35 protein-coding genes (2 of these 35 cut by a window edge) are annotated in these 57,671 nt (G+C 40.1%); 10 read left to right on the forward strand and 25 right to left on the reverse strand.

The genetic code is table 11. From position 1 onward, the window contains the following. The 5 genes from FDK13_RS31335 to FDK13_RS31355 form a co-directional block, all read left to right on the forward strand. On the forward strand, nt 1-1,494 hold the final stretch of the coding sequence (locus FDK13_RS31335; protein WP_137343972.1) for a TonB-dependent receptor. Its footprint begins 1,959 nt before the window's first position; only the last 1,494 of its 3,453 coding nucleotides appear in the window; its start codon lies beyond the left edge, outside the window; the stop codon is at nt 1,492-1,494. 40 nt (nt 1,495-1,534) lie between these two features. Further along, a complete protein-coding gene (locus FDK13_RS31340; RefSeq protein ID WP_137343973.1) occupies nt 1,535-3,268 on the forward strand; it encodes a RagB/SusD family nutrient uptake outer membrane protein in 1,734 nt (577 codons plus the stop codon). Nucleotides 3,269-3,484: 216 nt separating this feature from the next. Further along, nucleotides 3,485-5,722: a pyrroloquinoline quinone-dependent dehydrogenase gene (locus FDK13_RS31345; protein WP_137343974.1), complete on the forward strand. Its 2,238-nt coding sequence runs from the start codon at nt 3,485-3,487 to the stop codon at nt 5,720-5,722. Between the two features lie 83 nt (nt 5,723-5,805). Continuing rightward, nucleotides 5,806-7,176 (forward strand): enolase C-terminal domain-like protein, encoded by a 1,371-nt coding sequence (locus tag FDK13_RS31350; protein ID WP_229216299.1) that lies wholly within the window; start codon nt 5,806-5,808, stop codon nt 7,174-7,176. A 141-nt stretch (nt 7,177-7,317) separates the two neighbouring features. Continuing rightward, nucleotides 7,318-9,228, forward strand: coding sequence for an SGNH/GDSL hydrolase family protein (locus FDK13_RS31355; RefSeq protein WP_181956155.1), 1,911 nt, complete (start codon nt 7,318-7,320; stop codon nt 9,226-9,228). Here FDK13_RS31355 and FDK13_RS31360 read toward each other — a convergent pair whose 3' ends face one another. Together FDK13_RS31360 and FDK13_RS31365 are read right to left on the reverse strand one after the other, a co-directional pair. Continuing rightward, complete coding sequence (locus FDK13_RS31360) at nt 9,229-9,624, reverse strand: OsmC family protein (RefSeq protein ID WP_137343975.1); 396 nt, start codon at nt 9,622-9,624, stop codon at nt 9,229-9,231. Then, nucleotides 9,624-10,517, reverse strand: coding sequence for a pirin family protein (locus FDK13_RS31365; protein WP_137343976.1), 894 nt, complete (start codon nt 10,515-10,517; stop codon nt 9,624-9,626). Before FDK13_RS31365 ends, FDK13_RS31360 begins: the two co-directional genes overlap by 1 nt. Before the next feature lie 107 nt (nt 10,518-10,624). Here FDK13_RS31365 and FDK13_RS31370 point away from each other — a divergent pair, with 107 nt between their 5' ends. Next, on the forward strand, nt 10,625-11,512 hold the full coding sequence (locus FDK13_RS31370) for a helix-turn-helix domain-containing protein (RefSeq protein WP_137343977.1): 888 nt from the start codon (nt 10,625-10,627) through the stop codon (nt 11,510-11,512). An 18-nt stretch (nt 11,513-11,530) separates the two neighbouring features. Next, entirely contained in the window at nt 11,531-11,791 is a 261-nt protein-coding gene (locus FDK13_RS31375; RefSeq protein ID WP_137343978.1) for an AbrB/MazE/SpoVT family DNA-binding domain-containing protein, read from the forward strand. A 5-nt stretch (nt 11,792-11,796) separates the two neighbouring features. Here FDK13_RS31375 and FDK13_RS31380 read toward each other — a convergent pair whose 3' ends face one another. From FDK13_RS31380 to FDK13_RS31390, 3 genes are read right to left on the reverse strand one after another with little or no spacing between them, the layout of a single operon-like run. Next, on the reverse strand, nt 11,797-13,386 hold the full coding sequence (locus FDK13_RS31380) for an MFS transporter (protein ID WP_137343979.1): 1,590 nt from the start codon (nt 13,384-13,386) through the stop codon (nt 11,797-11,799). 4 nt (nt 13,387-13,390) lie between these two features. After that, a complete protein-coding gene (locus FDK13_RS31385) occupies nt 13,391-14,455 on the reverse strand; it encodes an HlyD family secretion protein (protein WP_137343980.1) in 1,065 nt (354 codons plus the stop codon). A gap of 4 nt (nt 14,456-14,459) precedes the next feature. Continuing rightward, nucleotides 14,460-15,818: a TolC family protein gene (locus FDK13_RS31390; RefSeq protein WP_137343981.1), complete on the reverse strand. Its 1,359-nt coding sequence runs from the start codon at nt 15,816-15,818 to the stop codon at nt 14,460-14,462. 70 nt (nt 15,819-15,888) lie between these two features. On the opposite strand from FDK13_RS31390, the gene FDK13_RS31395 reads away from it, so the two are divergent. Next, complete coding sequence (locus FDK13_RS31395) at nt 15,889-16,671, forward strand: helix-turn-helix domain-containing protein (RefSeq protein WP_137343982.1); 783 nt, start codon at nt 15,889-15,891, stop codon at nt 16,669-16,671. A 65-nt stretch (nt 16,672-16,736) separates the two neighbouring features. Here FDK13_RS31395 and FDK13_RS31400 read toward each other — a convergent pair whose 3' ends face one another. Further along, entirely contained in the window at nt 16,737-17,117 is a 381-nt protein-coding gene (locus FDK13_RS31400; RefSeq protein ID WP_229216300.1) for a DUF983 domain-containing protein, read from the reverse strand. Nucleotides 17,118-17,613: 496 nt separating this feature from the next. On the opposite strand from FDK13_RS31400, the gene FDK13_RS31405 reads away from it, so the two are divergent. Both FDK13_RS31405 and FDK13_RS31410 read left to right on the forward strand, forming a co-directional pair. Next, nucleotides 17,614-18,369, forward strand: coding sequence for an SDR family oxidoreductase (locus tag FDK13_RS31405; protein WP_137343984.1), 756 nt, complete (start codon nt 17,614-17,616; stop codon nt 18,367-18,369). A gap of 76 nt (nt 18,370-18,445) precedes the next feature. Further along, a complete protein-coding gene (locus tag FDK13_RS31410) occupies nt 18,446-19,027 on the forward strand; it encodes a TetR/AcrR family transcriptional regulator (RefSeq protein WP_137343985.1) in 582 nt (193 codons plus the stop codon). Between the two features lie 43 nt (nt 19,028-19,070). Here FDK13_RS31410 and FDK13_RS31415 read toward each other — a convergent pair whose 3' ends face one another. From FDK13_RS31415 to FDK13_RS31505, 19 genes are all read right to left on the reverse strand, one after another. Beyond that, nucleotides 19,071-20,615 (reverse strand): serine hydrolase domain-containing protein, encoded by a 1,545-nt coding sequence (locus FDK13_RS31415; protein ID WP_181956156.1) that lies wholly within the window; start codon nt 20,613-20,615, stop codon nt 19,071-19,073. A gap of 230 nt (nt 20,616-20,845) precedes the next feature. Beyond that, nucleotides 20,846-21,253 carry a hypothetical protein gene (locus FDK13_RS31420; RefSeq protein WP_137343987.1) on the reverse strand — a complete coding sequence of 136 codons (408 nt, stop codon included), beginning with the start codon at nt 21,251-21,253 and terminating at the stop codon, nt 20,846-20,848. A gap of 58 nt (nt 21,254-21,311) precedes the next feature. After that, on the reverse strand, nt 21,312-25,103 hold the full coding sequence (locus FDK13_RS31425; protein ID WP_137343988.1) for a ShlB/FhaC/HecB family hemolysin secretion/activation protein: 3,792 nt from the start codon (nt 25,101-25,103) through the stop codon (nt 21,312-21,314). A 26-nt stretch (nt 25,104-25,129) separates the two neighbouring features. Beyond that, nucleotides 25,130-25,990 carry an SdiA-regulated domain-containing protein gene (locus tag FDK13_RS31430; protein WP_220417474.1) on the reverse strand — a complete coding sequence of 287 codons (861 nt, stop codon included), beginning with the start codon at nt 25,988-25,990 and terminating at the stop codon, nt 25,130-25,132. Between the two features lie 70 nt (nt 25,991-26,060). Then, complete coding sequence (locus FDK13_RS31435) at nt 26,061-27,293, reverse strand: Pycsar system effector family protein (RefSeq protein ID WP_137343989.1); 1,233 nt, start codon at nt 27,291-27,293, stop codon at nt 26,061-26,063. A gap of 44 nt (nt 27,294-27,337) precedes the next feature. Continuing rightward, nucleotides 27,338-29,701 (reverse strand): GAF domain-containing protein, encoded by a 2,364-nt coding sequence (locus tag FDK13_RS31440; protein WP_137343990.1) that lies wholly within the window; start codon nt 29,699-29,701, stop codon nt 27,338-27,340. Between the two features lie 199 nt (nt 29,702-29,900). Next, nucleotides 29,901-31,169 (reverse strand): NAD(P)/FAD-dependent oxidoreductase, encoded by a 1,269-nt coding sequence (locus tag FDK13_RS31445; RefSeq protein WP_137343991.1) that lies wholly within the window; start codon nt 31,167-31,169, stop codon nt 29,901-29,903. Between the two features lie 410 nt (nt 31,170-31,579). Beyond that, entirely contained in the window at nt 31,580-31,918 is a 339-nt protein-coding gene (locus tag FDK13_RS31450) for a GNAT family N-acetyltransferase (RefSeq protein WP_137343992.1), read from the reverse strand. Between the two features lie 21 nt (nt 31,919-31,939). Further along, the gene (locus tag FDK13_RS31455; RefSeq protein WP_137344008.1) at nt 31,940-34,318 is read right to left on the reverse strand and encodes an ABC transporter permease; all 2,379 of its coding nucleotides are present in this window, start codon (nt 34,316-34,318) and stop codon (nt 31,940-31,942) included. 66 nt (nt 34,319-34,384) lie between these two features. Beyond that, nucleotides 34,385-36,769, reverse strand: coding sequence for an ABC transporter permease (locus tag FDK13_RS31460; RefSeq protein ID WP_137343993.1), 2,385 nt, complete (start codon nt 36,767-36,769; stop codon nt 34,385-34,387). A gap of 51 nt (nt 36,770-36,820) precedes the next feature. Beyond that, complete coding sequence (locus FDK13_RS31465) at nt 36,821-39,238, reverse strand: ABC transporter permease (protein ID WP_137343994.1); 2,418 nt, start codon at nt 39,236-39,238, stop codon at nt 36,821-36,823. Between the two features lie 90 nt (nt 39,239-39,328). Then, entirely contained in the window at nt 39,329-41,689 is a 2,361-nt protein-coding gene (locus FDK13_RS31470) for an ABC transporter permease (RefSeq protein WP_170982965.1), read from the reverse strand. A 90-nt stretch (nt 41,690-41,779) separates the two neighbouring features. Further along, nucleotides 41,780-44,176, reverse strand: coding sequence for an ABC transporter permease (locus FDK13_RS31475; protein WP_137343996.1), 2,397 nt, complete (start codon nt 44,174-44,176; stop codon nt 41,780-41,782). A 113-nt stretch (nt 44,177-44,289) separates the two neighbouring features. Beyond that, nucleotides 44,290-46,707: an ABC transporter permease gene (locus tag FDK13_RS31480; RefSeq protein WP_137343997.1), complete on the reverse strand. Its 2,418-nt coding sequence runs from the start codon at nt 46,705-46,707 to the stop codon at nt 44,290-44,292. 90 nt (nt 46,708-46,797) lie between these two features. Beyond that, entirely contained in the window at nt 46,798-49,194 is a 2,397-nt protein-coding gene (locus tag FDK13_RS31485; RefSeq protein ID WP_137343998.1) for an ABC transporter permease, read from the reverse strand. Nucleotides 49,195-49,285: 91 nt separating this feature from the next. Next, nucleotides 49,286-51,652, reverse strand: a complete 2,367-nt coding sequence (locus FDK13_RS31490) for an ABC transporter permease (RefSeq protein ID WP_137343999.1) — start codon at nt 51,650-51,652, stop codon at nt 49,286-49,288. A gap of 65 nt (nt 51,653-51,717) precedes the next feature. Beyond that, on the reverse strand, nt 51,718-54,150 hold the full coding sequence (locus tag FDK13_RS31495) for an ABC transporter permease (RefSeq protein WP_137344000.1): 2,433 nt from the start codon (nt 54,148-54,150) through the stop codon (nt 51,718-51,720). A gap of 203 nt (nt 54,151-54,353) precedes the next feature. Further along, nucleotides 54,354-56,705, reverse strand: a complete 2,352-nt coding sequence (locus FDK13_RS31500) for an ABC transporter permease (protein WP_137344001.1) — start codon at nt 56,703-56,705, stop codon at nt 54,354-54,356. A gap of 118 nt (nt 56,706-56,823) precedes the next feature. Further along, on the reverse strand, nt 56,824-57,671 hold the 3' end of the coding sequence (locus tag FDK13_RS31505) for an ABC transporter permease (RefSeq protein ID WP_137344002.1). The gene runs 1,606 nt beyond the window's last position; 848 of the gene's 2,454 nt are visible here — the last part of the coding sequence; the start codon falls outside the window, past its right edge; it ends in the stop codon at nt 56,824-56,826.

Raw genomic sequence — 57,671 nt, forward strand, 5'->3', positions numbered from 1 at the left:
GGTGACTTGCCTCAAACACGCCTGCTTTCTCAATTCGGACGTCTTAACTATACCTTCTCTGACAAATACCTGTTTACTGCCACAGTTCGCAGGGATGGTTCGGACCGTTTCGGACCAGCCAATAAGTTCGGTGTTTTCCCATCTGCTTCCGTGGGCTGGAAAATGAACGAAGAAGCGTTTATCCGCGACAATCTTACTTATGTTTCCAACCTGAAAGTAAGAGCAAGTTATGGTAAACTGGGAAGTACAAGTAACATTCCGCAATATACATACCAGGCCTCATACGGAGGTTCGGGTGGTACAAATGCACAGGGATTACCCGATGGAACGCGTTCAAAAGGTTATGCTTTGACAGCGCAGCTGGCCAACCAGAACATCAAATGGGAATCCGTACTCCAGACCGACATTGGTTTGGATGTAGGCTTTTTGAAAAACGCTTTGAACATTACCGTTGACTGGTATAGCCGCCAGACGCAGGATATGATCTATCAGGTTCCGGTACCTAGTTCAGCAGGTTTCAGCACAACGTCTGTTTTTACCAACATTGGTAAAATGAGTAACAAAGGACTTGAAATTGCAGCCGATTATCGTGGCAAAAAGGGTTCGTTTACTTATGGAATTACTGCCAATGCCTCCTTTAACAAAAACCTTGTAAAAAAACTTGACGGTACAAATAATAACCCGATCAATGACGGTTCAGCCGGCGATTATCTGGAAAGTGTTGTAGCACGTACGCAGGCAGGACAACCTATGAGCCAGTTTTACGGGTACAAAGTAGAAGGAATTTTCAAAACGGATGCAGAAGTTGCCGCACTAAATGAAAAAGCACAACAAGCAGCCGGTACCACAACCGGAATTTTCTACCAGAATGCAGCGACAGGAGCTGGTGATCTTCGTTTTAAAGATGTAAACGGTGATGGAAAAATCACGACAGCCGACAAAACTTTTATTGGAAACCCTTGGCCTAAAATGACCTATGGTTTTACATTAAACGCAGGATGGAAAGGATTTGAAATTACTGCTTTATTTCAGGGTGTCCAGGGCGTGGATGTTTTCAATGGTAATAAATATTACACTCAGTTTTTTGTGGGTGATTATAATACAACCAAGGATATTTTCAATACATCCTTTTTCAATGGAAACGGCTTAACCAGCCAACCCCGAATCGGATACAAAGCTGCGGATGGAACCTATGTTCGTGACCCGAATTCCAATTATACCCGCATTTCTTCTTTTGCAATTGAAAACGGTTCTTTCTTAAAATTAAGAAATTTACAGATCGGTTATAACATTCCAAAAAGCGTACTCCAATCTCTGAAAATCTCAGATCTTAAGGTTTATGTGCAGGGACAAAATCTGCTGACGTTCACGAAATATTCAGGACTTGATCCCGAAGTATTAGGCCGGAATGGTACTACCGGACGAGGTATTGATGCGATTTATTCTTATCCCCGGACATCACTTCTTTCTCTGGGTATCAATTTGACTTTTTAAGAGGCCAGTATTATAAGTAACCGAAAACGATATTTCTAAAATGAAAATAATACAAAAGTTTTCCCTCTTTGCCTTACTTCTTTGTTTGGCATCCTGCTCTGATGATTTTGTAAATGTTGACAATGCCGGAGCAATTTCAGTGGCAAGCTATCCTAACTCAGTATCTGACCTTGAACAGCTACTTACCGGTGTTTACGGAACCACGCACGCATCCGGTTTATACGGTCACCACATGCTGGTGAAACATACCTGGATGTGGGACCATACCGCTGATTTAAGCTGGCAGGGATCTCCTGACTGGATCGGACTTTCCACGAACAATGCCGTTTCCAGTTATCCGTTTTTACAAAATACCTGGAACGATACCTGGCGTGGTGTTCAGCGGTGCAATACTTTACTGACTGCTCTTGAAATTTATCGGGCCAAAGCAGCTTCAACCGATATTGCAAACATTGACCTGATAAAAGGACAAACACTTTTCCTGCGCGCATTTTTCTATTTCCATTTGACAACAGCCTGGGGAGAAACTTTTATCGTGAATGGTGTTGGTGGTGATAAAATGGGCGTTCCGATTTTAACAACCACATCAACTAGTTTAGCTGAAACCCAGGTTTCCAGAAATACGGTCAAAGAATGCTGGGACTTTATCATCAGCGATTTGAAGGCCTCAGAAACACTTCTTGCCGGAAAAACCTGGACAGGCGCTGCTGAAAAACACAAAGTAAGCATATGGGCCGTTAAGGCATTTCTTTCCAAAGTGTATGTTTTCACACAGGATTGGACGGATGCTAAAACGTATCTGACTGATGTGATTACCAATAGCGGAAAATCGCTTGTCCCTTTTGACACCTATAAAACGATGTTTAACGGACAAAACGAGTTCAACGCCGAGTCTTTGTATGAACTTAATTTCAATGTCGATCTGACTTATTCGGGTACAAATGACTTGTCAATGGGTTGCAGTATCGGGATGGTAATTGCGCCTACTTATGTTGGGCCAACCGGAGCAGCCGCAGCTTCTGCCTGGTCAAATGTATTTCCACACGCAAAAAACCTGACACGTTTCGGGTTTAATCTGGGACATTATTTTCCTGCGGGTGTAACTACTGCCAACATTGCCAATGTGGATCAATCGTACATTGCAAGATCGGTCGCTGCCCGCAATGCCAAAACAGTTGACCCAAGATTATGGGTTGCCTGCCAGCAGCCTTATGTGGATTCCATGGTTGTGAATGGCGTTAAAAAACCCATTTCTCACTACCTGGATATTACAGAAACTGACATGGAAGCATGGAGTTTCCGCAAATACACAAACATTACCGGAACAGAAGCTGAGGTCAATATGGCCAATGGAAATAATATTCTCTGGCTGCGTATGGCTGACATGTACTTACTTTATGCTGAAACACTTACGCATACGGGGGATAACGCCACGGCGCTCGAATACATCAACAAAGTACACCGGCGAGCCTATAATTTACCAGTCAATACACCATCGGCTGTTGACTATGCCAGCCTAACGGCCGCTACGAAAGCGACCGATGATATTTTGAAAAATGATCCGTTAAAATACGAGCGTTGGGCAGAATTATTTGGAGAAGCCGGCTGGTGGTACGACGTATGTCGCTGGAAAATCGGGCCGCAGGAAGCTGCTTACTACCAAAAAATCCGCGGCGGGACAATTCAGTGGAATGACGCCAGCGACTACGCACAACCGATCCCTATCAATGAGCTAAATGCGAATGTTAACATGAAACAAAATCCTGGTTATTAAGCAGATAAAGAAACCAGATCAGCATTAAACTGATCTGGTTTCAAAATGAAAATCAAAATTATAACTGTCATTTCCAGTTAGTAACAAACCGAACAAAAGTCTGTTAGCCCTGCTTTTTTTTGTTCTTAATATAAATGAAAAATGCCGGTTCAGGGCATTTGATTTTATTAAAAAGAATAGTACTAAACCTGGAAATGAATAAATGATTATTGTTTTATGACCAATCCTTTTGTCAGAATTCAAGAATGGAATTATCGTAAGTTTTTAATATTATTGACAGTACTTCTTTGTCTGTCAGCTATTTGTATTGCATTTATAAGTCAGGACAAAATTACAGCAGAAGAAGAAACCGGTACAAACTGGCCAAGTTACGGAGGGAATAAAGCAGGAAACCGCTACTCTCCTCTTGACCAGATAAATACTGGAAATGTAGCTTCACTAAAAATAGCATGGCAATACGATGCGGTAAAAAGACCGGAAGGAAGTCCAGTCCCAAAACGCCAGATGGAAATTCAGTGCCAACCTATTGTCATTGACGGCATTTTGTACGGAACTACGCCTAATTTAAATCTTTTCGCCATAAAAGCTGACACAGGTGGGGAACTCTGGAAATTTGATCCTTTTAAAGACAAAACACCTAGGTTTCATGTTAGCCGCGGTGTAATGTATTGGGCAAACGGAAGCGACAAACGCATTTTATACACAGCCGGTCCTCAGCTTTTTGCATTAGACGCTGCTACTGGAAAACCAGTTGAAAGTTTCGGAGAAAATGGTACCGTTGATCTGCGCGAGGGGACTTCTGATAATCTCGACAGAGATAAAAGTAAAATGTCCGTTGATGCTACCAGTCCGGGCGTGATTTATAAAGATGTGCTAGTGATCGGTTCCAGGGTATCTGAATATGGTGATGCAGCACCCGGAAGTATCCGAGGTTTCGATATCAAAACAGGAAAATTGAAATGGGTATTTCATACCATTCCGCAGCCAGGCGAAAAAGGTTATGAAACCTGGCCAAAAGATGCGTGGAAAAAAATGGGCGGTGCCAACAATTGGGCCGGTATGGTATTGGATGAAAAACGAGGCGCTGTTTATTTTGGAACCGGCTCACCATCCGTTGATTTCTATGGGGTTGACCGGGAAGGAAAAAACCTGTATGCCAATTGCGTAATTTCCTTAAATGCGGAAACCGGTAAATTGAATTGGTACTACCAAACTGTTCATCACGATTTATGGGACCGCGACATTTCCTGTCAGCCGAACCTGGTTCGGGTAAAAAATAAGGGCCGTTTGGTTGACGCTGTGGCCCAGGCAACAAAGGACGGTTTGCTGTTTCTGCTTAACCGGGATACCGGACTACCTTTATTTCCTGTTGAAGAACGTTCAGCTGCTGCCAATTTCAAATTACCGGGCGAACATCCCTGGCCAACGCAGCCATATCCCACAAAACCCGCTCCCTTTTCCAGGCAGGTTTTTACAGAAAATGAAATCACCAATATTTCTCCCGAAGCAACTGCTTTTGTAAAAGCAAAATTTGATCAGAGCCGTTCCGGGAATAAATATATGCCTCCAAGTAAAGAAGGTACTCTTTATCTGGGAATAGGCGGTGGGGCCGAATGGGGTGGAAATGCGGCTGATCCTGAGGGAATTTTATACCAAAATGGAAACGAAATGGTATGGGATTTGAAAATGCTCGACTATAAAGTTCCAAACTCAGACGAAGGTATTACAGCAAAATCGCTTTACATGCGCAATTGCGCTGCCTGTCACCGTGCAGACCGCATGGGAAGCGGACAGGAATATCCTAATCTGGTCAGTATCGGAAGCCGTCTTTCGAAAGAAGATATCAATACAATTATCAAAAGCGGACGAGGCAGAATGCCCTCATTTCAACATATCCCCGACAAAGAGCGCGAGGCAATTGTTAATTTTTTGCTTGATGTAGAAAACAAAACCATAGCCTCAACAGATAATCACAGCGCGACGGCTGCACCTGAAATAGCCGCAAAAAAAACTGATTTCCCCTATATTTCTCCTTATATCAACAATGGCTGGACAAGATTTTTTGACCAGAATGGTTACCCGGCGATAAAACCGCCATGGGGAACATTAAATGCCATCGACCTTAATACCGGAGAATATTTATGGCGTGTTCCACTCGGAGAATTTCCTGAACTGACTAAAAAAGGTGTTCCGATAACCGGTACAGAAAATTACGGAGGTCCTATTGTTACAGCCGGCGGCCTGGTATTTATCGCCGCTACTAAAGATGAAAGAATCCGCGCTTTTAATAAAAAAACAGGAAAGATTGTCTGGGAATATCAGCTTCCTGCCGGTGGGTTTGCCACCCCTGTTACTTATCAGGTTAACGGCAAACAATATGTGGTTATCGCAGCCGGAGGCTCTAAAAACGGACATAAACCGGGTGGCTCTTACATTGCTTTTGCTTTACCCTAAATTTAATTAATAAACCTTTGAATTATTTCTAACACAAACCTTTTCTGAACCAACCTGTTGCCAAACCAATAAACCCATTATCCATGTTTAAAAACAAAAAAGATAATTCCGATTTTAACCGCCGTGATACCCTTCGCATGATTGCCGCAGGGTCCACAGCCGGATTGTTAAGTCTCTTTGGAGAAAATTCACAGGCCCATGCCCGGGAGCATTATAGCACTCCCGCCTATGCGAAAGGCTTGGCTCCGATAAAAATAAAAAGCGTAAAAGCCATTGCCACAGCTCCACAAGGCTCCAATCTGATTGTGGTCAAGGTTGAAACGACCGAACCTGGTTTATATGGATTGGGCTGCGCCACTTTTACGCAGCGCGCCGTTTCTGTGGTTACTGCAATCAATACCTATCTGAACGAGTTTTGCACAGGTAAGGATGTTGACAACATTGAAGATATGTGGCAATCAACCTATGTAAGTTCTTACTGGCGAAACGGACCGGTTTTGAACAATGCACTAAGCGGACTGGATGAAGCGCTTTGGGACATCAAAGGTAAACGTGCCAATATGCCTGTTTATCAATTACTTGGTGGAAAGGCACGTTTTGCGATTCCATGTTACACACATGCCAATGGAAATTCACCGGAAGCAACTGCGGATAACGCCCAGGAAATCATGGACAGAGGTTTCAAATATGTACGGATTCAACAAGGCGGATATGGAGCAGTTGGCAGTACTGAGCAAAAGCCGGATTTTAAAGCGGCAGGTTTTGGAGGAGAATCAGATAGCTACATGAATGAGCGCGCTTACTTAAAATCGGTTCCAAAACTTTTTGAAGTGGTTCGTAAAAAATGTGGCGACGAGGTTGAGCTGCTTCATGATGTTCACGAGAGGGTGCAGCCGATGGATGCAATTAATATGATTAAGGCCGTAGAACAATATCGTCCGTTTTTCATCGAAGATCCGTTTTCACCCGAAAATATGGGCTGGTTTAAACAGCTTCGACAAAGCACAACGGTACCGATTGCAATGGGTGAATTGTTCAATAACGTCAATGAATTCAGAGATCCGATGGCCAATCAGATGTTTGACTACATCCGCTGTCATGTTTCACAGATTGGTGGTATCACTCCCGCCATGAAAGTGGCTCGTTTGGGAGAATGGTATAATGTAAAAACGGCCTGGCACGGCCCGGGTGACGTTTCTCCGGTAGGTCACGCGGCTCATGCACATATTGACCTCGCAATCTGGAACTTCGGTATTCAGGAAGCGGTAAGTTTTAATGACAAAACACAAGCGATTTTCTCGGGTTGCCCTACAATGAAAAACGGCTATATGTCAGTGAATGAAGCTCCCGGACTTGGCGTTGATATCAACGAAAAAGAAGCAGCCAAATATCCGATAACGACCAAATCAAACTGGCAAGTGCGTAAATTCGATGGCACAATCATCCGGCCCTAATTTGTTGTTTAGGTTACACGGAGAACCACAGAGTTAAAAAGAGGGACACAGAGTTTTTTTATAGTTAAAACTCTGTGTCCCTCTCCTTTACTCTGTGGTCCTCTGTGTAACCAATAATTATTCATTCAAAATAATATATCTGTGAGCAGAAAGCGGCTTTTGCTTTTTAAAGTACTTACGATATTTTTTCCAATTATCGTTTTAGTTTTGTTGGAGTGTGGATTGAGATTATTTGGTTACGGCCTTGATCTTGGGCTTTTTGTTGATGATCCAAATCATCCGGGTTATCTTGTGATGAATCAGCATACTTCAAAAAAATATTTTTCACAGCAGCAAAATGCAACCGTTGGTAATTACGAACCGTTCAGAAAACAAAAAACTCCTGGCACTTTCCGGATTTTTGTTTTGGGTGAATCTACTACGATCGGTTACCCATATATGCACAATGGCTCCTTTCACCGCTGGCTACAATACCGACTAACTCATACTTTTCCTGAAAAAGAATTTGAGATCATAAATCTTTCCCTGACTGCCGTTAATTCCTACACCGTTCTGGATTTTGCAAATCAGGCTGTTGATTACGAGCCTGATGCAGTTCTGGTTTACACCGGGCATAATGAATATTACGGTGCTATGGGCGTTGGTTCTACAAGTTTTGCGGGTTGGAATCCCTCGCTGATCCGTTTCATTATCAAAACAAGAAATCTGAGAATTATTCAACTTGTCACTAATATTCTTGCCAAAATAAAATCCTCTGCTTCCAGTGAAAAAATTGACCTGCGCGAAAATCTGATGAAACGTATGGTTTCAGATCAGAAAATTGACCTTAATTCTGAAAAGTTCAAACAGGGAATTAATCAGTTTGAAGCGAATATGACGGATCTTTGTAAAGTATTTTCAAACAAAAACATTCCGGTTTTCATCAGTACGCTCGTTAGTAATGAGAAGGATTTGAAACCATTTATTAGCGAGTCCGGAAGAAATTCAACATCCGCTTCGAAACAATATCAACTTGGTATTGAATCTTTTAAACACAATAAATTTTCAGAAGCAGAGAAATATTTTGTTGAAGCAAAGGAACTTGATCTTTTAAGATTCCGTGCTCCGGCAGCGATGAATAAAATACTGCGTGGATTACCTTCCAAATTTCCTGCGGTAAAATTAGTTGATGCCGAAAAAGTATTCAGAGAAAATTCTGCGCATGGTATTCTTGGTCATGAAACGCTGCTTGAACATGTTCATCCAAATCTGTTTGGTTATGCATTATTATCTGATGTTTTTTATCAGTCTCTAAAAAAAGAAAAATTGATTAGCAGCGATTGGAAAAATGAAATTTCTTTTGCTGAATTGAGAAATCAGATGCCGATTACGCCAATCGATTCGCTCAAAGCTGTTTATGAAATGATGATGTTAAAAGAAGGATGGCCGTTCAACGAGCCGATGCCTGCCGAAATTCCGCATAAAAAAACAATTGAAGAGCAGCTGGCTGGCGGACTTTCTGTAAAACAAATTTCCTGGGAAGACGCTTTGTCTGAATTGTTAAAAGTGTATTTGAAAGCAAATAATCTGAAAGGCGCGTTGCAGATTAATGAAGCTTTTACTCTTGAATTCCCGCTCGATCTCACATTTTTTATGCAGGCAGGGATGCTTTCTGCGGGTTTAAATCAAAATGAAAAATCAATTTTCTACCTAAAAAAAGTGTTTGATATTCAGAATAATTTCAAAACTGCCCAAACACTTTTTATCACACTTTTGAAAGAAGACAGACCGGAAGAAGCTGTCGTTTATCTCAATTATGCAGCCGCGCATAACGAATCTAATTTCAACATGACAGAATTGCAAAACCTTGTTGGTGACATTATTAATCTTAAACAAAAATATCAGCTTGATTCTGGCAACATAAATATCAGCAACCAGATTGCGCTAAATTATCTGAAATTTGCCAATACCAAAGCTGCTGAGAAATACATTAATAGAACGTTGCAAAAGGATCCGAAAAATGCAAACGCGCTACTTTTGAAAGAAAAAATAAAATCCGTTTCAGGAAAATAATTATGTTAATGTCGTTTCAATTGTGATCGTATGCGTAAGCGTATTATGAATCGGACATTTATTTGCGATGGCTAATAATCTTGTTTTTTGCTCTTCATTCAAATCCCCGATCAGTTCGATTTCCCTGTTCATTTGAGAAACATTTGCCTGAATATCTCTCGAAAATTCAACGTGTACATTGATTTTTATTAATTCCGACCAACCTTTCCGGTTTGCATACATGCGAAGCGTTCCGCAGGTGCAGGCCGCCAAAGCGGATGCCAGTAATTCTTCCGGAGAAAATCCCAGATCAAGACCACCAGCAGAAACCGGTTCATCGGCCACGAGACTATTGGTGGCCGTTTTGATTTCTGTTTTATAAAGTGCGGTTCCGATACTTGCGAATACTTTGGCCATTATTTACGTTTTAAATTATTATTTTCTTCTGGTAACGGTACAAAACCTGTTTCGCCGGGTACTGGTTTAAAGGATTGTGTCAGCCAGTTTTCCTTAGCTTTATCAATTAATTCCTGACTTGTGGCGACAAAATTCCAATAAATAAACCGGTCTTCGGCAAATGGCTCACCACCGAAAATATAAACTGTCGTGTTTTCTGCCATCGTGAATTCGCACAAATTCGTATCCATCGCAACCAGAAGCTGTTTGGGAAGATAGGTATTTCCTTCTGCTTCGATACTTCCTTCCAAAATATAAATCCCGGCTTCACCATAAAGCTCGTTACCGATTTTAACCGATTTAGCCTCTTTACTTTTAATTTCCAAATAGTAAAGCGGACTAAAAACAGGAACAGGCGATTGTTTGCCCATGAGCGAACCTGCAATCAGTTTGAAAGCAACGGAATCAACTTCCCAATGCGGCAAATCTGCTTCCGAAGCATGGAAAAACTCCGGCTCCATTTGTTCCATTTCTTTTGGCAAAGCGACCCAGATCTGCAAACCATGCAGTATTTTATCAGAATGACGAAGATATTCGGGCGTTCTTTCCGAATGTACGATTCCGGCACCGGCCGTCATCCAGTTCACCTGTCCGGGTGTAATTTCAATTTCGGTACCCAGACTGTCCTTGTGCATGACAATGCCTTCGAACAAATAAGTCAGGGTCGACAAACCGATGTGCGGATGAGGCGGAACGTCCATATTCTGATGGTCGTTCATATTGGCCGGTCCCATATGATCAATAAAAATAAATGGCCCAACCATCTTTTTCCCTCTGAACGGAAGCAGTCGCCCTACCATAAAATTTCCGATATTACGGGGACGTTCTTCAATGATAAGATTTATATTAGACATATTTTTGACCTGAAATCAGATTTACGTTTAGGAGCAAAAGTTAAATATTTATATTGGATTTGAAGCAAAGTTCTTATCCGATTTGAGAAACACATTTTTACAGTCCTATGCAAGCCAACATTCCCAGAATTGATATTAACTCGCTTTCAGAACATAAAGAAGACGATATTCTGATAAGCCGGTTTGCGGAATATCTGGCGATACATCCCAATCTGACATCTCCGCACCGGCACAGCTTTTATCACCTGCTATTTTTCACGGAAGGTGGTGGAATGCATACGATTGATTTTAACCATTTTGAAGTAAAACCATATCAGATTTATTTCATGATTCCCGGACAAGTGCATTCCTGGGATTTCCAAGGTCATGTGGAAGGTTTTGTGGTTAATTTTTCGGGCGATTTCTTTCAGTCATTCCTGCTTCGTCCCGAATATCTGGCTTCATTTTCTTTTTTTAGCGGGATTTCAGAAGAGAGTGTGATCAATCTTCCGGAGCATATCCATCCGTCCGTGAGTCAACTTTTTGAAGATTTAATGAAGCAATCTGCTCAGAAAAATGTTTTTCGGGAGGATATGATCCGTATACTTTTGCTGCAAATATTTATCACAATAGAGCAAAACACTTCTCAAAACCGTCAGCAAAACATTCCTTTCAAAACCAATATTTTATTAAGCAATTTTCATAAACTGATTGAGAAAAATTTCATTGAAATCCGTCTACCCGGTGAGTATGCCGAACTGCTGAATATTACACCAAATCACCTGAATGCATTATGCAAGGAACATTTGGGTATGCAGGCGGGTGAAGTAATCAGAAACCGTGTCGTTTTGGAAGCAAAAAGACTGCTCGTCAATCTGGGACTTAGTGTATCTGAAATCGCTTACAAACTTAACTTTAACGACAATTCGTATTTTACCAAATTTTTTAAAAAAGAAGTTGGAGTGAATCCCGAGGTTTTCAGAAAAAAGTCTACCTTGGAAAGCGGAAAACATTAATTTACACACATAAAAGCAATGAAAACAAAAATCATTAAAATGGGGGAAGATTATGGAGTTATAATTCCATCCCATATTCTTAATCAGTTAAAGCTCTCGGCAGATTCCGAAGTTAAGCTTTCGGTAAAAAACGGAGTAATATTTATCAATCGCGATGTTCGTGGAGGTTGGGCAAATGAAGCAAAAAAAATGGCAGAAGCAGGTGACGATCAGTTGTTACTTGGCGATTTCACGAGTGCGTTTGATAACAATGAATGGACATGGGAAGGCATAAAATAAGTATGTCAATATGGCGCAGGCTGCCGTGATTTTACATTCAAAACCGTTTGACTTAAATAAGGATAAAGCGAAATAAGCAGCATCACACCAACAATTACCCAGCAAATGATCGAATAATAATCCATTGCATAACGCAGCATCATTTGTTTGTCGACCGCTTTACTCAGCAAACTATTTGCAATTTTCACAGCCTGATCCTTTGCAATTCCATGACTTTCCATCGCCAGCTCATACCCTTTAAGTCTTTCAAGAGCGACTGGACTGAGTGAAGTAATCTGATTTCGAAAGTCTTCCTGGTGCGTGCTTTTAGAAAATAACCGGAACGAGGTAATCATCGCCATACTCATTGTAAAACCAATAAACCTGAACAAAATTCCAGCCATGGAAGCCGAAGCTCCAATGGCGGCAGGAACAGAAGAAACTGTAAAAAGAATGATGGGTGTCATGAGCGTTCCAGCGCCAAGTCCCTGAACAATTAATGGCAAAATGAAGGTTGAAGCATCTGCTTGTGTGGCAAAAAGAAAATACATCCATCCGTGAAAAAGCAGTAAAAACGCAAATCCGCTAAGCCAGATCATCCGCATTGGTTTTTTCATCAGAATAAGCCGCGATGAAATAAAAACGCTAATGATCACGCCTACCATGTTAGCCAGCATCAATTCAGACACATGAATCGGATCCATGCCCAAAACAACATCGAAATAATTTGATGTAATATTTAAAGATCCACGGCAAATATAAAACGGTATCAACAAAGCAGCTCCGATGCGAAAATTGGAATATTTAAAAACAGCCAGATTAATAAAAGGTCGTTTCAAACTTAACTGACGGAAAATAAAAAGAGGTAAAAGCAATAAAATTGCTCCGAGACATGCCCAGATATACATACTTTCAAGCCAGTAGTTTCTCTGCCCATAAATTAATATGTAGCCAAACAAACATAAAATAAGTATGTAGTAAACAAAACTACTCCAATCAAGTTGGTATAAAGGAAATTTCTTAGCCAACCGCACATCCTTCATCATACACATCAGCAGAACGGATCCCGGTAAAATCATAAAGATCAAAGCCTGATAAAGTGACTGATAATCGGAATATTCAATAATCAGCGAAGCCAGAAGCATTACAAGCGGCGAGGAACAAACTAGCATTCCGTAAAAAATGGAATAACCGATTTCCCTTGAACGTTCAGTGGAAAGTTTCCTGAAAATCAATGTCAGACAAATACTGTTGATACCTCCTGTAAATATTCCCTGTAAAAACCGGGTCAGAAAAAACACAAAGGAACTGTGGGTAAAATAAGAGACATAACAGGTTATCATCAGCAAAATTACGTTGATAATGAAATACTGCTTTGCTGGTAAATTATTAAAAAAACGTTGTTCCAGTGAATACCAACTGGCCAGAGCCGCATAATAAACGATGGTCGAATATTGCACATCAATTGGTTCTATGCCGTAATAACCAGCCGTAGCGCTGACATTGCTCGTAAACAAACCGAATAAAGCCAGAAGCGGAAGAAGTACCATACCGATTCCAACTTTAACCAGCCATTCAGGAACCCACGATTTAAATAATGAAGCGTGATTACTCATAAATTCAGACTCCTTTTTTAACAAGAACCATAGCATTCATTCCGGCCCGAAGACTCTCAGTTTTACTTTTAGCATCCGTCAGCAAAATTCTGACAGGTATCCGCTGTGTTATTTTTACAAAATTTCCAGTGGAATTATCCGGTGGCAGCAATGAAAATCTGGAGCCCGTTGCGGGAGAAAGAGAGACAATTTTACCGTTAAAATGTTCGCCCGGCAGCGCGTCCGTTTCAATATCAACCATCTGTCCGGTGTGCATATGGCGGATCTGGGTTTCTTTGAAATTTGCAATAACCCATTTTCCTTCCTGCTGATCAACAATGTATGCCAAAGTCTGTCCGGCCTGGATCATTTGTCCGTTTTGAATCGTTTTTCTTCCCATTTTGCCGTCGTAAGGCGCAGTCACAACCGTGTAGGAAACGTCAAGTTTGTTACGGTCCAGAATGGCTTCTCTTCTTTGTATTTCAGCCAATGCAACTTCCTGCTGTACTTTTATATCATTTACCTTTGATAAAGAAGCCTGATACGTATCCAGAAACGATTGATAATCAGCTTTGGCAACTTCCAGTGCGGTTTTAGCATTTTCAAATTGCTGCTGTGTCACTGCTTCAACCTGTAATAACTTTTCGTAACGTGCAAACTCCTGTTCCTGGTGCCATAGTTTTGCTTTGGCAGCCGCAATTTGACCTTCGTTTACCGTCGCATTTTTGGAAGAAGTTTCCACGGTACTTTTCAAAACCGAGATCTGCGCCTTTGCATTTAACAGCGCGGCCTCAGCTTCTTCCTGTCCCAGCTGATATTCCCGGTTATCAATGATCAGCAGCGTATCGCCTTTTTTTACCGGTTGATTTTCCTCATACCGGATATCACGAATAAACCCTCCTACCCTGGACGTTACCGGATTGATATATTCTTCAATTTGCGCATCTTCGGTTTCTTCATATTTCCACAAATCCCACAAAGTAAGGCCTCCCCAAACGGAAAGTCCCAGCAAAATAAAACCGGCAATCCAGGCCGTTATTCTGGTAATTAATTTATCCGAATTATTAAATTGATTTTGTTCTGTGCCCATTTTCTTAAAGATTGCCGATCGTTTTCATAAGGTAATAATATTCGAGCTTAGCCCTTATCTGAGCCGAAGTAAGGTCAAATTTTGATTGTAATAATTGTGTATCTGCATCCAGTAAATCTGTCAGCAGCGCCAGCTGGTTAAAATAAGTGTTGTAAACAATCCTGTAAGTTTCGCTGGCCTGATGAATATTTTCTTCTGAAACCTTAACTCTTTTCAACGATTCATTATAACGAACATAAGCTTCATTGACCTGTACACGCAACGCATCTTCCTCCTCTTCATGAACCAAATGTTGCTTTTCTGCCTGTATTTCTGCCGATTTTACTTTATGTTTATTTTGATAGAGAGAAGATAAAGTATAAGAAATTTTCACGCCCGCCTGACCAAGCCCATATAGCGCTCCGGCATACGGATAGAGAAAAATCTGAGGATATGTGTAGCCGTATTCCGCATAGGCAGTCACTTTTGGCAAATTATTGGCTTTTACAATTTTCAGAGCCAGTTGTTTCAGCTCAGTTTCCTTCTCAGAAATACGAATACCGTAAGCGTTTGCAAGTGCGTCCGAAAGATATTCATCATAAATTCTGGTGGAATCAACCTGATTATTAAAATCCTCAGAAGGATTCAGAAACGTACTTTCCGGCAGGCCTATCAGTACATCCAGTTTCTGGTTATTGATGGCAATCGTATTTTCGATTTCAATCAAAAGCATTTTTTGTTTTGATAAGGAAAGTTCAGCCCGAAATACGTCACTGCGCAAGATTACGCCGTGTTTAAACAATTCCCGGATCTGGTCAAGCCGCTTTTGCTGCTCATTAATATTGGCGTTAACCAGATTTTTAAAAAGCAGATTTCTTTCCAGTTCAAGGTAATAAGCCGTTGCTTTGAATTTTACATCTGATACGGTCATATCCTTTTCGAGGGATGAAATCTGGTTTTCAACTAATTCTTCCTTAATCTGGTTTTTAATTTTTTGCCCGTTATAAACCACAACGGATGCTTCTGCATTTAGCTGAAAATAATTATGAAGTACAGGATAGTATTCCGGTTTGTTTAAAATTCCGTTTTCATAAATCGGCAAATTAGAAATCCGTGCATATTTTGTTCCCGTGTTGATTTCCGGAAAACGCTCAGCACGGGCATCTTTAAGGTTTTCAATACCGGAATTTATTTTTAACTGACTGATTTTAATACTTTTATTCCGAGCCTCGGCTTGTTGCCAAATTTGCTGCAAGGATAATTTCAGGGTATCTTTTGAAGTGAAAATTGTTTTTGCAAATGCTTCGTGAAATGCAACTGAACAAAGGAAAAGAGAAGACAGAATTAATTTTTGACGGTAATACATATATTGGTTTGATGACATCACAAAGGTAATTTGTTACCAAAAGAAGTCTTTTCTATATATTGCCAAATATTTGTCAATTCCGGCCATTATGAATATCTCTGAGCAGTTAGTTAATATAGATCTAAATCCTGAGTCGAATTACGTCCTGCACGATCGTATGGAAAATCAATTTCCATTTCATTTTCATCAAAAAGGACAACTGACTTATGTTGAGGGCGGAATTGCTTATTTAAATACAAAAGATAAAGCCTATTTTCTTCCTGCCAGACATTTTATATGGATTCCGCCGGGGCTTGAACATTTTGTGCGGCAAAAAAACAGATCTTCAATTGTTAGAAATCTGTATTTCAATATGGCTGATAATATAACGGATCCTTTTTATGACAGAATGGGGATTTATCCGGCTAATAATTTACTGCTTGAAATGTTACTTTTCACAGAGGAATGGAGCGGGGAAATAATGGTCGATACTTTTGAAAATCAATTTTTGACAACCATTAAAAACCTGTTACCAAAAATCAGCAAACATCCGCTGCCAATTGTTTTGCCCACTACAAACCACGAAAAGATGCAGCCAATCATCAATTATATTCAGGAAAATCTGGAAGCTCCTTTGCATCTTGAAGTAATTTCAAAATATTTCGGGATGAGTCCACGTACATTTTCCAGATTGTTTCAGTCCACTTTGGAAACATCATTTTTGCAATATTTGAAGTTATCCCGTATGATCCGGGCTATGGAGCAGCTATTACAAACCAACAAAACCATCAGCGAAATTGCCTATGAAACCGGCTATAACAGCATCGCTACATTCAGCAATACGTTCTACGGATTAGTAAATGTGCGCCCCTCAGAATTCCAGAAATTCTAAATTAATAATTGATAGTGCCAGAGGATGACCGATGTGGTAACCGCAGAATTTATTCCGTGGGAAATCTATCTTTTACCAGCAACCTCCTCTGAAGCAGGAGAAATAAATATAGCAAGCCAGGCTCTTCTGGCCATACGGTAAAATAACGGCGTCAAAAAAATCAAAACCGGAATAATACTATACAGAAAGTAATCCAGATACGGTTCAAAGAAATGGATGAACACGAAAAAGTAGATCAACATAAAAACAACGTAAAAAGCATAGCTCATGTATAATGCCCCCTGATAAAAGCCCGGTTCCGGCACCAGGTTTTCACCGCAGTGAGGGCAACTTTTATTCATTTGGTCAAATTTGAAACTATATGCACTTTTGGTAACAAAAAAATCACCCTGACCGCAACGTGGGCATTTATTAAACAAAACGCTATAAACTCTGTTATTTTTCATGATTTCTAAAAATTAGAAGCTCCTATCCTTTTATTTCTAACTCCCTACCGTAAGTATTTGAACTGTAAATTTTCAAAGTCCGATGAGATTTAACAGCCTCATTTAACTTCCTACAAATATCGTCAAGAAGCCGTGAATGCGAAAGTACAGATAGTATAATCTGTGGTATAAATCAACGATTTTAAAATATTAGTTTCTGCAATTCTAAACTCTGATTTTAATCGATAAAATGAACGACTCAAAAATGAATCTGTTCATTTATACATTTTTTTAAGCTATCTACCTTTGAGATAACACGTTACATAAGTATAGAATCAGAACGAAACAGTCTGTTCAAACAAAAATAAAATCAACTAATTTCCGGATCTTTTCTGGTGTTTTTTGAAGATATATCTTTTTTATAAAAAATACTTTACGATTAATTAGGAATGATCATTCCATTATTATTACCTTTACGGAATAATCGTTCCGAAATAAATTTTAATACATAGATCAAATGAGCAATCTTCAAAACAAAGTCGCAGTGATAACCGGTGGTAACAGTGGAATTGGCTACGCCACAGCAAAAGAATTTTCAGCACAAGGTGCGCAGGTAATCATTACCGGTAGAAATAAAGCATTACTGGATCAGGCTTCCAAAGAGCTGAATGTGACAGGAATTATTGCCGACCAGGCGGATTTATCTTCTCTTGACAAACTGGTGGAAACGGTGAAAGACAAATTTGGTAAAATTGACATTTTGTTTCTTAATGCCGGCCTCGCCACTTTTTCTCCATTAGAGTCCGCCACAGAAAAACACTATGATGACATTATGAACATCAATGTAAAAGGTACATTTTTCACCGTCCAAAAATTCCTGCCAATACTGAATGACGGTGGTTCTGTCATTTTCAATACTTCTATTAATGCCAATATAGGCATGCCCAATTCTGCGGTATATGCCGGAAGTAAAGGAGCCATTTTATCCTTCAACAGAGTATTTGCTACCGAACTTGCTCCAAGAAAAATTCGTGTCAACGCAGTTTCTCCTGGTCCCGTTGAAACACCTCTTTATGGAAAATTAGGTTTGAGCAATGAAGAAGTGTCGGGTTTTGGTGAGATATTAGGCAAAAAAATTCTATTAAATCGTTTTGCCCAGTCAGAGGAAATTGCAAAAACTGTTTTATTTCTTGCTTCATCAGACTCCTCATTTATTACCGGAACAGAGATCGTAGTTGATGGTGGATTGACTGTAAATGCAGTTTTGAATTAATTTTAGCCCAAAATACGGAACGAATGTTCCGAAATGAACTAACTTTGCTGAGTAATTCAGCAAAGTTTTTTCCATTATGGCACGTACAAAAGAATTCGATCAGGAAGCGATTTTAGATAAAGCCGTTGATCTTTTTTGGTATAAGGGATATCATGCTTCTTCCATGCAGGATGTAGTGGATGCGCTCGGACTTAGCAGATCAAGTATTTATGATACGTTTGGCGATAAACGTAAGTTGTACATCGCCGCTTTGGAAAGGTACCGGGCACAGGCGGCAGGCGGGTTAATTGATATGGTTAATCAGTCAAAAAATACAATGGTTTCCCTGGAAGAAATTTTCAAGATGCTTGTCCACGACAGTTTTACAGACAAACTTCCAAAAGGCTGTTTCATGGTCAACAGTACCGTCGAACTGGCTCCGCACGATGAAGAAATTGATAAAATTGTACGTGAAAATATGCAGGATATTGAAAATGCATTCTTTCAGCTTATCCTAAAAGGCCAGGACTCCGGAGAAATTTCAAAAGATAAAAATCCGAGAGCCATTGCGCGGTTTCTGTTTAATACAATTTCAGGCTTGCGCATTGCCGCAAAATCCGGTGTGAAACAGGATATTTACAATGACATCGTCAGTGTTGCGCTTGGAGGAATTAAATAGAATATCCGGACTATCCCAGTCATTTTCAATAGTCCGGATACTTTTATTTCTTCCTAAGTAAATTACCTTCTCTTAAAATTTCAAGCATTTGTGAATGATACGAAAACGCCTTTTGCAAATCGTTTTGGTCATAGACTACATTGTCAAGGACAATAATGCTTGTTTTTGTTTTAGGAAAATAAAAATCCATTGAAATAAAACCGGGTGTGAAACCTGTTTGCCCGAGCTGTAAAATGCCGTCTTTGGTGTCGTGGGTAATGCCGTAGCCATATTCAACCCTTCCAAAAATGGGATGATTTCTTATCGCTTCCGGCTTTTTGGAAATCATTAAACGGTACGTTTTCTGAGATAAAAGTTTTCCTTCATGCAGACAGTTATTCCATAGAAGCAAATCGTGCGCCGTTGATATGAACGAGCCGGCGGCCACATAGTTTTCAAATGTCCTGTTTTCAACCGTAAGTTTTTTATTCTTCTCTTCTGTATAACCGCTGACAAGATTGTGATACCGTTTCACATCCGGATGAAACGTATTGTACATTTTACATTCTTTAAAAAGTGCGGCTGACAAAGAAGCGAAAGATTTACCCGATGTCTTTTCAATAATTCTTGCCAGCAGATCATAGCCAATCTGAGAATAAGAGTATTTTGTACCTGGTTTAAAATCAAGCGGTTTGTCTAATGAGGAGATTCCGTTCATATGTGTTAAAAGCTGATCCACAGTAACGGAATCGGCCCACGACTGCGTTAATTCAGGCAGATAATTGTGAATCGGAACATTCAGTTGAACACGGCATTTTTCATATTCTTTCAGCAGTAAAACGGCTGTAAATTGTTTACTGACTGAACCGATCACAAACTGGTCATCAAATTTCAGAGGCTTCTTTTTTCCAATATCTGAGAAGCCCTTAACCTTGGCATATTTGGTAAAACCATTTTTAGAAATTAGGACAATTCCGTTGAAAGGCTTTTTGGAAGAAGAAGAAATCAAAGAGTCAATTCTTTCGACCGTGCCGGTTTTTGTGCCCTTAACAGATTTTCCTATCGTCGCATTTTCCCGAACAGGTTTAATTCCGTAACCCTGTTTAGCCCATTTAGCGGATGGTTCAAGCCATTCCGGTAAAGCTTTAAACAGAAAACCATGTTTCAATCCTGTATTTAATTCAATCTCTTCAAACCGGCTAACGGTATTCCCCGATTTCAATTTTACGTTTTCGCACGACTGACCGATACTATCACTTTTTTCATAGATCGATAAAATGTTTCCGCTAAAATTATTCTCCGGAATTTTGATAATATCTTCCTCCGCGCAGCTTCCTATGAAAACATAATTTATATCCTTGTTCTTTATTGTACATGAAACAAACTGAGCGATATACCCACCTTTTGAAGTTCCAATAACTGTAATCAGGCCTGCTTTTACTCCTTTCGTCAACAAGCTGTCAATTTGCATTGTTACTTTCAGAGCATATGTTTTGGCATCGGTATTTGGGGGACGTTTCTCACTGATTACCACAAAATTTTCCTTTGTATAATAGTCCAGAATTTCATGATATTCTGCTATTCCATAGTCAGGATGTTTAGCGCTCAAATCATTTTCTTCAACGAATTTATTATGAAGAAAAAAAATATAATGTTGAGCGAAAACAAAATTTGAACAAAGTGAAAAACAAGAAACAAGAATAAATTTTTTAAGGTGTGAAGTTATTTTCATTGGCCAATTAAAGATTGTTAAGTGGCGATAAAGTTAAACTCAGTTGCAACAACTTTCCTAAGAAGCCTTCTGATTATTTGAGAATTATTAAATTAAAATCTATGGTTTCAATCCTGAATTTCAGCGCGCCTCGTGCGAATAATGTTTACTACCAAAACAATCTGGCCGAATACCCAAAGGCCTGCTGCAATGATTGCCATCAAAGTTACAGTTTGTATATCCTCGCTGGGTTTAAGTACAAATATCAAAAGAGGAATCACGGTCAATACGTAATGAACATAACCTAACGGATTTTGCAAAGACCATGCAAACCTGGCGCAGGCAAAATATATTGCGAAACATGCAATACAAATCAGAGACAATAACTGGGCGAAAAATTTTTGAGAAAAGACGTAATAAGTATCGTACAGATGAATAGAAATATCCGATTTAAAAAATAAAAAATTGGCCAGTGAAATAAGAAAAGCCGTTGCAACGAAAAGTGTCTGGGGTTTGATAAATTTTTGTTCCTTCATTTCGGAATATCAACAGAGGTGAAATTTTATAAACTTATTGTAAAATTTTTCAATCAAATTAAAACCAGAATCCTACCTGAAATGCAATTCTGGGCTTCTCTTCCTGTTTTTCTTTTGGAATGAATGCGCCGACTGACAAGGTAAGAATATCGACCGGAGCCACCCAAATTCCTCCGCCATAGCTATAATGCCAGTCTTTATTCGGGTCATTGTCAAGCCAGACACGGCCATAATCAAAACTACCAAAAATACCATAAGTCAATGGTAATGTTGGATTTACGCTATTCCCCAATCTCACCCGTAAATCGTTGGAATGCCATACACTGCTTTTGCCGTAAAACCGCTGCGTACGATATCCACGTAGCCCCTGATTTCCGCCAATGGTTGGCATCTGGAAAAACTCATATCCTTTCCCAAAATTCAAACCCGTTCCGATCTGTGAAGCAAAGATGATATTTTCCTTTGTATCCAGACTGAAATAAAACGCAATCTGCGCTTTCAGACCTGAAAAGCTCTTATCTTCTTTCAGGTTTTTGGTATAATTCAATCCGGCGTTGAAACGTAATCCGGAATGTGGAGAAAAGATATTGTCAACGCTGCTGAAATTAAACAAAAGCTGGCCGCCACTGTAATATTTCGTTTTGAAAACGTCATCACTCAGCTGGTTCGCGTCACTGGTAATAAATCTTCCGGCTGTGGACTGCACATCTGAAACTTCAAAAACAGGCCCTAATGTGACAAAACCGCTATTTCCTGCAAAATGTTTTTTGATAGCCGGATACACATGAAAAGCACTTTGGCGCACCCGGTAAAAATTGGGATTATCAACCGGTCGTTCTGATGTATTTCCTAAACCTGCATAATTGAACGCATAAGCCGGACCGTGATAATAAGTATCCAGATAAAAGTCAAAACTCTTGAAAGCATTCAGATAATCACCTGTATAATAAAGCTTAACCGCTTTTGTAGCAAAAGAATAACTTCCGCCAAACCGTTGCTGAGATGCGTAAGGCTCTTTTTTGAAACCGTATTTAATCATATTAAAATTAGCACCCACCAAAATACCATCATCCGGATTATAGCCGACAATTGGAAGCGGAACCGTAATGTCATAATCACTTTCCGCGCTCCTGCGGTCATACACATTGTACCTGTAAAGAGAAGTCCGTTTGTCTTTCGTTTCCGGCCCGGCATTTATTTTATTCTTACCCAGATCATCATAAACAATCGTTTTTTTACCGCCGCCACGCACAATGGAGCCGTCCGTAAAAATGTCTTTCCCGGTTCCGCCAATTAATCTTACCTTAATTCCTTTGCTGACATCACCCGTTACGATAAATTCGTCATCGTCCCCATTGCCATAAACGTTGATTGTTTTGGTGATTTGATTATCAAAAACACGTCTGTAATTCTGTTGTTTAATTTCGCCTTTTTTATTGAGTTCCGAAACCGTTACCCGCGTGTGCTGGTCGTCAATGCGCTCTACTTCAAATCTTTCATTTTCTTCGGTTCCAATCACATTTACCGATTCACTTACAAATTCGTAATGTTTTCGGGCCAGTTCCAGTAAATTATCACGTCTTGTTTTTATACTTTTAATCACAAGTGGCGCTGCCATTTCACGGGCTTTATCCGGCCAATCGGTGAAAGCATTTTCAATAACTTCATCCGTCATATTTTTCTGAACGTACCGAACCTGCTCTTCCCAATCTTCCCAGCTGAGCGAATTCAGGAAAGTGCGGTCATACAAACGCGCACTCCAGGTTGTCCATTTCATACTTGGTACTTCCGGACCGTAAACCTGCAACTGACGCAGAAATGGCATGGTTAGTCTCGCTGCATTTGTAAAAAGTCCGTCATATTTTGAAAGCGCCTGATCTCGGTCACGTGGAATCGGGCGGTACAAGTTTGTTCCATCCGGCTGTTTTATGTCCGCCCACGTCCATTGATCATCATGACGATCCCAATCTCCGATAATAATATCCAGAAAACGGGTTTTCAACGCCCACTTTTCGTCAACCTTGTATTTATTACTTTCAAGAATATTTTCAAGCAAATCAGGCGTACTGATAATCTTATCCGCGTTACCAAAAAATGCTGCATCTTTCCATTTTTTACCATCCGGACGCTCTTCTACCAAACTCAAACTGCCCCCAAAAACCTGGTTAAAGTCCCCTAATGCAGGCTGTGAAGGAACATAATAGATCTTTGGATTGGTATGATAAACCTGAATCGCATCGGCCAGTTTTGGTATGGCCAGTGGCGCAAATGGAAGTGTGGAAAGGAAATTTTCCTGAGCCAGAAACTGCGCCGCAAGCATTTTATTAAAAGGATATGGCAAAAAGCGGCTGACATCTTTTGTCATATCCCGCAGCACATATTCCTTCCCGTCGCCTCCGCGAACCCGCAGCGAATTTGTCTGATTTCCCCCACCTTGTTTGACAGGAATAACACCACCCTGATATTTGTCAAAATCAAGCACCGGGAAAGGATATTTGTTCAGATACAGATTCCTGTGATGCGCTCCAAAAAAAAAATTGTGAAAACTTTTAACCGGTTTTATTTCGTTTTTCAGTACAAAACGGGTCGTACTGTCCTGATGTTCTTCGTATTCTTTATAAGCAATTGTCGGCTCTTCTTTAATTACCGGAAGCTTGTCTTTTATCTTTTTCTGATAAACCATTTTGGCACTTTTCCCGTGCTCATCCACTTCCCAATATTGCACCCAGGTTTCACCGCCTTCATAAAAAGAAAGCGTGCTGTAACCCAAAGCCGTGGAAGCAAATTGTGAGCCTTTGCCCATACCAATCGGACTGTTTTTAGAGCCACTTCCGCTTACTATAAATTCCTGCCCGTCGTTTTCGATAAATTGTAACGCATGTTCATGACCGCTGGCAAAAATGAAATTCCCGTTTTTCCTCGCCGCGGCCAGTATCCCGTCACGCATATCCTTGTAAAGTTTGTTATGCGTATCCTGGCGCGAGCCAATTGTTCCTCTGAAAAGTGCGCTCAAACTTCCTATTCCCGGAAGTGGAATGTACAAATTCGGATTCATTTCTGTAAGCGGAAAAATGTGCTGCTTGATTGTAAATTTCCCACCATGCGGACCATACGTAAATGGCGGATGGTGCATCGCGATCACCACATTCTTATTCCGGTATTTACGGATCACATTTTCAAAAATGAATTTGAAAGTGGCCCTGTTTTTAATTTCGCAGCCATCATTAATTTTGGTATCCTTGTCCCAATCGCTAAGCCACCATTGAGAATCCACAACGATAACGACCACATTATCATTAAGTTCTATCACTTCCGGGCCAGAACAGCCGTCCTGCGGAAGAAAATAATGTTCATAATCATCTTTATCTGTTTTCCCTCTTCTTGTATTCAGATAAGATTCAATAAAATTCTCCTGACGTTTTAGCCCTTTTCTCCCCCATCCCCGCCAGTCGTGGTTTCCGGGAATAAAAAATGGCCTTCCCTTAAAATCATCCAGCGTTTCGAGCTGAGAAGTTATCCGGTATTCGGCCACTTTTCTTTTGGCCGAATCATCCGAAGGCGGCATACCATACTCGTAAATATTATCTCCCAAAAATAAAGCTGAGCTATTTTTGGACTCTTTGGCAAGTTTTTCTTTCAGATAGAGAAGTACAGGCGCTTTATTTTCAGGTTTGTCGTTTCCCGCATCTCCTACGAGGTACATTGTATGTTTCAAAACAAGATCAGGAGCCGGGGCACTTTGTTCCCAGCTTTTCCCTTCTTTCGAATATTGCAGTTTTTTGTAACTGGAACAGGAAGAAATAATGACCAGCGCAACTATATAGAATATTGAGGAGATTTTTAATTTCATACCAAGTTAAGGTAAGTTCACCTAAATTATTTACTTAACTTATTAAATTTCAAAATGTTACCTTCTGCAAAATCGTCTCCTTCATTGGAAATATAAAGATTACCGTCTTTGTCAAAAGCAATACCCTCGGGCTGAGTGAATATATTCCCATTGAGTGTCAGAGCTTGTTGAACCTTCCAGTTTTTGTCTGTTATTACCAATAATTTGTTAACAGCAGAGATAATATACCAGTCTTTTGAAAACGGATTTTGTGCCATTCCGGAAGGTCTGAAACCTCTTTCCACTTTTCCAGTCAATGCTTTTATTTCCTTTACGCTGATCTGAAATGGTCGGGGAACGGCAACACTGTCGCCGGTATGAAAAACATATCCTGTAATGCTTTTTTTTGAATCATCCTGCACACAGTTTTTACAAAGAACATACAGACTATCTGTATCTTCATTGCCATAAATGCTTTCATATTCACCTTTTGGCAATACCTTTTTCCATTCCCGGGTACTGTCAACTTCCTCATATGCAGATTCCCAAAACGGAAATGTATAAAGTGTTCCGTTACTTTTAAGCACCACAACCCGGTCATTGATAATGGCCAGATCTTCATAATCCCCTTTTTTACCAAATTTGGCGTGATACTGCTTTTTTACACCCCAGGCGAGACGAAAAACTTTGCCTTCTTCATCCTGAATGGCATAAACCGTGTCAGGATTTCCTTTTTGAAAAGCAATTCCTGAAATTTCAAAAAGGCTTTCCGGCATGAAAAACTTTTCAGGACTTTCAAGATTGTAATCTTTCAAGGTTTGTTCATTTTCATGTGAATTTGAACAACCTGTAAAAAAAGTAGCTAGTAAAATGGCCGAAGCCAGTATTTTGTAAAAGTTATAGCTCATATAAATTTAATTTCTGTCTGTGTTAATTTAACACCTGAAATCTTCATTCTTAATTAGTCCAGCCTCAAATTTATTTCCCGAAAAACATCGAGGCAATCACAAATGAAACCACCGATGCGACAATCCCAAACATGAAAACGTTATAACCAACGCGCAACAATCTGTATTTTCTACCTAAAACAACACCTTGGGAATACACATCTTTTGTCAAACTTCCGTATAAAAAATCGCGGTCGTTCATCATGGCCTGCATTCCGGCTGCGTAATCCGAGTAAGCCATTCTGTAAAAATTACCGAAGAAAAGCAGATTGACTTTTTTGTCGGTTATATCCTGTTCTGTAAACGTTCCGTGTGGAATAGTGGGACGAGTTGCCAGTATTGAAAATACCATTGTAATCACACAAATCGTAAGCAGTAAAATCGTCGGAAATATCAGATACGCGTTATCTTCCAGTTTTCTAAGCAAAATACTCAGCAAAACTGAAATAATAATCGAGGTCGTTGTGATCATAATATGTGCCTTATTATCAGCCATATCACTCAGTCTCTGGTGGTTATTTGAACTGATACGGAACATGGTTTCAATTCCCTTGTCCGGCCTGTCCGACTTTGCCTTTTTATCTTTATCCTCTTCTGTTTCTGATGCCATTTTTGTATCATCTATGTATTTAAGAAGATTAATCGGCGGTTCCGGTTCTTTCACTTTTTCTGTTTCTTTATCTTTTAACTTCTGAATATTTCTCTTTTTCACCTCATCCAGCAAAGCCCGGCAATAATCAGTCTGGTACGTATGTGCTTCAAGAAACTCGATCGTATGTTTCCGCCAGTCCTTTTTATCAATTTTTTTGCCGGCCCCTATTTCCTTTTCTTTCCGCATCAACTTGTTTTTTTCAACAAATCCATCCGTACCCAAATGGTACAAGTCAGCATCACAAACAATTTGCTGAAGAAATACCAATGGTTTTTGTGGAATGGTTGTCGCCAGAATACAGCCCTGAATCGCCAGAATTATCTCCTCCTTAACTTCCTGTTCTTCCAGATAAACCTTTGCAAGTTCAGCGCCACGCTGTTCATGTCCTTCCGCCCCGCCCGTGCAATAGCCAATATCATGAAACCAGGCAGCCGTTACCACCACAAAATTATCCTTATCATGCAGCTCGTAATGTTTCGAAATATCTATTGCATGTTCAACAACTTCCTCCGTGTGCGTCAGATTGTGATAAATTAATTGTTCAATCTGCTGCGTTTTGAAAAAGTGTTTTACATGATGCTGAACATGTTCAAGGACCTTATCGTAATTCATATAATTATTTTAGATTTTCTGACATAGTAAGGAATTCAAAACTTTCAGCTCCATTCGCCATCCAGATTCACACCGATGCGCAAGGCTCTCAATCCGGTAACACCTTGTAATTCTTCAAGTTCCAGATATTCAAGATCGTTTTTCAAGGTATTTTTCTCCTGAAGATATTTGATGTAATTAACATATTCTTCCGCGGATTTACTATTGAAATATACCAGCGCAATTTTCCCGGGCTGCGTCAAACGTTCTCCGGTTTCCTTCACATGCACTTTATCAATTCGTTTTTTGATCACATGATAACGGATATTATAAGAACCTTCCACATCAAAACGCCTCTCGTCATCACGGAAACTAATATCGATACTGTTGGAATTTATAAAAATAAGCTGCGTAGTTTCCAACGGATTTTTCATCTGCGGCATCAGCTCGTGCGTAATTTTCGCTATGGCCGCCATGGAAGTCAGCTGCCATAGACGGATATTATTCAAATAGAGAATGTTAAAGTTTTTCTCCGGCGCAATTTCCTGACCGATATAAATATCATACTCCACGCCATCCGTCCTGAATTTTTCAAAATAACATGGATAGGATTGCTGGATTTCATTTTTAAAAAGTTCAAGATAAAGATTCACAGCCGAGTTTATCGTCTGCATGGAAGATTCAAGGGCATTTCTGTTGGCATAAGCTATGCCATTCTCCTTATCAACTATTTTGTAATAAGCATCAATACTTTCCGCCAGCTTTTCCTCACTATGTCTGAAATGTTGTAAAAACGGATAAACCTCATACTCAAAGAAATCCAGAACCTTTACTTCGTCATTTTCTGTCGACTGATCCGAAATCCGGTCCATCCACTTTTTACATTTGAAGATAATTTCGTCCGCCAAACCCAGTCCTACATTTTCTTTAATGATTGTAAGTACCTTAATCAGAGCTCCAAATTGAACCTGCAAATCCGTATGCAGAGCTGTATTTCTCTCAACGGTAGAATTCCGGATATCAACCGCTCCGTATAATGGGTAAACATTTTTGAAATGAATACTTTCAATCGGAGTTTTTGGAAGCTGAATGGTATTGTCTCGCAGATAATGCCAGGCAACTTCTTTGAATTTCCATTGGACGGCAGGTTGCAACGACGTGAATTTTTCCTTGATCACATTTTCAATTCGTGAGTCGAATTCGTTGATATTGTTCTGCAAAAGCTGGCCGATAAGCGGAAGTGCAGGTTCCAATCGTGAAAGAGAATGCTCACTCAGCAAATCTTTTTGTTTACTGTAAAGTTCAAGAACACCTACCAGCCGGGAAGCATTATAAACCGGCAGCAAGGCATATGAATGAACTCCGTGGGTTTTCAAAACCTTCAAAAAATCACCATGATCTTCTCCGTCATTCAAATCTTTATAAAAATGAACAGACGGATTTTTGAAAAATTTATCAGCCAGATACAGAAAATCATTTTCTTCCAATCCTTGTTCAAGGGAAGTCTGCACCAGAATGCTATGGGTGCACAAATCATCACTGAAAACCAGTTTTTCATTGACACGCAGTTCCGGTAACAAGCCAAACCTCACTTCATGACTACCGATCAGCAGGTTAAGTGAGGCAATAATTTTTTCGTAGTACGACTGCGCAGTTTCCCGTACAGGATTCAGAATTATATTTTTAATATTTTCAACTGCCTGATCTGCCGTCACATCTGTTAAAGTAATAACAGAAAATCCCTCGAATTTGAACATCGAAAGCGGCAATATCCCCGCAAGCGTATTCCAGTCAAAATCCCGCTGGGCTTGTTTTTGAATAATTTCAATGCTGAGTTCAGGCAAAGGCTGCTTCGCCGTCACTTCAATGAAATCCTTGCCAAGATTTAACTTGTAATATTTGGACAAACAAGTTTTATCATCTCTGATCGAGAGGATCATCTCGTTGTTGTGATAGGACGGAATGCCGTAAAAACGTTCGAGAATGAAAGCATAAAGCATTTGCACTTTTTGCTTTTTCTCAATGCTTATGTCAATATCCCGAAGCAAATCACATTTCGCGTGTCCTGTGTCCTTATCCGCCAACAGATCGTGAAACGCAGAAGTTTCGTAAAAAATCGTTGGTTTTAACGGAACGCTCAACGCCCATAAAGTTTCCTTTTCATCAGCAATTACCGGCACCAGCATGTTATAAACCAAACTTAGCTGCTCCTGAAAATCACCGATTTCAGATAATTCTACCTTTCCCGCAAACCTTGGATTTTCAGTAAACCGATCCAGCACGAACTCAAAAAATCTCTTCTTTACCGTCGTCTCTCCTGCAATTCTTTCTTTTATATAATCTATGAATTTTTTAAAGGAGAGTGATACATCAATCTGCTCGATTTCCGGAGGAATATTTTGCGATATATCTAATATGGTTTCCTTCATTATTTAATCTTTTCAGTGGATTCAATTTCGTTTTTTCCTTGTTCGGACATGAAAGAAGACGAGCGATAGGGCCAATTACTTTTTAATTTTCCTGTTTTATTTATTAGAGAGAAACGCCAGACGCCAAAGAAATAATTCTCATCGACATCAGCGCCTTATCTATACTAAATTGAAACAACAAACCAGACTATTGAATTCCTTATTGGCTTTTATTTTGCCGCGAAGGTTTTATAATCATCCGCAAAGACTGGTCTTTTGTGAAATAGGCTATCGTCCAGTTGTAAAAAGTCCTGAAACGGTTTCGGTAAGTAATCAAAGAAAGAAGGTGAATAAACAGCCAGATCAGCCAGGCAAAAAATCCGTTTAAATGCAATTTTGGCCTGGGCAGATCTACCACTGCTTTGTTTTTACCAATAATCGCCATGGAACCCTTATCAAAATACTCAAACGGTTCAGGCGTTTTTCCGTCGGCTATCAGTTTGAAATTTTTTGCAAGTTTTCTCCCCTGCTGAATCGCAACCTGAGCTACCTGCGGATGCCCGCCAGTGAAGTTCGGATCCGTAATTTGGATGCAGGTATCACCTATTGCGTAAATATTTTCGGTGCTCTGGACCTTGTTAAACTGATCGACCATGATGCGTCTTCCACGACCATAACTTTCTGTTGGAATGCCTTCAAAAACCTTGGCAGTTACACCAGCAGCCCATATCAGGTTTTTTGTTTCAATCGGTTCGCTGTTGTCGAATATAACGATATCGTTAACGTAGTCCTTAACATGCGTATTCAATTTTATTTTGACCCCAAGCCTGCGAAGGTCGTCGTAGGTATTTTGCTGGGATTTTACGCTCATAGGCGATAGCAATGCATCTCCCCCATCCACGAGATAAATTTCGCTGCCTTTTCCGGCCAGCTCGGGATATTCTTTGCGAAGAATTCCATTCCTCATCTCCGCGAACATGCCCGAAACTTCCACACCCGTCGGGCCGCCACCGGCGATCACAATCGTAAGAAGCTTTTTGGTTTCTTCCGGGTCAGTGGAAATTGATGCCATTTCCATCTGTTGAAGCAATTTATTACGCATTTCGATGGCATCATCAAGCGTTTTCATCGGAATTGCGTTTTTCTTCACATTTTCCATACCGAAATAATTCGTTTCGGCACCGGTTGCAAACACCAGGTAATCATAGGTTAGATCGCCGTTGTCAAGAACAATTTTGTTTTCGGCAGGAATCACTTTTTGCAGCTCGCCAAGCCTGAAATGCACATTATCTTTCCCTGAAAATAATTTCCTGAAAGGATAACTGATACTAGACGGCTCCAAAAATGCGGTGGCCACCTGATAAATTAGCGGCGGAAAAAAATTGTAATTATTTTTATCTACCAGTATAACTTCAAACTCATTATGGTTGGCAAGGGAAAGTGCAAAATTCACTCCTGCAAAACCGCCGCCTATAATCACTACTTTCATTATCAATGCTATTTTAATTAAAAAATAATCTGACTGAATTTTTCATTTGGAACAGATTTTCCAATTATCATTCCAAAGAAATTTTCATACCGATGCTTGGCCAAAATCCTATTTTTGCCCTGTGTGGCAAGGACATTTCGGCGACAGACGAAGATAATAAAAGAAAGGAGTATTCCAGAAAGTTTTCAGTTAATCCATTCGACAAACTGTGTAAATCAGCTTATAAAAAAGGATTAAAATCATACTTTCTTAAATACTCCGGAAATAGTACAAAACCCGACTTGTTCCTACATACGAAACGTAGCACGAACGATTTAGTTTTCCTGGATTTTTACATTTCCAGGGGTGAACAACATAGAAGTGCAAAAGCAGTTTTTACAATCTTTACTTTTCAAAGTCTGATAATTCACTCAACTTTTACTGCCTTCCCAAAACTTCTTTTCTTTGGTAATTTCATTAAAAGTCACGGTTTCAAAACCCAGTTTTGCATTCATCTTCATAACCGCTAGTCCGGTTGTAATGCTAAAAACCTTGGCATTTGGAAAACGTTGACGGGATAAGTCAAAGATCTTCTCCTTAATTGCTTTTGCGATTCCGCATTTACGGAAAGCCGGCGAAACGATCAGTCCGGAATTGGAAACGAATTCTCTGTTTTGCCAAACTTCAATATAGGAAAATCCAACCCACTCATTTTTTGACATCAATGTGAAAGAAAAAAAGACTTTGGCAAAAGAAAATTCTTTTGCCAAAGTCTTTTTACAACAACAATTTTATTCAGCTTTTAACGATTTGATTGGATCTGTCAACGCCGCTTTGATTGCCTGATATCCTACCGTTACCAATGTTAACATCATCACTGAGCCTCCTGCGATAACAAAAACGCTGATTCCCAGATCGATACTATAAGCAAATTCATGCAGCCATTGACTCATAGCCCAACCGATTAAAGGAAATGCGATAATCATCGCAATCACGATAAGTTTGAGAAAATCCATAGAAAGCATCATGGCAACATTTCCGACAGTAGCTCCTACTACTTTTCTGATTCCAATTTCCTTTTGTCGTCGCTGCGCAGTAAAAGCGGCCAGACCAAATAAACCCAGACAGGAAATCAATATAGCCAGGCCTGCAAAGTATTGTGACAACATACCGATTCTTTGCTCAGAAACATACAATGCGCGGTAATTTTCGTCAAGAAACTGATAATCGAAAACCAGTCCGTGATTATACTGCTGGAAAACTTTTTGAATCCTGGCTATGGTTTGTTTTTCAGAACCGCCATTTATCTTGACCATAATATTGGGCATAATTGGATAAACCTGGAAAAAGCACGGTTTTACAGTTTCATACAAAGATTCGAAATTGAAGTTTTTAACCACACCAACGATCTGCCTTTCTTTCCCCCAAAATTTGATCGTTTTACCAATCGGATCTTTGAGACCCATACTTTTAATAGCAGCTTCGTTAAAAACAATTTCGTTATAAGCATTTTGATTCTGGGAAAAACTACGGCCTTCTTTGAGTTGTATCCCAACAGTTTCCATAAAGTTGTAACCAACTTCCAGATTAGAAAATTCTATGTTTTTACCCGGCGTTTTTCCCGGCCAGTCAAAGTCAGAAATAGAGCCGTGATCACCCGTAAGATTGTGGGAATAACTGGATGCATTGATAACGCCAGGAATATTTTTGATTTCACCCAGAAAACTTTCGGCTGCTTTCAGCTTCACAGAATCCATTTCCAGCGGGATCTCGAAATGAATAATATTGTCCCGGTTATAACCAAGGTTCCGGGTCTGAATATATTTAATCTGTTTGTAAACCACCAAAACTGAAACTATAAAGATCACAGAAACAGCAAATTGGAACACGACCAAACCCTTTCTTACCCAAAGCTCACCGACTGAAGTTTTAAGCTTTCCTTTCAGAACGGTTGCGGGATTAAAACCGGAAACGTATAAGGCCGGATAGCTTCCTGAGATAAGTCCTGTCAAAAAAGTTATCCCTAAAACGGTTAGGATCAGTAGGACGTTAAGTTGTATTTCAATATGTTTCCCGGTTATGTCATTGAACTGCGGCAGCAACAAAATAACCAGCAGAACAGCAAAAATCAATGACAAAAATGACATCAGTAATGATTCTCCCAGGTATTGAAAAACCAGTGAACTCCGCAATGCGCCAACCACTTTTTTGATGCCCACTTCTTTAATTCTTCCCGAAGCTTTCGCCGTCGACAAATTCATAAAATTGATGCAGGCAATGATTAGAATAAAAAGACCAATGATGGAAAAAAGTTTGACATATGTAATTCTTCCACCGGATTGAACGCCATTAACGAACTGTCCGTGAAGATATTTATCCGAATATTTAATTGCAAATAATTGCGTCGTCGACTTATTATCTTTTGATGTCAGGTAACTTTTAATCTTTGCATTGAAGCGGTTGAGATCCGTTTCTTTTTTCAAAATAACAAAAGTACTGGGATCACTGTTTCCCCAAAACTTCATTCCTTGCCGTTTTTCTGCAAAAAGGTCAAAATTGAAAAGTACATCAAACTGGTTTGTGGCATTAACAGGATTATTTTTAAAAACACCACCGATGGCATAAACTCCGCTGAATTCACCATTGTCCCATTTTATAGTTTTGCCAATAATCTGATCCGTTGAGTGAAATATTTTCGATGCAAGTTCCTCTGAAATAGCAACCGTTTGAAGATCAGTAAATAATGAATTTTTATCGCCAGATACAAACGGACAGGTAAAAACGTCAAAATAATTTTTGCTGATAAACTGGCCGCCAGCTTTCAAATGTGTTTCTTCAAAAGTAATGACACCCTTATTTGAAAACCAGGAAGCCGGTACTACGGTCGCCGACTTTTCAACTTCCGGCATTTCCGACGCAAGCGCATTTGCCAAAAGGCCGGGCGTGTTGCTGCTCGTTTTGATACCGTCGTCATTTGAATAATTGGCCATAACCTGAAACAACTGGGCATCTTTTTCATTGACCTTGTCAACCTGCAATTCATCATTCACCCACAGGTAAATCAGCAGCGTACAGGCAAGCCCCGTCGACAAACCTACAAGATTTAATATGGTAAACTGACGCTCTTTCAAGAGATTTCGCCAGGCGATTTTTAGATAGCTTTTTAGCATTTGGCGGTTAGCGATTAGCCCGCGGCTGCTCGCATCGTTAAGGTGGCTCTTGTTCAATTTTTTTTTCTACTCGCTTCTCAAACTTTTCACAGGATCCAGCAAGGCTGCTCTTATTGATTGATAACTCACTGTCATCAATGTAATGATTAAAGCACCAAGGCTGGCGAAGATGAATATCCACGGAGAAATTTCTGTTCTGTACTCATATTTTTGCAGCCATCCGTTCAGGAAATATAAGGCAATCGGTGTGGAAATGATACAGGAAATAATTACCAGCACCACAAAATCCGTTGAAAGCATCCGCCACAAATTTGTCACGGAAGCGCCAAGCACTTTGCGTACACCAATTTCTTTGGTACGCTGCTCAGCTGTAAAAGATGCCAGACCAAAAATCCCTAAACAGCTGATAATGATTGCTAAAATTGAAAAGAAAGTCGTCAGTTTACCGATACGTTCTTCGTTAAAAAATTTGGTTGCATATTGTTCGTCTACAAAATTGTATTCGAAAGGAGAACCGGTATCGTATTTTTTAAATACATCTTCAATCTGAGCCAAAGCTGTGGAAGAATTGGTCTGAGGGTTTAGTTTGAGGGTTACAATACTACCGTCTCCTGATGACAAACTATAAAATATTGGCACAATTGGTGCATAGGGAGATTGAATAAGCATATCTTTTGTTACGCCGATAATTTTCATAGGTTTTCCATTCCAGGTAAGCATTTCACCAACCGGATCTTTTAAACCCATAAACTTTACAGCCGCTTCGTTGACAATCAAAGCCGAAGAATCTGTTGAAAATTCTTTTGAAAAATCCCGGCCGTCTTTAAATCGCCAGCCTATGGTTTTGCCATAATCATGAGAAACTTCATTAAAATTAAAATCAGCTGATAAGGACGGATCCTTTCCTTTCCATACAAAACCGCTAGTAGACGACCATGTTTCGGTTGTCGGGCTACCCGATTCTGCTATTTCGGCAATAGCTCCCGATTTTTTCAATTCATCTTTCACCGCATCAAAATGATTGTGAATATCCGGCGTTGATAAACTAATGACGATCAAACCATTCCGGTCATAACCAACAGGTCTGTTTTTTGCGAATTGAATTTGTTGAAACACAACAGTTGTTCCGATAATCAAGATAATTGAAACTGTAAATTGAACAACCACCAGCGCTTTTCTTGGTATCGCCGCAAAACGGCCTGCTTTAAATGTTCCTTTTAACACTTTTACAGGCTGGAAAGAAGATAAATACAACGCCGGATAGCTGCCTGCAATCATGGCAGTTAACAAACTAAAACCGATTCCGGCCAGCCAGAAAAGTGGGTTGGCCCATAATATCTCAAGCTTTTTGTCAGCCACGTCATTAAATTGAGGAAGGATCAGCAATACCAGCACCATCGCCAAAACAAATGCCAGCGCTACAACAATTAACGATTCGCTGAAAAACTGGACAATCAATTGTTTTCGGACTGAGCCGATTGCCTTGCGGATTCCCACTTCTTTCGCTCTTTTTTCAGAGCGGGCGGTGCTCAGATTCATAAAATTGATACAGGCCAGCAGCAGTACAAATGAACCGATTATTCCAAAAAGCCAGACAAATTCGATTAAGCCGCCAACACGTTTTCCGTCCTTAAATTCGGAGTACAAATGCCACTCGCTCATGGGATTAAGAAAAACTTCCGGCTTGTATTTCAGTTGTTCAGGACGAATATTTTTTACTTTGATGTCCTTTATTTTTGCAGAAACTTTTTCAATATCAGAGTTATCGTTTAACTGAACGAATGTCTGATAACTATTTGACCGCCAAGGATCATCATTTGTTTTCATCCAGGGCGAATCGATTTCATACAGACTCCATGGTGCCATAAACTGCATTCCTCTAAAAGTAGAATTATGCGGCATATCTTCATAAACACCGGTAACTTTTACATCCAGTCGGTTATCGATTTTCATAAGCTGATCCACGGGATCTTTGTCTCCAAAAAAAGCTTTTGCCACCGATTCTGAAAGCATAATCGAATGCGGATCGTTTAATCCTTCCACGGTTCCGCTCAGCATTTTTACGGTTAACATCTCAGGTGCATCCGGTTCAATATAAGGTCCGCTTTTCGCCAGTTTCTTTTCACCAAATGCAAGAACATGTCTGTTGCTCCAGGTGGATCTGACAACATATTTAAAATCGCTTCCATAACTTTTTTTAAGCTCGGGGCCTAATGGAAATGGCACGGCAGATTGTGTTCCGATTTGTCCATTATAAGTCTGATGTTGCATGATTTGCGCAACCCGGCCATAATTTTTGTGAAAACGATCGTAAGAAATTTCATCATAAATCCACAGGCCAATCAGTATAGCTACCGCCATTCCCATTGCTAAACCGGTGATATTAATGAACCCGTACCCCTTATTTTTGGCCAGGTTTCTGAAAGCGATTTTTAAATAATTACGTAGCATGGCTTTTGATGTTTGGTATTAACTTGATATATTTTATTTGATCCCGGTATGTTATTCGCTTTTCAAGCTTTTTACGGGATCCATCAGCGCTGCTTTTATACTTTGAAAGCTGATGGTAAGCAATGCCGTGCAGACAGTCAGCAAACCAGCCAGTGCGAAAACCCACCATTCAATGTCAGTTTTATAGGCAAAATCTTTTAGCCACTGATTCATGCCATACCAGGCAAGAGGCGTTGCGATGAAAATGGCAACGATTATAAGATTCAGAAAGTCTTTGGAAAGCAAAGTAACAATGCTGACCACTGAGGCTCCCAATACTTTACGCACACCAATTTCTTTGGTACGCTGCAAGGTTGTGAAAGCAGCCAGACCGAATAATCCCAGACAGGCGATAACCACAGCAAGTCCGGCAAAAATGCCAAAGAGAGCTCCGATTCGCTGTTCTGACTGATACATTTTGTTGAACCGTTCATTAAGAAATGTATACGAAAAAGGACTGTCCGTTTGTGCTTTCCAGTTTTGTTCCAGTGTTTTTAACAAACCCGGCATATTATCGGTACGAATCCGTAAGGCCATTTGATACCGGTCGCCACCATACATCATGATCAAGGGCGCTATGCTTTGGTGCATGGATTCAAAATGAAAGTTTTTCGTTACACCAACGACAGTATAAACACGTTTACTATTTTCACTTCCGTTACCGACCGTGGATATCCTCTGACCGATCGGCTTTGTCCATCCAAATTGTTTTACGGCAGCTTCATTGACCAAAACTGCTGCGCTGTCGGATGAAAACGATCTGGAAAAATTACGTCCCCCTGCCAAACCAATGCCGAGTGTCGACAAATAATCTTCGTCAATCTGATAGGTTCTTAAACGAAACGGAGAAACATTGCCTGCTGCACTTTCCGGTAAAAAACCATCGGTACCGTTATTGGAATCGCCGGCTGGCAGGTATCCGGCTAAGGTGACATCCTGTATCTGCGACAACTTTTTAAGTTCTTCCTTAAATACTTTTGACTTGTCACCCAGAACATAAGTATCCTGCAAAATCAGGACCTGATCTTTATCAAATCCAACCTTTTTGTTTTGGATAAAACGAAGCTGCTGATAAACGACAATAGTCCCGATAATCATACCGATAGAAACGACAAACTGGACAGTAACCAGCGCGTTTCTCAGCCAGCCACTTCTTACGCCCATTTGAAGTTTCCCTTTCAAAACACTGATCGGCCTGAAAGCAGACAGAAAAAAAGCAGGATAACTGCCTGCCAACAATCCAACAAATAAACAGCCTGCCAAAGCATAGGCAATCATCCGGACGTTAAGAATTGTCTGTATATCAAATTGTTTACCAGCCAGCTGATTGAAACTTGGCAGAACGGATATTACAATAACAAATGCCACCAAAAGTGCCAGAAACGTAAGCAGGATTGATTCCGTCAGAAATTGAAAAATAAGCTGCTGCTGAATAGAACCCAACACTTTTCTGATACCAACTTCCTTGGCACGGTTGGCTGAACCGGCAGTTGATAAATTCATGAAATTGATACAGGCAAGGAGCAGAATAAATGCTGCGATGGCAGAAAAAATGTAGACGTATTTAATGTCTCCGTTTGGTTCCAGTTCGTTTTCAAGATCTGAGTTTAGGTGAATGTCAGTTAGCGGCTGAAAAGTAAATCCAAAGCGATCACCCTTACGAAGATATTCCTCATAACTCATGCCTAAAAATTCCTGAATTTCAGGAGCAATATATTTTTTTACAATCTGCGGGCCTTGTGCGGCAAGTTTTTCTACCGGATAGTTTTTTCGTAATAAAAGATACGTATGTGCTCCGCTAGACAACCACTTTTCACCCAATTGCACCGATGCCAATGATCCAAAAAAGTCGAAATGAAAATGCGAGGTTTCCGGAACATTCCTGCAAACACCCGTTATCCTGAACAAGCCTCTGGTACCTAACGTTAGACTTTTCCCAATTGGATCAATTTTACCAAAATACTTATCAGCCACCGCTTCTGTTATAACCATTGTATTCGGCTCTTTCAAAGCGCTTTTCGTATCGCCTTTCATCAGCGGTATTGAAAAAACAGAGAAGAAATTGCTATCTGCAAAAACCACTCTTTCTTCTTTAAATTTTTCGTTGCCATATTTAACCAAAAATGACCCTTCTCTTGTCAGCCGGGTGTAAGATTCTATTCCCGGATAATCGCTGGATATTGCCGGGCCAACAGGTGCCGGTGCTCCGGCAATATTTATTTCCCTTCCTCCAATTTTACCATTCAGCGTAACGCGATAAATCCGGTCCGCGTTTAAATTGAATTTATCATAGCTCAATTCGCTTTGGACAAAAAGCAAAATCAGTATACAGGTGGCCAGCCCGATAGCCAATCCGAAAATATTGATAGCAGAAAACGCCTTTTTATTCCAAAGGCTTCGCCAGGCGATTTTGAAGTAATTACTGATCATGGTATCGGAATATTTATAGGTTGGAGTAAAGAATTTCTGGATTGGACGGGTTTGCTTTTGCAAAGGATTGGGCGGCCATGAGGGCCGTCCCTACTCGCTTTTTAAACTTGTTACCGGATTCATGAGCGCTGCTTTTATGCTTTGAAAACTTATCGTAACAATAGCAGTTATGAGTGTCAGAAGACCAGCTGCTAGAAATAATTTCCAATCAATATCCACTTTAAACGCGAAATTATTCAGCCATTTTTCCATGAAATACCAGGCAACCGGTATAGCAATGACGATCGCAATACAAATCAGTTTTAAAAAATCTTTTGATAGTAATGTGATAATACTGGTTATTGAAGCGCCAAGAACTTTCCTGACACCGATCTCTTTTGTCCGCTGTTCGGCAGCAAACGAAACAAGACCTAATAACCCAAGGCAAGAAATGACGATGGCAATTCCTGCAAAAAAATTGAATAATCGTTCCGTCTGCTGTTCCGATTTATACTGGTCATTGTAATGTGCTTCAAGGAATTTGTAATCAAAAGGATATTCCGGAGCATATTCCCCCCATAACTTACGTGCTGCAGCCAATGCTGTCGTGGCGGATTCGCCAGTGGTTTTGACGAGTACAATATTATTAATTTGGGGTCGGGAGGATAGAATTAGGGGCCTTATTGTTTCGTGAATTGAGGCAATGTTAAAATCTTTGACAATACTAATGATCTCGCCTTCTCTCCCTTCAACTTTTATACGTTTTCCAAGAGGGTTTTTCAATCCCATCTGCCTGACTGCCGTCTCGTTCAACATAAAATGAAGCGAATCCGAAGGACTTCCATCAAAATTTCGCCCGTCCAGAATTTTAATCCCAAAACTTGGAATGAATGCCGGATCGATACTGGTATAAGCAAAAATGGGCATGGATTTAGGATCTTTCCCCTCCCACTCAACCGTACCCGTTCCTCTTAAAACATTGACCGGAGAATCACTGGCAGTACTCACACTTTTAACGAATGGCTGCTCAGACAAGGCTTGCTGCAATGGCAAAGCAAACTTTTTTCCATCGAAAGAAAATACGTGCTCCCGGTTAAATCCCGGATTTCGCTCACGAATAAAACGCAACTGGCTTCCAATAATTAAGGTACTGGTAATCAAAATCGTAGCCAATGCGAATTGTGTCACGACAAGCCCTTTCCGTAAACCCAAAGTATTGCGCTGGTTCGAGCGTCCCCGTAATACCTGGATGGGATTGAAACCAGCAATCATCAATGCCGGATAAATTCCTGCCAGTAAAAAAGTCAGAAGCAAGGCTCCGACTAGGATAAGTATTGAATCAAAATCAATCAATGAAAATTGGCCCGTTTTTCCTGTTATCTCCTGGTAAAATGGTAGAATAATTTCTATTAACAACACAGCAAAAACCAGTGAAAGACTTAAAGTCAAAATTGATTCTACCATCAATTGTCCGGCCAATTGACCTGATCTTGCACCAACCACTTTACGGATTCCAACTTCGCGGTTGCGACGCGACGCACGGGCAGTTGTCAAATTTACATAGTTGATACAACCGATACTCAAAAGCAAGAATGCGATAAGGCCCAATAGGTTAACCTGCTGCATTCCGGAACTCTTTCCATCTGGCGAGTATAGATGCAGTTGGCTGAATGGTTGTAAAAAATACAGCACTGCATCATTATCTTTATTCCTGGCTGCTTTTTTTATTGAAGTTATTTTCTGACCTACAATTTCAGGATTTGTAGTTTTATCCAGTTTTACAAATGTTTCAAAGTCGTAAGCAATCCAGCTTTCATCCAGATTATCGCCATTGTTTTCTTCTCTAAACGGTAATACTTTAGCCTGCATAGGCAAAAACATTTTTTGCTTAAAGTTTGTGTTATCAGGACTATCCTCAATCACAGCACCTACTGTGAGTATCTGGTTGTTCTCTACGTTTTTAAAAAATTTGCCAACTGCATTGGCCGTACCAAAATACTTTATGGCAAGATCTCTGGTTAAAATTGCAGAAGCAGGCGTCGGAAACAAATTGTTTTTATCGCCATAAAGCAGGGTAAAGCCGTCGAAAAAATTTATAAAATCCCCGTCTATATAAGCCAGATCTCCCTTTTCTGTGATGGTATTATTGCCAACACGAAAAATCCTCGCCCAATAGGGAGAAAGCCGGACAGCTCCGCGAACGCCTGGAATTGATTTTAAAGCAGCAGTTGAAACGGCACCCGGCGTATCTGGAAATGTGTTTTCCGCGGTTTCCGATCCAAAGCGTGTATTGACACGATAAATTTGTTCAATGTCCGAATGAAAATTGTCGTAACTCAATTCATCCCTTACCCACCAAAAAAGCAGAATACTCACAGCAAGTACAATACCCATACCGCCGATATTCAATAACGAATACCACTTTTCATTAACCAGATTTCTGAAAGCGATTTTGAAATAATTGCGTATCATGGGCATTTTCTGATTTGTTCCATTAAACTAAGAATTTTGGATTGGACGGGTTTGCTTTTGCGCCGGATTGGACGGCCACGAGGGCCGCCCCTACTCGCTTTTTAAACTTTTTACGGGATCCAAAAGTGCGGCTCTTATCGCCTGGTAACTTACCGTAAGCAAAGTTATCAGCATTGCACCCAAGCCTGACGCAGCAAAAACCCACCAGGAAATTTCAGTTCTATATTCATATTTCTGCAACCAGCCGTTTAGAAAATAGTAAGCGATTGGCACAGATACAACGCAGGAAATAATAACGAGAATTACAAAATCAGTTGATAATAAAGCCCAAAGATTGGCCACAGAAGCACCTAACACTTTTCTGATCCCGATTTCTTTGGTGCGTTGTTCGGCAGTAAAAGATGCTAATGCAAAAAGACCGAGACAACTGATTAGGATAGCAAGCCCCGCAAACGCAGAGGCTAATTTTGCGATACGCTCTTCGGCAGAGAATTTAGCAGCATACTGATCATCAGTAAACTTATAGTCAAAAGGACTGCCGGGGTTAAATTTTCGGAAAACGTCTTCAACCTTCCCAAGGGAATTTGCGGCCGGCAATTGCGGGTTCAGTTTAATATTGATAACATTAGCCCAGCTGTAATTCAACATAAAAACAGTAGGACGCACCGGCTCGAAAGGTGAATCCATCACCATATCGCTAATAACGCCAACCACCGTAAATGCTTTTTCATTCCATCTGACCTGCTTGCCAATTACATCTTCCGGCGTCTTGAATCCCATATATTTTACAGTTGTTTCGGTCATAATCATACCGGAAGAATCTGTGGCAAACTGCCTTGAAAAATCACGTCCGCCTTTGAACTGCCAACCTACTGTTTTCCCAAAATCATGCGTCACTGCAACTGTACCAAAATTTTCTTTAAAGTTTGGATCCTTACCTTCCCAATTAAACCCGCCATTATTAGAAGTTAATTTCGTAACCCGGGACGAAGAAGTGGACATCTCTACCACAGCTCCCGTTTCCAGCAAATTACTTCTCAAAGTATTATAGTGACTGTATAATTCGGGGGTATTCATGTCAATAGTTATCAGTCCGCTTCGGTCGTAACCTATCGGCCGGTTTTTAGCAAACTGAATTTGCCTGAAAACAATAACGGTACCTATAATCAGTGTTACCGAAACAGTAAATTGCAAAACAACAAGTACTTTTCTGGGGATGGCTGCAAAACGCCCGATATTAAAAGTGCCTTTTAGTACTTTTATTGGCTGGAAAGACGACAAATAAAGAGCCGGATAACTACCCGAAACAATTCCGGTAATCAGACAAAAACCGATTCCTAAAAGCCAAAAGACCGGACTCGCCCACAATACATTCATTTTTTTATCGGCAACCTCATTGAAAAATGGCAATGCGGCAACAAGCAGAATAATGGAAATTACAAAAGCCAGCGAAACGATCATCAACGATTCGCTCAAAAACTGATATATAAGTTGTCCCCGTTTCGAGCCAATTGCCTTGCGAATTCCTACTTCTTTTGCTCGTTTTTCCGATCTGGCAGTGCTTAAATTCATGAAATTGATGGAGGCCAGCAACAGCACAAAAAGCCCGATAATACCCAAAAGCCAAATATATTGGATGCGGCTATCCAGCTTCCCTTTTTTATCCCATCCCGTATATAAATGCCATTTGGCCATGGGATGGATATAAAGCCTTGGTTTTAAAAATGCCGTTTGCGGCGCATGTTTTAATTTTAAATCAGCGATTTTCCTGGATACAGCTTCATAATCTGAGTGAGGATTAATCTGAACCAAAACCTGCCAGGAATTATTATCCCACTCCTTATTATCCAAAGCCCTTTTTACCCAGTCCTGCGTCGCCACATACAAATTCCAGGGAGCAATAAAAGTTATATCATTAAATTCTGAATTATAAGGCAGATCTTCATAAACACCAGTCACTTTTACATTCAGCTTATTATCTATTTTTATAATCTTATCGAGTGGATTTTCATTTCCAAAAAGTGCATTCGCAACAGATTGGGATAACATTACAGAAGACTGATCCTTTAAACCGGAACGTGTTCCCCTCAGCATCTTTAACGAAAACATATCCGGGGCCTGTTCACTGAGATAATTTCCGGTTTTTGTGAATTTTTTATCGCCATAGGCCACGATATGCTCTTCTGTCCAGGAAGAATTTACAACGTATTTAAAGTCGTCGGGAAAATTGTTTCGAAGCTCATCGCCCATAGGCGCAGGCATATGCTCCTGATGGAAAATATTCCCTCCAAAAGTTCCCGATTCCATAATCTTGCCGATCCTGTCATAATTCCCATAATTTTTATTAAATGACAGTTCATCATAAATCCACAAACCGATCAGCATGGTTACAGCCATACCAACAGCCAAACCACCGATATTGATAACAGAATATCCTTTGTTCTTCAAAAGATTTCTGAAAGCGATTTTAAAATAATTACGTATCATATGCCTTTTCTGATTTATCCGATTAAACTAAGAATTTTGGATTGGGCTTCATTTTTGCAATGGATTGGGCGGGTTTGCTTTTGCAATGGAATGGGCGGCCACAAGGGCCGCTCCTACTCGTTTTTCAAACTTTTCACAGGATCCATCAATGCTGTTTTTATGCTTTGGAAGCTTACTGTGAATAAAGCAATCGCGATTGCCAGCAGTCCTGTCAATGCGAAAACCCACCACTCAATATTCACTTTATAGGCAAAATCCTGCAACCATCGGTTCATGCCTAACCAGGCCAATGGTGTGGCGATCAGGATGGCGAAGAAAATCAGTACTAGAAATTCTTTGGAAAGCAACCCAATGATATTTGTCACCGAAGCGCCCAATACTTTTCTGATACCTATTTCTTTGGTACGTTGTTCTGCGGAGAAAATGGTAAGGCCAAATAAACCCAAACAGGCAATAACAATGGCTATGAAAGTGAAGTAGATGACGATGTGCGAAGTGCGCTGCTCCTTCTCATAATTCTTTTGAAAATCCTGATCAAGAAATGAATAAGCAAATGGAGTATCCGGATTCAGCCTTTTCCAGGATTCCTGAAAGGTCGCCAACAGTTTGGTATAATCTTCCGATTTTAAATTTGTGATAAAGTATTGATGTTTATTAGCAATGGTTGTAGTAAATCCATAAGGCTTAATTTCATTATGCAGACTTTCAAAATTGAAATTCTTAACCACGCCCACAACAACCATGCTTTTCCGAACATTTTGAAGCTCATAATATACTTTCTTTCCCAAAGCATTTTGCGGATCAAAACCCAGTTCTTTCACCGCAGCTTCGTTTAAAATAATACTGTTTGAATCGGCTGTAAATTGTTTTGAAAACGTTCTTCCGGAAATCATTTTAAACCCCAGCGTTTCAGTGTAATCATTTTCAACGGCGGCGAAACGGATATCAACTGCTTCATTAACCGACTTAGATTCCGGATAAAAAAGTAAATCCTCAACATTTGCCATTCCGGGATAAGCCGATCCGCCGGAAGCAGAAACGACACCGGAATTTCTTTCAACTTCTTCTTTCAGCGCAGCAAAATTATTTTGTGACTGCGGTGTTTTAAGAGGAATAATAATTTTCTGGTTTTTATTGAATCCCAGATTTTGAGTTTGCAGAAAAGACAATTGTTTCCAGATCACAACGGCTCCTAAAATCAGTATGATCGATATTGTAAATTGAAAAACAACCAGTCCTTTTCTCAAAAGTGAAGCCGAAATATTATTGACAAATCTTCCTTTAAGTACACTGACAGGACGAAAAGAAGACAAATAAAAGGCAGGATAAATGCCTGAAAGTAATCCCGTAAGCAATGTAATCCCGACAATCCAGCCGATGAAATTCAGATTATTGCTAATAGTCAGATTCTTGCCCGTAAGATCATTAAAAAACGGAAGGGAAAGCTGGATAAAAAGTAAGGAAAGGAAAAGCGCAAGTACCGACATAGCCATTGATTCACCTAAAAACTGATAAACGAGCGACATTTTAAATGCTCCCATCGCTTTACGAACACCCACTTCCTTCGCTCTTTTCTCAGATCTGGCTGTTGACAAATTCATAAAATTAATGCAGGCGATCAGAAGTAACAGAGCAGCGATCATCCCGAAAATGTACAGATATATCATGCTGCCGTTCGGAGAAATCTCGCCGTCAAGATCAGAAGTCAGATAAATATCCGGTACGGATTGAATAAAAAGTTGTTTGGTAACACCCATTGCTTTAAGATCCGCACCACCATTGCGACTAAGAAATTGAGGCAGCTTGCTTTCAAATGTTTTGGCATCCGAGCCGTCACGCAATTTGATATAAGTATGAAAAATGTTATTTCCAGACCAGTTTTTTTGGTTACTAACCCACGGCCCCAAATCCGTATTTTGCATCGAAAGGAAAAAATGTGCGTCGATATGAGATTTGTGGCCATTCTTAAAAACACCTGAAACGGTATAATTAAAGTCGCCAAAATAAAGACCAATCCTAACCGTTTTGCCCAGCGGATTTTCGTTTCCAAACATTTTTGAAGCCAGCGTTTCTGACAAAACTATTGTATTGGGCTGATTCAGTGCATTTTCAGCTTTCCCATATTTAAAATCATATGAAAAAATTTCAAAAACGGTCGAGTCCGCATAAAACCCGTTTGGCTCATAAAATTGATTAACAGACCGATTCCCCTCGGTTTTTAAAAGCATATCTTCAAAGCCGGGAAACTTTAGTATGCGCGTAGCCGCTTCCACTTCCGGGAAATCATTTTTCAAGCCTTGAGCATAGGGACCCGCGGTTCCCGCCCAGGTTTCACCATTTGATTCACTCGCAATCCGGAAAATTCGGTTGCCGTATTGATGATGTTTATCTACGCTGTATTCGTCGGAAATGTAAAGTATTATTAAAAGACAAGTCGCCAGACCAAGTGCCAAGCCGAAAATATTAATTCCGGTATAAACCTTATTTTTCACAAGGTTTCTTAAAGCGATTTTGAAATAGTTACGTATCATGATGCGCGTTAACGTTTAGCTTTTCGTATTTAATTTCTATTGGTCTTTTTTACTATCCAGAACGCTAACAGCTAATCGCCAAAAGCTCCATTACTCACTTTTCAAACTTTTAACAGGATCCATAAGCGCGGCTCTTATCGCCTGGTAGCTTACAGTAAGCAACGTTATCAACATGGCACCAAGACCTGATGCTGCAAAAATCCACCACGAAATTTCCGTCCTGTATTCATATTTCTGCAACCATCCGTTCAGAAAATAGTAAGCGATTGGCACAGATACGACACAGGAAATAATAACCAGAACTACAAAATCTGCTGACAACAAAGCCCAAAGATTGGCCACTGATGCACCAAGAACTTTCCTGATTCCTATTTCTTTGGTACGTTGCTCGGCAGTAAAAGAAGCGAGAGCAAAAAGACCGAGGCAACTGATTAGTATTGCCAGAGAAGCAAAGGCAGAGGCCAGTTTGGCAATTCTCTCTTCGGAAGCAAATTTGGCAGCATATTGATCGTCCGAAAACCTGTAATCAAATGGACTTCCGGGATTGAATTTCCTGAAAACCCCTTCTATTTTTGCCAGTGAATTTGCTGCGGACTTTTCCGGATTCAGTTTTATGTTGATGTAATTGGCCCAACCGTAGTTCAGCATAAAAATAGTAGGATCGACAGGTTTGAAAGGCGAATCCATCACCATGTCACGGATAACACCAATCACGGTAAAAGGTTTGTTATCCCACTTGATAATCTTTCCAAGAATATCTTCCGGCCTTTTGAAACCAATATATTTTACCGCAGTCTCATTTAGAACCAGACCCGTAGAATCCGTTGAAAATTGTCTTGAAAAATCATGTCCGGCCTTAAATTGCCAGCCAACCGTTTTCCCAAAATCATGTGAAACTGCAATCGTACCAAAATTTGGCTTAAAATTGGGATCTTTATCTGCCCAGTCAAATCCACTATTATTAGAGTTTACTTCTGTAACTGCGGAAGATGAAGTTGACATTTCTGTCACCGCTCCTGTTTCCAGTAAACTGGCTCTTAAATCATTATAATGATTAAATAATTCCGGTGTATTCATACTAACGGTAATCAGCCCGCTCCTGTCGTAGCCGATCGGTCGGTTTTTAGCATACTGAATTTGTCTGAAAACGATTATTGTGCCAATGATAAGCGTCACTGAAACGGTGAATTGTAAAACCACCAGCACTTTTCTGGGGATAGCTGCAAACCGTCCAATATTAAAAGTTCCTTTTAAAACTTTTATCGGCTGAAAGGACGATAAATAAAGTGCGGGATAACTTCCGGAGATAATTCCGGTGATCAAACAGAAACCTATTCCAAGAAGCCAAAATACCGGACTATTCCACAAAACACTCATTTTCTTGTCGGCAATCTGATTGAAAAATGGAAGCGAGACAATTAGTAAACAAATAGAAAGCATAAAAGCCAGCGAAACAATCAGTAATGATTCGCTTAGAAACTGTGAAATAAGTTGTCCGCGTTTCGAACCGATTGCCTTCCGAATACCAACTTCTTTTGCACGTTTTTCTGATCGGGCGGTGCTTAAATTCATAAAATTGATAGAAGCCAGCAACAGCACAAAAAAACCGATTATGCCAAAGAGCCAGACATATTGAATACGGCCATCGAGATTTCCGCTTTTGTCCCAACCCGTGTATAAATGCCAGTTAGACATGGGTTCCACATAAAGCCTGGGCTTCAAAAATGCCGTATGCGGTGTATGTTTTAATTTTAAATTGGCAATTTTTTTGGATACCGCCGCGTAATCTGAATTTGGATTGATCTGTACTAAAACCTGCCATGAATTATTGTCCCATTCCTTATTATCCAGAGCTCTTTTGACCCAATCCTGCGTTGCAACATATAAATTCCAGGGTGCAATAAAAGTCAGATTTCTGAATTCCGAATTGTAGGGAAGATCTTCATAAACACCGGTCACTTTGACATTCAGCTTGTTATCTATTTTTACGATTTTATCAAGCGGATTTTCTTTTCCAAAAAGTGCACTGGCAACAGATTCCGATAACATAATGGAAGACTGCTCTTTCAAGCCGGAACGTGTTCCTTTTAACATTTTTAAAGAGAACATATCAGGAGCCTGTTCACTCAGATAATTCCCGGTTTTTGTAAATTTCTTGTCACCGAAAGCCAAAATATGTTCCCCATTCCAGGAAGAATTTATTACATATTTAAAATCGTCGGGAAAATTATTGCGAAGTTCTTCTCCCATGGGTGCAGGCATATATTCCTGATGGAAAACTTCGCCATCAAACACACCCAAAAGCACAATTTTTCCAATTCTGTCATAATTCTGATGGTACTTATCATATGAAAGTTCATCATAAATCCACAAACCGATTAGCATGGTTACAGCCATACCAACAGCCAAACCACCAATATTGATAGCAGAATATCCTTTGTTCTTCAAAAGATTTCTGAAAGCGATTTTGAAATAATTACGTATCATAAGCCTTTTTTCTAGTTTGTTCGATTTGAACTTTGGATTTTTGGATTGGGCTTTGCTTCTGCTCTGGATTGGGCGGACACAAGGCCCGTCCCTACTCGCTTTTTAAACTTTTCACCGGATTCATCAATGCTGCTTTTATGCTTTGGAAAGAAACGGTGAGTAATGCGACTGTAAGAGCGAGAAGGCCCGACAGCGCAAAAACAGGCCATTGAATATCGATCTTATAGGCAAAATCCTGCAACCATTTATCCATGGCGTACCAGGCTATCGGAACGGCGATAATAATACCGATCAGCACCATTTTTATAAAATCTTTGGCTAAAAGTCCGATAATGCCGGTAACGCTTGATCCTAAAACCTTACGAACGCCTATTTCCCTTGTCCGTATCTGAGCTGTGTAAGCTGCAAGCCCAAATAATCCCAGACATGAAATCAGTATGGCAATGGAGGCGAAAATATTAAAAAGAAGCCCGGTTTGCTTTTCAGATTTATACATGTCGTTGAAGGTATCGTCAAGAAAAGCGTAACTAAACGGAAACTGTCCGTTGTATTGTTTCCAGGAAGTTTCCGCGGCGCCAATGGCCTTTGCAGCATCTTCTCCCGTGGTTTTGATATAAATACGGTTCATGTAATCCGGGTAATAGGAAAAAATGGCGGGTTCTATTTTTTGTTTCATCGATTCAAAATGAAAATCCTTTACCACACCAATAATGGTTCCGCTGAAGTTCCATAATCTGAATTTTTTACCGATCGGATCCTTGATGCGGGCCGCTTTGACTGCGGTTTCATTGAGAATAAAATGAAGCGAATCCGCTACTGATCCGGTAAAATTAGCTCCCTGTAAAAGCTGCATTTTGAAAAAAGGCATAAAGTCTTTATCTATTGCCATGGGGCGCAGCATCAGCGTTTCACCTGCTTCTTTTCCCTCCCATTCATTGTCACCGGTTTGGGATCCGAGTTGGACAATATTTGAACTTCCTCTAGTAATAGCATTAATTCCTGGCTTGTTCATCAAATCTGCCTTAACAGCATCGTAATGTTTACCAATTCCGTACATGGGAAAGGATAAAACGTGCGTTTTGTCGTAACCCAACTCCTTGGAACGAATGTATTTAAGCTGATTACTGATAATAAAAGTACCGGCGATCAACATGACGGAAATAGAAAACTGCACCACAACCAGCCCTTTTCGAAACAATGCTTCATTTATCTTACCTGAAACTTTACCTTTTAATGCCTTCATCGGATCAAAAGAAGAAAGTAATAGTGCGGGATATATGCTGGACGCAATTAGTGTACCTCCAATGGTAAGTCCTATCACTTCCCAAATGCGATAACTGGTAAAATCGATCACCAGTTCTTTGCCCGCAATCTGATTGTAAACAGGTATCAGTAAATACAATAGAACCAGGGCAAACAGGGTTGCCAATAAAAAGAGCAGTGTCGTTTCGATCAGAAATTGCAAGAAAAGCTGAATTTTCGCTGCTCCGACTATTTTTCTCATACTCACCTCTTTGGAACGCAATATGGATCTTGCCGTGGAAAGATTGACATAATTGATACACGCTATACCAAGAATAAGGAGCGCAATAATGATGAACATTCTGACCGTTTCTATACCTTTTTCAGATCCATCAGATCTGTAAAGATGCATCTTAGCCAAAGGTTGCAAAAGATAAGCAACGTCAGTATCGTCGGCTTTGTTACGCAAATGTATATTTCTCAGCTTATCGGGCAAATTGCCCACGGGCTGTCCAGGTTGCAAAAGCAGGTACGTGGAATAATCAAACTGATGGAAATCGTTATCCGAATTTCTGCCATCCTGCCGCCTGCTGTACATGTTTTTAAACAACCGGGAAATAGGTAAAAACAGATCTGCCTGAATACTTGAATTCTTTGGTAAATCCTGGATTATACCCGTAACCATAAAACTTACTTTATCGTTGGCTGAGATAATTTTTCCAATCGGATCTTCATCCCCAAAATACTTTTTCGCGGTTGTCTCGGTAAGAATTATAGAATTTTCATCAAAAAAGGGTTTTCTGCTGTCTCCCTTAATGAGTTTAAAGTCGAAAACCGAGAATAAGTTGGGGTCAGTAAAAGAGGAATTGTTCTCGTTGAAAACTTTATCCTTATACGTAAACAAGATGTATTGATTGTTGCGGAAAAGCCTGACAGCATCCTTGATTTCCGGTAGTTCTTTTTTACCTAAAATTCCGATTGGTGCCGCAGTACTGGTCCATATCTGTTGGCTTGAACCGGTTCCTACCCTGTTTTCCAGTTTGAAGATATTATCTGACTGCCTGTGAAACCGATCAAAACTCAATTCGTCCTGTACCCACAACAAAATCAGAATACCTACACCAAGCCCAATCGTCAAACCGGTACAGTTAATGAGCGAGTAAAATCTGTTTTTCAATAAATTTCGCCAGGCAATTTTAAAATAGTTCGTGATCATAGCTATTTTTGGTAATGTTGTAAATTTCAATCCGCGGATGTTTATACGAATCTTTTTCTTCAATTTTATTCACTTCTCAGACTTTTCACCGGATTCATCAATGCTGCTTTTATACTTTGAAAACTCACTGTGAGTAAAGCAATGGCGAGCGACGACAAACCGGCGCAGGCAAAAACCCACCACTGAATTTCAATTTTATAAGCAAAATCCCGCAACCAGATTTGCATGGCATACCAGCCGATTGGTGTGGCAATGAGAATTGCCAGTAACACAGGTTTCAAAAAGTCTTTGGAAAGTAGTGAAACGATACTACCTATGGAAGCGCCCAGAACTTTTCGAACGCCAATTTCCTTCGTTCTTTGTTCCGCGGAAAATGCGCTGAGACCTAATAATCCCAGGCAAGCTATGAGTATGGCAATTCCTGAAAAAGCGGTAAACAATTGCTCAATGCGCTGTTCTGAACGATACATGGCATCGAAATCTTCATTTAAAAACGAATATTCAAAGGGTTGTCCGGGTGCAATTTCTTTCCATTTTTTTTCAATTCCGGCAAGTGAGGACGTTACATCACCAGTATTCAGGCGAAAAGAAACGGCTTCTAAAAATGATTTTTCAAGTGGTCTGTCAATCGCATTTCCGTTAATTACCAACCCGACAGGTGCAATTTTTGACCGTAAGGATTCGTAGTGAAAATCTTTAACAACACCAATAACGGTAAGTTGCTCGCCTCCCGTCTTATGAATTATTTTTCCAATCGGATCCTGCAAACCAAATTGTTTCGCAGCACTTTCATTAACAATTACTGCAGAACTATCGGTTGTTCTTCCTTCAATAAAATCCCTCCCCGATACAAGTTCCATGCGAAGTGTTGAAATATAATCAGGATCAACCATCCATTCCTGCATATTGACAGAATATTTTGGATCCGTTTCCTGCTGCGGATACCACATATCATTCCAGCGTTTGGATGTAACCGGCAAAAAACCACTTACCGTTCCACTTTTTACGGATGGATTTCGCAAAGCTTCATTTTTAAATGTTAAAACCTGCGATTTCGTGGATTGAGCCGTATTGATAATGACAACCTGGTCTTTATCAAAACCTATTCTTTTAGTCTGAATATATTGAAGCTGCTGATTGATAAGCAGCGTACCAATGATTAACAAAACAGATAAAGCAAACTGGAAAGCAACAAGGGAATTCCGGAAGCCCTGAGATCGGGATTGTACCATAATACCTTTTAAAGCCTTAACAGGCTGAAATGAAGACAGATAAAAGGCGGGATATATTCCTGCTATTATACTAACCAGGGTTGTTCCGGCCAATAAATAAAGTATCGAAGAAAGATTGATTTCTGTATTTATGGCAAGATGTTTTGCCGCAAGATCGTTAAACGTGGGAAGCAATAAATACAACAAAATCAATCCGGTAGCTAATGCCAAAAAGGTGGTAAGTAAAGATTCCGACAAAAATTGAAATACAAGAACGGATCTGTCGGAACCCATCACTTTTCTTACCCCGACTTCTCTGGCTCTTTTGGCCGAGCGTGCGGTCGTTAGATTGATAAAATTGAAAACGGCAATTAAAAGAATAAATAAGCCGGTCAAGAGAAAGATATAGACATACTGAATACTGCCATTCGGTGAAAGTTCACCCTGGCGGTCGGAGTACAAATGAATATCTGTGAGCGGCATCAGTGAATAACTGAAATTATTACCAGCCTTTCTGGTATCGGCAAGTGTGGTTTGAAAATATTGCTTTAAAGCCGGATCAAGATAGGTTTGTAGTATTTTTTCAAATTTGGCTTCTACTGATTTTGGGCTCGTTCCGGGTTTGAGAAGTACATAGGTGTTGAAAATATGATTTCCCCATTTATTCACTTTCGCATCTTTTGTTTCATACAAAGGCAAAAGAAAATCAGCTTGAAAGTGTGATTGCTCGGGCATATCTTCCATGACGCCGGTTACGCGGCGGACCTCATCATTATTAAATGTTAAGATTTTGTTTAATGCATTGGTCGTACCAAAATATTTCCTGGCTATTCTTCTTGAAATAACAACTGAATTGGGTCCGGTTAATGCTTTTTGAGGATTTCCGGCAAGCATTGGAAGCGTGAAAACATTGAAAACGGTCGAATCTGCGTACAAAATATTTTCTTCACGGATCGCTGTTCGATCACTTTTTACAATCTGGCTGTCGTATTTTCCTAGTCTGGTAAATTCTTCTATTTCCGGGAAATCTTGTTTTAGGGTTTCTCCCATGGGCGTTGGTGCAAGGGCGCCTTTTGAGTCTTTTCCTGAATAGGTTATGTCGCTGTTGATGCGGTAAATACGGTCAGATTTGGTATTGAAATGATCGTAGGCCAACTCGTCTTTTACATATAAAATGCTCAGCAAACTAACTGCCAAACCCAGGGCAAGGCCGAAAATTGTCAGGGCAGAATAACCTTTATTCTGTGACAAATTTCTGTATGCGATTTTTAAGTGGTTGAGGAGCATGGGAGTTGGTTGTATTTAATTGGTTTTGGTTTGCTTTATTTTATTTATGTTAATCAGTTATTGCTATGGATCTTCTGGAATACTTACAACTGATTGGCTTGCTTTTGCTTCTTTCATGCGTTTTGTTTTTGCGTTCCGGCGGCGTGGCTTTTTCGCTAGGGGCGCTGCCGTTGCGCTGGATTGGGCGGACACAAGGCCCGCCCCTACTCGCTTCGTAAACTTTTTATTGGGTTCATCAATGCGGCTTTTATGCTTTGATGGCTTATTGTGACGCCTGCTATAATTAATGTGGTTACTATGGAAATCAGGAAAATGTCTGGGCCAATATTAATGTGATAGGCGAATTCTTGTAACCATTTGTCCATTGCAAACCAGGCAATTGGTGCGGCTACTACAAATGCGATCAGGATCAGCCAGATGAATTGATTGACAAACAACACAACCAACCCTGGAACGGAAGCGCCCATTACTTTACGAATGCCTATTTCTTTGGTACGCTGAACGGCCATAAGCGAAACCAGACCATACAGACCCAGACAACCAATCAGGATCGCAATGGCTGAAAACAGTCGGAAGGCTGTGTACATTTTGTATTCCTGATTGTATAATCCGGCAATGCGGTCATCCATAAACTCATATGAAAATAATGATTTTGGATTCAATTCAGACCAGTCTTTCTCAATGGAAGCCAGGGTTTCCCGCATCTTTTCCGGACGAAGTTTTACGCTGGCCTGCCAGAAGGAATTTGGGTTATACATTATCACACAAGCCCTGATCTTCTTGTGTTTTGATTCACTCTGAAAATCCTGAACGACACCTTTAATCCGGATCGGACGGTCGCCAATAAAGAATCGCTGACCTATTGCCTTTCCCGGATCCCTGATACCTAATCTTGTTATTAATGTCTGGTTCACAACCAGGTTGGCGACAGTATCTTTTGAAATTATTTTGGTAATCGTCTCGCCCGCAAGAAGTTTGATATGATACATGGACAGATAATTTTCATCCACCTGTTTGATTTCTGTCACATCATTTTCGGTCATTCCTAATTCCGGAGAGGTAAAAGGAGCAAAATTGGTATTGTAAGCCGGACCGCCCGACGCAAAACTTACCTGTTGCACACCCGGATTATCAATCAATTTTTGACGTAATACATCTACTTTTTCTCCTGTTGAAAATGTAACGATAGCATCTTTATCAAAACCAATATCCTTGTTCAAAAAGAAATCCATCTGGCTTCCAACAATCAAAGTTCCGACAAGCAGAATTTGGGTTATAGAAAACTGCACAACCACAAGTCCTTTTCGTAAATAGGATTTGCCATTTGAATTGTCAGAAACTCCGGATTTCAATGCTTTCAAGGGTTGAAATCCGGATTGAATAAAGGCAGGATAAAGTCCAGCCAAAAGAATAGTTACAACAACAATTAGAAGAACCGCACCGATCATTTCGGGTTTAAAAAGATTTGCAGTTTCAATTCTAATATCCAGCAATGTCTCTGTATAAGGTAAAAATAACGTAACGGCCACAAGCGATAAGCCTACAGATACTAAAACAAGCAGCGTTGTTTCACCCATAACCTGCATGATAAGTTGTTTTCTAAAAGCACCAAGAGTCTTCCGGATACCAACTTCTTTTCCACGTTTTAAAGACTGGGCAGTAGCAAGATTTACGAAATTTATACATGCCGTCAGAATAATGAAAAGTGCCACGCCTGCAAGTCCGTAAATCGTTTCCTTTGATCTTGGCATCGAGATTTGGTTGAGATATCGCCTGTCAAAATGAATTTCTTTTAACGGCTGTAAAAGCAAAAGTCCCTTTTCCTTTGCAATGTCAGCTTCCCAGTTTTTTTGGATAAAAGCTGGAAACCTTGCCTGAACCGACTTGGCAGATTCAGTTTTCGGCAACGTTATATAAACCATTCCGCCCTGGATCGACCAGAAATGTGACGTGTCTACATCTTTTCTGATTGTTTCCCAGGATACCAAAAAAGAAAAAACCAGATGTGTATTGGAAGGCAAATCTTTGATGACGCCCGTTACCCGCAAATCCTTTTCATTGTTAAGTTTGATGATTTTACCCATCGCATCCCTATCATGAAAATATTTCCGGGCTGCACTTTCAGTAAGAATAACCGTATTAGGTTCTTTCAAAGCGGTTTCTGCATTTCCGGACAACCAGGTAAAATCAAATATCTTGGTAAAATTTTCGTCTGCAAAAGCGTATACTTTTTGATTGTATTTCTGCTCACCAACACTGACAAGACCGCCTTGCTGCGCAAAGTATTGTGACACTTCTGCTTCGGGAAAATCATTTTTAAAAGCCGGAGCTATTGCAAAAGCAACGCTTGGATTATAGTCCCGGCCACCAAGTGTCACACGATATGTACGATCTGCTTTTCTATGATATTGATCATAGCTCAATTCATTTTGAACGACTAGAAAAATTACGATACAGGCAGCCAATCCCAGCGCCAAACCCGTAATGTTTATCAGTGCATAACTTTTATTATGCATCAATGTCCTGAAAGCGATTTTAAAATAATTTCGTATCATGGGTGTCGGGATTTAGGCGTTAACGTTTAGCTTGTCAAATTCAATTTTATTTACTTAAATTACTTTCTGGAAATTCCATAGACCAGGCGCCAAAAGCTAATGGCTAAAAGCTAATCGTCTATTCACTTTTCAGGCTTTTCACAGGATCCATTAATGCTGCTTTTATACTTTGAAAACTAACCGTTACCAATGCGATAGTCACGGCAAAAATCCCTGACAGAACAAAAATCCATCCGTTAATGTCGGTTTTATAAGCAAAGCCTTGCAGCCATTGATTCATAAACCACCAGGAAATTGGCAAAGCAAGTACGATTGCGTAAATCACCAGTTTCACAAAATCGCCCGTTAACATACCAACCACGCTGGCCACAGATGCTCCAAGCACTTTTCGAACTCCGATTTCCTTTGTTCTTTGTGCGGCAGTAAGTGTGATCAATCCAAAAAGACCCAGGCAGGAAATGAAAATGGATATGGCTGCAAATGTTTTGAATGCGTCAAAGACCAGTTGTTCTACAAAATAATTTTTGGCCAGGGATTCATTCAGGAATGTAAATTGATACACATCATCGGGAAAAGTCTGTTTCCAGGTTTGCGCCAGATGTGCGAGTGTCTGTGATAAATTTGAAAGACGGCCATTGGTTCCAAGCAATTGTATGTGAATTTGCTCGGGTGTATTAGGGTACATAAATACGCATGGCTGAATGGCCTGCTGCAAAGATGCATTATGAAAATCCTTCACAACGCCTATAATCGGTGCTTCGCCTTCATTAATAACCAGTTTTTCTCCAATGGCTTTTTCCGGTGTCAGATTCAGCATTTTCACCATAGTTTCATTGATTACAAATCCATTAAAACCAACGCTGTCGGGAACCATATTAGAAGTTGAAAGCCATTGTCCTGCAACCAGTTGCAGACCAAAAAGTTTTTGATAATTCTCATCTGTATTTTTCATTTCTGCCTGACGAG

The sequence above is a fragment of the Dyadobacter frigoris genome (genome assembly GCF_005280585.1).
Lineage (GTDB): Bacteria > Bacteroidota > Bacteroidia > Cytophagales > Spirosomataceae > Dyadobacter > Dyadobacter frigoris.

What these genes read in the sequence shown, in the direction of transcription:
- FDK13_RS31495 (WP_137344000.1), bottom strand. Translation starts at nt 54,150, where the DNA reads ATGCTCCTCAACCACTTAAAAATCGCATACAGAAATTTGTCACAGAAT.
- FDK13_RS31470 (WP_170982965.1), bottom strand. Translation starts at nt 41,689, where the DNA reads ATGATACGCAATTATTTCAAAATCGCTTTCAGAAATCTGGTTAATGAA.
- FDK13_RS31385 (WP_137343980.1), bottom strand. Translation starts at nt 14,455, where the DNA reads ATGGGCACAGAACAAAATCAATTTAATAATTCGGATAAATTAATTACC.
- FDK13_RS31370 (WP_137343977.1), top strand. Translation starts at nt 10,625, where the DNA reads ATGCAAGCCAACATTCCCAGAATTGATATTAACTCGCTTTCAGAACAT.
- FDK13_RS31350 (WP_229216299.1), top strand. Translation starts at nt 5,806, where the DNA reads ATGTTTAAAAACAAAAAAGATAATTCCGATTTTAACCGCCGTGATACC.
- FDK13_RS31340 (WP_137343973.1), top strand. Translation starts at nt 1,535, where the DNA reads ATGAAAATAATACAAAAGTTTTCCCTCTTTGCCTTACTTCTTTGTTTG.
- FDK13_RS31390 (WP_137343981.1), bottom strand. Translation starts at nt 15,818, where the DNA reads ATGTCATCAAACCAATATATGTATTACCGTCAAAAATTAATTCTGTCT.
- FDK13_RS31480 (WP_137343997.1), bottom strand. Translation starts at nt 46,707, where the DNA reads ATGATACGTAACTATTTCAAAATCGCTTTAAGAAACCTTGTGAAAAAT.
- FDK13_RS31465 (WP_137343994.1), bottom strand. Translation starts at nt 39,238, where the DNA reads ATGATCAGTAATTACTTCAAAATCGCCTGGCGAAGCCTTTGGAATAAA.
- FDK13_RS31345 (WP_137343974.1), top strand. Translation starts at nt 3,485, where the DNA reads ATGACCAATCCTTTTGTCAGAATTCAAGAATGGAATTATCGTAAGTTT.
- FDK13_RS31490 (WP_137343999.1), bottom strand. Translation starts at nt 51,652, where the DNA reads ATGATCACGAACTATTTTAAAATTGCCTGGCGAAATTTATTGAAAAAC.
- FDK13_RS31430 (WP_220417474.1), bottom strand. Translation starts at nt 25,990, where the DNA reads ATGAGCTATAACTTTTACAAAATACTGGCTTCGGCCATTTTACTAGCT.
- FDK13_RS31425 (WP_137343988.1), bottom strand. Translation starts at nt 25,103, where the DNA reads ATGAAATTAAAAATCTCCTCAATATTCTATATAGTTGCGCTGGTCATT.
- FDK13_RS31455 (WP_137344008.1), bottom strand. Translation starts at nt 34,318, where the DNA reads ATGCTAAAAAGCTATCTAAAAATCGCCTGGCGAAATCTCTTGAAAGAG.
- FDK13_RS31360 (WP_137343975.1), bottom strand. Translation starts at nt 9,624, where the DNA reads ATGGCCAAAGTATTCGCAAGTATCGGAACCGCACTTTATAAAACAGAA.
- FDK13_RS31380 (WP_137343979.1), bottom strand. Translation starts at nt 13,386, where the DNA reads ATGAGTAATCACGCTTCATTATTTAAATCGTGGGTTCCTGAATGGCTG.
- FDK13_RS31420 (WP_137343987.1), bottom strand. Translation starts at nt 21,253, where the DNA reads ATGAAGGAACAAAAATTTATCAAACCCCAGACACTTTTCGTTGCAACG.
- FDK13_RS31405 (WP_137343984.1), top strand. Translation starts at nt 17,614, where the DNA reads ATGAGCAATCTTCAAAACAAAGTCGCAGTGATAACCGGTGGTAACAGT.
- FDK13_RS31475 (WP_137343996.1), bottom strand. Translation starts at nt 44,176, where the DNA reads ATGATACGTAATTATTTTAAAATCGCTTTCAGAAATCTTTTGAAGAAC.
- FDK13_RS31485 (WP_137343998.1), bottom strand. Translation starts at nt 49,194, where the DNA reads ATGATACGTAATTATTTCAAAATCGCTTTCAGAAATCTTTTGAAGAAC.
- FDK13_RS31460 (WP_137343993.1), bottom strand. Translation starts at nt 36,769, where the DNA reads ATGCTACGTAATTATTTAAAAATCGCTTTCAGAAACCTGGCCAAAAAT.
- FDK13_RS31445 (WP_137343991.1), bottom strand. Translation starts at nt 31,169, where the DNA reads ATGAAAGTAGTGATTATAGGCGGCGGTTTTGCAGGAGTGAATTTTGCA.
- FDK13_RS31410 (WP_137343985.1), top strand. Translation starts at nt 18,446, where the DNA reads ATGGCACGTACAAAAGAATTCGATCAGGAAGCGATTTTAGATAAAGCC.
- FDK13_RS31375 (WP_137343978.1), top strand. Translation starts at nt 11,531, where the DNA reads ATGAAAACAAAAATCATTAAAATGGGGGAAGATTATGGAGTTATAATT.
- FDK13_RS31365 (WP_137343976.1), bottom strand. Translation starts at nt 10,517, where the DNA reads ATGTCTAATATAAATCTTATCATTGAAGAACGTCCCCGTAATATCGGA.
- FDK13_RS31440 (WP_137343990.1), bottom strand. Translation starts at nt 29,701, where the DNA reads ATGAAGGAAACCATATTAGATATATCGCAAAATATTCCTCCGGAAATC.
- FDK13_RS31395 (WP_137343982.1), top strand. Translation starts at nt 15,889, where the DNA reads ATGAATATCTCTGAGCAGTTAGTTAATATAGATCTAAATCCTGAGTCG.
- FDK13_RS31400 (WP_229216300.1), bottom strand. Translation starts at nt 17,117, where the DNA reads ATGAAAAATAACAGAGTTTATAGCGTTTTGTTTAATAAATGCCCACGT.
- FDK13_RS31500 (WP_137344001.1), bottom strand. Translation starts at nt 56,705, where the DNA reads ATGATACGAAATTATTTTAAAATCGCTTTCAGGACATTGATGCATAAT.
- FDK13_RS31435 (WP_137343989.1), bottom strand. Translation starts at nt 27,293, where the DNA reads ATGAATTACGATAAGGTCCTTGAACATGTTCAGCATCATGTAAAACAC.